At 62.8% G+C, this 56,196-nt stretch carries 55 protein-coding genes and 1 pseudogene (2 of these 56 cut by a window edge); 20 read left to right on the top strand and 36 right to left on the bottom strand.

All coding sequences use genetic code 11. The features are described from left to right. From N5A92_RS01370 to N5A92_RS01390, 5 genes are all read left to right on the top strand, one after another. Positions 1-688, top strand: partial view of an AraC family transcriptional regulator gene (locus tag N5A92_RS01370; RefSeq protein WP_260900025.1) — the 3' portion only. It extends 320 nt beyond the left edge of the window; only the last 688 of its 1,008 coding nucleotides appear in the window; its start codon lies beyond the left edge, outside the window; the stop codon is at positions 686-688. 80 nt (positions 689-768) lie between these two features. Then, positions 769-1,689, top strand: coding sequence for an NADP-dependent oxidoreductase (locus N5A92_RS01375; protein WP_260900026.1), 921 nt, complete (start codon positions 769-771; stop codon positions 1,687-1,689). Positions 1,690-1,805: 116 nt separating this feature from the next. Beyond that, complete coding sequence (locus N5A92_RS01380; RefSeq protein ID WP_260900027.1) at positions 1,806-3,224, top strand: NAD-dependent succinate-semialdehyde dehydrogenase; 1,419 nt, start codon at positions 1,806-1,808, stop codon at positions 3,222-3,224. Positions 3,225-3,290: 66 nt separating this feature from the next. Further along, the gene (locus tag N5A92_RS01385) at positions 3,291-3,788 is read left to right on the top strand and encodes a DUF1772 domain-containing protein (RefSeq protein ID WP_260900029.1); all 498 of its coding nucleotides are present in this window, start codon (positions 3,291-3,293) and stop codon (positions 3,786-3,788) included. A 153-nt stretch (positions 3,789-3,941) separates the two neighbouring features. Further along, positions 3,942-4,412, top strand: coding sequence for a hypothetical protein (locus N5A92_RS01390; RefSeq protein ID WP_260900030.1), 471 nt, complete (start codon positions 3,942-3,944; stop codon positions 4,410-4,412). A gap of 17 nt (positions 4,413-4,429) precedes the next feature. On the opposite strand, the gene N5A92_RS01395 is transcribed toward N5A92_RS01390, so the two are convergent. From N5A92_RS01395 to N5A92_RS01420, 6 genes are all read right to left on the bottom strand, one after another. Next, the gene (locus N5A92_RS01395) at positions 4,430-4,951 is read right to left on the bottom strand and encodes a 2'-5' RNA ligase family protein (RefSeq protein WP_260900031.1); all 522 of its coding nucleotides are present in this window, start codon (positions 4,949-4,951) and stop codon (positions 4,430-4,432) included. Positions 4,952-5,182: 231 nt separating this feature from the next. Next, positions 5,183-5,926 (bottom strand): aspartate/glutamate racemase family protein, encoded by a 744-nt coding sequence (locus tag N5A92_RS01400; protein WP_260900032.1) that lies wholly within the window; start codon positions 5,924-5,926, stop codon positions 5,183-5,185. 18 nt (positions 5,927-5,944) lie between these two features. Then, positions 5,945-6,763: an ABC transporter permease gene (locus N5A92_RS01405; RefSeq protein WP_260900033.1), complete on the bottom strand. Its 819-nt coding sequence runs from the start codon at positions 6,761-6,763 to the stop codon at positions 5,945-5,947. 3 nt (positions 6,764-6,766) lie between these two features. Continuing rightward, positions 6,767-7,630, bottom strand: a complete 864-nt coding sequence (locus tag N5A92_RS01410; protein WP_260900966.1) for an ABC transporter permease — start codon at positions 7,628-7,630, stop codon at positions 6,767-6,769. 200 nt (positions 7,631-7,830) lie between these two features. Continuing rightward, positions 7,831-9,120, bottom strand: coding sequence for an ABC transporter substrate-binding protein (locus tag N5A92_RS01415; RefSeq protein WP_260900034.1), 1,290 nt, complete (start codon positions 9,118-9,120; stop codon positions 7,831-7,833). Positions 9,121-9,152: 32 nt separating this feature from the next. Beyond that, complete coding sequence (locus tag N5A92_RS01420) at positions 9,153-10,241, bottom strand: ABC transporter ATP-binding protein (protein ID WP_260900035.1); 1,089 nt, start codon at positions 10,239-10,241, stop codon at positions 9,153-9,155. A 278-nt stretch (positions 10,242-10,519) separates the two neighbouring features. Here N5A92_RS01420 and N5A92_RS01425 point away from each other — a divergent pair, with 278 nt between their 5' ends. Further along, on the top strand, positions 10,520-11,236 hold the full coding sequence (locus N5A92_RS01425) for a GntR family transcriptional regulator (RefSeq protein WP_260900036.1): 717 nt from the start codon (positions 10,520-10,522) through the stop codon (positions 11,234-11,236). Between the two features lie 24 nt (positions 11,237-11,260). Here the strand turns inward: N5A92_RS01425 and N5A92_RS01430 are convergent, their stop codons facing one another. The 4 genes from N5A92_RS01430 to N5A92_RS01445 form a co-directional block, all read right to left on the bottom strand. Continuing rightward, positions 11,261-11,872: an SCO family protein gene (locus N5A92_RS01430; RefSeq protein ID WP_260900037.1), complete on the bottom strand. Its 612-nt coding sequence runs from the start codon at positions 11,870-11,872 to the stop codon at positions 11,261-11,263. Next, positions 11,872-12,360, bottom strand: coding sequence for a copper chaperone PCu(A)C (locus N5A92_RS01435; protein WP_260900038.1), 489 nt, complete (start codon positions 12,358-12,360; stop codon positions 11,872-11,874). Before N5A92_RS01435 ends, N5A92_RS01430 begins: the two co-directional genes overlap by 1 nt. Positions 12,361-12,433: 73 nt before the next feature. Continuing rightward, on the bottom strand, positions 12,434-12,844 hold the full coding sequence (locus N5A92_RS01440; RefSeq protein WP_260900039.1) for a hypothetical protein: 411 nt from the start codon (positions 12,842-12,844) through the stop codon (positions 12,434-12,436). 138 nt (positions 12,845-12,982) lie between these two features. Beyond that, complete coding sequence (locus N5A92_RS01445; protein WP_260900040.1) at positions 12,983-14,002, bottom strand: sensor histidine kinase; 1,020 nt, start codon at positions 14,000-14,002, stop codon at positions 12,983-12,985. A 292-nt stretch (positions 14,003-14,294) separates the two neighbouring features. Here N5A92_RS01445 and N5A92_RS01450 point away from each other — a divergent pair, with 292 nt between their 5' ends. From N5A92_RS01450 to N5A92_RS01465, 4 genes are read left to right on the top strand one after another with little or no spacing between them, the layout of a single operon-like run. After that, positions 14,295-15,218: a lysylphosphatidylglycerol synthase transmembrane domain-containing protein gene (locus N5A92_RS01450; protein WP_260900041.1), complete on the top strand. Its 924-nt coding sequence runs from the start codon at positions 14,295-14,297 to the stop codon at positions 15,216-15,218. 30 nt (positions 15,219-15,248) lie between these two features. Beyond that, positions 15,249-16,724, top strand: a complete 1,476-nt coding sequence (locus N5A92_RS01455) for a UbiA family prenyltransferase (protein ID WP_260900042.1) — start codon at positions 15,249-15,251, stop codon at positions 16,722-16,724. Next, positions 16,721-18,034: an FAD-binding oxidoreductase gene (locus N5A92_RS01460; RefSeq protein WP_260900043.1), complete on the top strand. Its 1,314-nt coding sequence runs from the start codon at positions 16,721-16,723 to the stop codon at positions 18,032-18,034. The genes N5A92_RS01455 and N5A92_RS01460 overlap by 4 nt, the downstream gene beginning before the upstream one ends. A gap of 4 nt (positions 18,035-18,038) precedes the next feature. Continuing rightward, a complete protein-coding gene (locus N5A92_RS01465) occupies positions 18,039-18,776 on the top strand; it encodes an SDR family oxidoreductase (RefSeq protein WP_260900044.1) in 738 nt (245 codons plus the stop codon). 21 nt (positions 18,777-18,797) lie between these two features. Here N5A92_RS01465 and N5A92_RS01470 read toward each other — a convergent pair whose 3' ends face one another. From N5A92_RS01470 to N5A92_RS01485, 4 genes are all read right to left on the bottom strand, one after another. Beyond that, on the bottom strand, positions 18,798-21,302 hold the full coding sequence (locus tag N5A92_RS01470; RefSeq protein WP_260900045.1) for an arylsulfotransferase family protein: 2,505 nt from the start codon (positions 21,300-21,302) through the stop codon (positions 18,798-18,800). A gap of 479 nt (positions 21,303-21,781) precedes the next feature. Continuing rightward, on the bottom strand, positions 21,782-22,951 hold the full coding sequence (locus N5A92_RS01475) for a DUF4185 domain-containing protein (protein WP_260900046.1): 1,170 nt from the start codon (positions 22,949-22,951) through the stop codon (positions 21,782-21,784). Between the two features lie 833 nt (positions 22,952-23,784). Next, positions 23,785-25,293, bottom strand: coding sequence for a DUF2723 domain-containing protein (locus N5A92_RS01480; protein WP_260900047.1), 1,509 nt, complete (start codon positions 25,291-25,293; stop codon positions 23,785-23,787). A gap of 158 nt (positions 25,294-25,451) precedes the next feature. Continuing rightward, positions 25,452-27,302 (bottom strand): AsmA family protein, encoded by a 1,851-nt coding sequence (locus N5A92_RS01485; RefSeq protein WP_260900048.1) that lies wholly within the window; start codon positions 27,300-27,302, stop codon positions 25,452-25,454. A gap of 314 nt (positions 27,303-27,616) precedes the next feature. Between N5A92_RS01485 and N5A92_RS01490 the strand changes: the two genes are divergently transcribed. Beyond that, positions 27,617-28,867 carry a S41 family peptidase gene (locus N5A92_RS01490; protein ID WP_260900049.1) on the top strand — a complete coding sequence of 417 codons (1,251 nt, stop codon included), beginning with the start codon at positions 27,617-27,619 and terminating at the stop codon, positions 28,865-28,867. A 59-nt stretch (positions 28,868-28,926) separates the two neighbouring features. On the opposite strand, the gene N5A92_RS01495 is transcribed toward N5A92_RS01490, so the two are convergent. The 6 genes from N5A92_RS01495 to N5A92_RS01520 form a co-directional block, all read right to left on the bottom strand. After that, the gene (locus N5A92_RS01495; protein WP_260900050.1) at positions 28,927-29,730 is read right to left on the bottom strand and encodes an alpha/beta hydrolase; all 804 of its coding nucleotides are present in this window, start codon (positions 29,728-29,730) and stop codon (positions 28,927-28,929) included. A gap of 87 nt (positions 29,731-29,817) precedes the next feature. Then, positions 29,818-30,177, bottom strand: coding sequence for a nitrile hydratase accessory protein (locus tag N5A92_RS01500; protein WP_260900051.1), 360 nt, complete (start codon positions 30,175-30,177; stop codon positions 29,818-29,820). Beyond that, on the bottom strand, positions 30,164-30,823 hold the full coding sequence (gene nthB, locus N5A92_RS01505; protein ID WP_260900052.1) for a nitrile hydratase subunit beta: 660 nt from the start codon (positions 30,821-30,823) through the stop codon (positions 30,164-30,166). The genes N5A92_RS01500 and nthB overlap by 14 nt, the downstream gene beginning before the upstream one ends. Continuing rightward, positions 30,820-31,431, bottom strand: coding sequence for a nitrile hydratase subunit alpha (gene nthA, locus N5A92_RS01510; protein ID WP_260900967.1), 612 nt, complete (start codon positions 31,429-31,431; stop codon positions 30,820-30,822). Before nthA ends, nthB begins: the two co-directional genes overlap by 4 nt. Before the next feature lie 248 nt (positions 31,432-31,679). Beyond that, positions 31,680-32,387 carry a DUF899 domain-containing protein gene (locus N5A92_RS01515; RefSeq protein ID WP_260900053.1) on the bottom strand — a complete coding sequence of 236 codons (708 nt, stop codon included), beginning with the start codon at positions 32,385-32,387 and terminating at the stop codon, positions 31,680-31,682. Positions 32,388-32,484: 97 nt separating this feature from the next. Then, positions 32,485-32,931 (bottom strand): SRPBCC family protein, encoded by a 447-nt coding sequence (locus N5A92_RS01520; protein ID WP_260900054.1) that lies wholly within the window; start codon positions 32,929-32,931, stop codon positions 32,485-32,487. Between the two features lie 109 nt (positions 32,932-33,040). On the opposite strand from N5A92_RS01520, the pseudogene N5A92_RS01525 reads away from it, so the two are divergent. The 6 genes and pseudogenes from N5A92_RS01525 to N5A92_RS01550 form a co-directional block, all read left to right on the top strand. Then, positions 33,041-34,258, top strand: a pseudogene (locus tag N5A92_RS01525) (helix-turn-helix domain-containing protein); the annotation flags it as partial. A gap of 923 nt (positions 34,259-35,181) precedes the next feature. Then, on the top strand, positions 35,182-36,306 hold the full coding sequence (locus tag N5A92_RS01530) for an extracellular solute-binding protein (protein WP_260900055.1): 1,125 nt from the start codon (positions 35,182-35,184) through the stop codon (positions 36,304-36,306). A 60-nt stretch (positions 36,307-36,366) separates the two neighbouring features. Next, on the top strand, positions 36,367-37,434 hold the full coding sequence (locus N5A92_RS01535) for an ABC transporter ATP-binding protein (protein WP_260900056.1): 1,068 nt from the start codon (positions 36,367-36,369) through the stop codon (positions 37,432-37,434). After that, the gene (locus N5A92_RS01540; RefSeq protein ID WP_260900057.1) at positions 37,427-38,308 is read left to right on the top strand and encodes an ABC transporter permease; all 882 of its coding nucleotides are present in this window, start codon (positions 37,427-37,429) and stop codon (positions 38,306-38,308) included. Before N5A92_RS01535 ends, N5A92_RS01540 begins: the two co-directional genes overlap by 8 nt. After that, entirely contained in the window at positions 38,305-39,129 is an 825-nt protein-coding gene (locus tag N5A92_RS01545; RefSeq protein WP_260900058.1) for an ABC transporter permease, read from the top strand. Before N5A92_RS01540 ends, N5A92_RS01545 begins: the two co-directional genes overlap by 4 nt. 247 nt (positions 39,130-39,376) lie before the next feature. Beyond that, positions 39,377-40,654 carry an MFS transporter gene (locus N5A92_RS01550; RefSeq protein ID WP_260900059.1) on the top strand — a complete coding sequence of 426 codons (1,278 nt, stop codon included), beginning with the start codon at positions 39,377-39,379 and terminating at the stop codon, positions 40,652-40,654. A gap of 151 nt (positions 40,655-40,805) precedes the next feature. Here the strand turns inward: N5A92_RS01550 and N5A92_RS01555 are convergent, their stop codons facing one another. The 9 genes from N5A92_RS01555 to N5A92_RS01595 form a co-directional block, all read right to left on the bottom strand. Further along, entirely contained in the window at positions 40,806-41,789 is a 984-nt protein-coding gene (locus N5A92_RS01555) for a threonine ammonia-lyase (RefSeq protein WP_425248534.1), read from the bottom strand. A gap of 142 nt (positions 41,790-41,931) precedes the next feature. Further along, complete coding sequence (locus N5A92_RS01560; RefSeq protein WP_260900061.1) at positions 41,932-42,684, bottom strand: tellurite resistance TerB family protein; 753 nt, start codon at positions 42,682-42,684, stop codon at positions 41,932-41,934. 210 nt (positions 42,685-42,894) lie between these two features. Further along, entirely contained in the window at positions 42,895-44,145 is a 1,251-nt protein-coding gene (locus N5A92_RS01565) for a methyltransferase domain-containing protein (RefSeq protein WP_260900062.1), read from the bottom strand. Between the two features lie 57 nt (positions 44,146-44,202). Next, positions 44,203-44,436 carry an anti-sigma factor family protein gene (locus N5A92_RS01570; RefSeq protein WP_260900063.1) on the bottom strand — a complete coding sequence of 78 codons (234 nt, stop codon included), beginning with the start codon at positions 44,434-44,436 and terminating at the stop codon, positions 44,203-44,205. Next, positions 44,433-45,038: a sigma-70 family RNA polymerase sigma factor gene (locus tag N5A92_RS01575; protein WP_260900064.1), complete on the bottom strand. Its 606-nt coding sequence runs from the start codon at positions 45,036-45,038 to the stop codon at positions 44,433-44,435. The genes N5A92_RS01570 and N5A92_RS01575 overlap by 4 nt, the downstream gene beginning before the upstream one ends. A gap of 333 nt (positions 45,039-45,371) precedes the next feature. Beyond that, complete coding sequence (locus tag N5A92_RS01580) at positions 45,372-46,241, bottom strand: class I SAM-dependent methyltransferase (protein ID WP_260900065.1); 870 nt, start codon at positions 46,239-46,241, stop codon at positions 45,372-45,374. Between the two features lie 87 nt (positions 46,242-46,328). Further along, positions 46,329-46,697, bottom strand: a complete 369-nt coding sequence (locus tag N5A92_RS01585) for a DsrE family protein (protein ID WP_260900066.1) — start codon at positions 46,695-46,697, stop codon at positions 46,329-46,331. A 49-nt stretch (positions 46,698-46,746) separates the two neighbouring features. Further along, positions 46,747-47,055, bottom strand: coding sequence for an NIPSNAP family protein (locus tag N5A92_RS01590; protein WP_260900067.1), 309 nt, complete (start codon positions 47,053-47,055; stop codon positions 46,747-46,749). A gap of 128 nt (positions 47,056-47,183) precedes the next feature. After that, on the bottom strand, positions 47,184-47,597 hold the full coding sequence (locus N5A92_RS01595) for a cupin domain-containing protein (protein WP_260900068.1): 414 nt from the start codon (positions 47,595-47,597) through the stop codon (positions 47,184-47,186). 279 nt (positions 47,598-47,876) lie between these two features. Between N5A92_RS01595 and N5A92_RS01600 the strand changes: the two genes are divergently transcribed. Together N5A92_RS01600 and N5A92_RS01605 are read left to right on the top strand one after the other, a co-directional pair. Further along, positions 47,877-48,812, top strand: coding sequence for an AraC family transcriptional regulator (locus N5A92_RS01600; RefSeq protein WP_260900069.1), 936 nt, complete (start codon positions 47,877-47,879; stop codon positions 48,810-48,812). Between the two features lie 451 nt (positions 48,813-49,263). Continuing rightward, the gene (locus tag N5A92_RS01605; RefSeq protein WP_260900070.1) at positions 49,264-50,217 is read left to right on the top strand and encodes a CAP domain-containing protein; all 954 of its coding nucleotides are present in this window, start codon (positions 49,264-49,266) and stop codon (positions 50,215-50,217) included. A gap of 320 nt (positions 50,218-50,537) precedes the next feature. On the opposite strand, the gene N5A92_RS01610 is transcribed toward N5A92_RS01605, so the two are convergent. From N5A92_RS01610 to N5A92_RS01635, 6 genes are all read right to left on the bottom strand, one after another. Next, complete coding sequence (locus N5A92_RS01610) at positions 50,538-50,993, bottom strand: DUF1801 domain-containing protein (RefSeq protein ID WP_260900071.1); 456 nt, start codon at positions 50,991-50,993, stop codon at positions 50,538-50,540. A 73-nt stretch (positions 50,994-51,066) separates the two neighbouring features. After that, the gene (locus N5A92_RS01615; RefSeq protein ID WP_260900072.1) at positions 51,067-51,564 is read right to left on the bottom strand and encodes a DUF1801 domain-containing protein; all 498 of its coding nucleotides are present in this window, start codon (positions 51,562-51,564) and stop codon (positions 51,067-51,069) included. Further along, positions 51,561-51,785, bottom strand: coding sequence for a hypothetical protein (locus N5A92_RS01620; RefSeq protein WP_260900073.1), 225 nt, complete (start codon positions 51,783-51,785; stop codon positions 51,561-51,563). Before N5A92_RS01620 ends, N5A92_RS01615 begins: the two co-directional genes overlap by 4 nt. A gap of 88 nt (positions 51,786-51,873) precedes the next feature. After that, positions 51,874-52,209, bottom strand: a complete 336-nt coding sequence (locus N5A92_RS01625; protein ID WP_260900074.1) for a VOC family protein — start codon at positions 52,207-52,209, stop codon at positions 51,874-51,876. Between the two features lie 72 nt (positions 52,210-52,281). Continuing rightward, complete coding sequence (locus N5A92_RS01630) at positions 52,282-52,692, bottom strand: SRPBCC family protein (protein WP_260900075.1); 411 nt, start codon at positions 52,690-52,692, stop codon at positions 52,282-52,284. Beyond that, positions 52,689-53,012, bottom strand: coding sequence for an ArsR/SmtB family transcription factor (locus tag N5A92_RS01635; protein ID WP_260900076.1), 324 nt, complete (start codon positions 53,010-53,012; stop codon positions 52,689-52,691). The genes N5A92_RS01630 and N5A92_RS01635 overlap by 4 nt, the downstream gene beginning before the upstream one ends. A gap of 375 nt (positions 53,013-53,387) precedes the next feature. Between N5A92_RS01635 and N5A92_RS01640 the strand changes: the two genes are divergently transcribed. Then, complete coding sequence (locus tag N5A92_RS01640; protein WP_260900077.1) at positions 53,388-55,280, top strand: ABC transporter ATP-binding protein; 1,893 nt, start codon at positions 53,388-53,390, stop codon at positions 55,278-55,280. 234 nt (positions 55,281-55,514) lie between these two features. On the opposite strand, the gene N5A92_RS01645 is transcribed toward N5A92_RS01640, so the two are convergent. Further along, positions 55,515-56,196, bottom strand: partial view of an NAD(P)/FAD-dependent oxidoreductase gene (locus tag N5A92_RS01645; RefSeq protein WP_260900078.1) — the 3' portion only. Its footprint extends 236 nt past the window's final position; 682 of the gene's 918 nt are visible here — the last part of the coding sequence; its start codon lies beyond the right edge, outside the window — the gene reads right to left on this strand; it ends in the stop codon at positions 55,515-55,517.

Raw genomic sequence — 56,196 nt, forward strand, 5'->3', positions numbered from 1 at the left:
GCTGTGTGCCGACGTCTGCGCCGTGAGCCAAGCTCCGGAGGAGGCGAACCGTACCAGCGAGGTTCTGATCTTCACCGGCCGCATGGAGTTCGAGTTGGACACGCTTCATCCGCTGGTCGGGCTTATGCCGCAAGTCATGTCGGTCGGCGCGCTTCTCGCCAGGCAGCCGGAGATATTGCCTCTATTGGCGGCGATGGAGCGTGAGATGGCAACCGAGCGTGCGGGTTCGGCCGGCATTCTTGCGCGGCTTGCCGATGTCGTCGCGGCGACCATCGTCCGCGGCTGGGTGGAATGCGGCTGCGGCGACGCGACCGGGTGGATCGAGGCATTGCGCGATCCGCGCTTGGGTCGCGTCATTGCCGCCCTGCACCGCGATCCCGGCCGCGCCTGGACGGTGGCCGAGATGGCGGCAGAGATGGGCAGTTCGCGCTCGGTCTTTGCCGAACGCTTCGCAGCCGCCACCGGCACCACGCCGCTGCGCTACGTCGCCGCTTTGCGCATGCGCCTCGCCAGGCAGTGGATCGGGCGTGACCGGATGGCGATCGATACCGTCGCAAGACGCCTTGGCTACGGCTCGCAAGCTGCATTCGCCCGCGCATATAAACGCGTCACCGGCCACCCGCCGGGAAAGGCCCGCACGTCGACACCGCCTACGTCGCAAGAGGCAGCAGCCGCCCCCCTCTTGTAGCTGGCGCCCTCCGACAGATTGGAACGAATTCTGGAAGTGCGGGTTACTCGCCCAGACCCGCAACCAGAGGAATGCCGGCGATGCAGAGCGTTCGCATCCACGCGTTCGGCGGTCCAGAGGTGCTGGTGCTGGACACGCTTCCCGTGCCGAACCCACAGCCGGACGAAATCCTGATCCGCGTCCATGCGGCAGGCATCAATCCGATCGATTACAAGATACGCAACGGCGGCTACTTCCCCGAGGACCGGCTGCCGATCACCCTTGGGCGTGATGTCTCGGGTGTGGTTGAGCGCTGCGGAGACGATGTCGATGCCTTCAAACCCGGCGACGCGGTATATGCCATGCTGGCATATGACCGCGGCGGCTATGCCGAGCTGGTGGCCACAAGGGCGACCGATTGCGCAATCAAGCCGCAGCGTCTCGACCACGCTCACGCCGCCGCCGTCCCGCTCGCCGCGCTGACTGCCTGGCAAGGCATTTTCGACCATGGCGGTCTGCGCGCGGGGCACCGAATCCTGGTGCACGGCGCGACCGGCGGAGTAGGCCACTTCGCGGTTCAGTTCGCCCGGACGCGCGGCGCGACCGTCTTTGCCACGTGTTCCGGCCGCGACGTCGACTTTGCGCGGAGCCTCGGTGCCGAACAGGCAATCGATTATAAGACACAGCGCTTCGAGGACATCGTGCGCGATATAGATGTCGTCTTCGACCTCATCGGAGGCGAGACGCAGGAGCGATCCTGGACTGTCCTCAACGAGGGCGGGCGCATCGTCTCGACCGTTCAGCAACCCTCGAAGGAAAAGGCGGCCGAGCGCAACGCAAGCGGCACGCGCTACATGACGAAGCCGAACGGCGTCCAGCTCGCCGAGATCGCACGGCTGATCGACGACCGCAGCGTCCGCGTGGAAGTCGACAAGGTGTTCCCCCTTCAGGAGGCGGCGAACGCCGAACGCACGCTTGAGCAGGAACATGTGCGCGGCAAGGTGGTTCTGAAGGTCGCCTGAAGCCTTCACTGTCGCTGGAGACGATGATGCGGGCTGAAAAACAAACCGACGAAAAGCCGGCTGCTGTGAACCGCCGCGACACCGACGAGTGAATGACTGCCTGTGAGGCGAAACCGATGACCATCACCTCGATCAATCCCGCGACTGGCGAGAACATCGCCGATTATGAAGAAACCTCGTCCGCCGATGTCCGGGAAGCCGTCGAGCAGGCCCATGAAGCCTCGCAGCGGTGGCGCGGCCGCGACCTCGCCGAACGGGCGGCGTTGATGGGTGCGGCGGCGCGCGTGCTGCGCGATGGCGCACGTGACTACGGGCGGTTGATGGCCGAGGAGATGGGCAAGCCCATCAGCCAGGGCATCGCGGAGGCGGAGAAATGTGCTTCGGGCTGCGACTATTTCGCCGAGAACGCGGCAAACTTCCTTGCGCCGGAGGTCGTTGACATCGGACGCCGAAAGAGCTTCGTCACCTTTCAGCCTCTCGGGGTCATTCTGGCAGTCATGCCTTGGAACTTCCCCTTCTGGCAAGTCTTCCGCTTCGCCGCGCCGGCCCTGATGGCAGGAAACGCCGCCGTGTTGAAGCATTCCTCGAACGTGCCGGCCTGCGCACTGGCGGCCGAGGAGGTCTTCCTCAAGGCTGGTTTCCCCGAAAATCTCTTCCGCACGCTCCTGATAGGCTCCGGCACCGTCGAGTCCGTCATCGAGCATCCGCTCGTTCGCGCCGTCACGCTTACCGGCAGCGGCCCGGCCGGCCGCGCGGTGGCACGCAAGGCCGGCGAAATGCTGAAAAAGACGGTCCTCGAGCTTGGCGGCAGCGACGCCTATCTCGTCCTCGACGATGCGGATGTTTCCTTTGCCGCCAAAACAAGCGCGCAGGGCCGCCTCATCAATTCCGGCCAGAGCTGCATCGCCGCCAAGCGCTTCATCGTCCTTGAAAGCGTGCGTTCCAGTTTCGAGGAAGCCTTCGTCGAGGAAATGCGGGCGGCGAAGATGGGCGATCCCTTGTCAGAGGATACCGCGGTCGGGCCGCTCGCCCGCCACGACCTGCGCGACGCCCTGCACCGCCAGGTCGAGACAAGCATCGCCAAGGGAGCGCGCAGCCTTCTGGGCGGCAAGATCCCGGATGGGCCGGGAGCCTATTATCCGCCCACGGTCCTGACGGACGTGAAACCCGGCATGCCGGCGTACCATGAGGAGATGTTCGGGCCGGTGGCCGCCGTTATTCCGGTTGCCGACGAGGCGGAGGCGGTCGAGGTGGCGAACGGTTCTCCATTCGGCCTGGGCGGCGGGATCTTCACGCGCGACCTCGATCGCGGCGAACGCCTCGCCAGCGCCGACATCGAGGCCGGCTCCGTCTTCGTGAACGCCACCGTGCAATCCCATCCCAAGCTTCCCTTCGGCGGCGTCAAGGAAAGCGGTTACGGCCGGGAGCTTTCGCACTACGGGATCAGAGAATTCGTCAACATCAAGACGATCGTGGTGGCGGATAGCGGCGGCGCACGCGAAGCCTCGCAATCGCCTGGGGTGCGAAGCGAATAACCGCCGGTGCAACGCAAGAAGGGACTGGGTTGGGCCTCCGCTGCAGGAGGTCTCCCAGAGGCTGCCATGTTCGATCTGCTCCAAGTCGTCACAGTCATGATCGTCGCGCTTCCCGCGGCGCTTTCGATCGCACACGCCCTGGAGCTTCCCGGCAAGATGCGGCTCGACGAGGAAACCTACCGCGCGGTGCAGCGGATCTACTATCCCGGTTTCACCATTGGCGGCGCCGCCGAACCATTGAGCGTAATCGCGACCGGCCTCCTGCTGTTCCTGACACCGGCGGGAACGGCGGCCTTCTGGCTCGTGCTCGTCGCCTTTCTCGCGATGCTCGCCACGGGAGCGATCTATTGGCTGGCAGTTCACCCGGTGAACAAGCACTGGATGGAAGGCCAGCCGGTGAGCGCCTCCAGTGCCCGTTTCTTTGGAGCCGGAGCCAAACGCGAAGATCGCGAGCCGGAGTGGACGGAACTGCGCGATCGCTGGGAATACGCACATGTCGCGCGAGCGGTCGTCACCAGCGTCGGCCTGCTGGCGCTGGTGGTCTCGCTCGTCACCCGGCCATAGGCGCTCCCCCGCCCCGGGCGGACAACCCGATCCGGCGCTCGATGTGCAGCCGCAGCGGCGGTATTGTTCACACCAGGAGGAACAACGTCAGCGCGTCGAGCCGATCCTCAGCAAGTACAATCCTGCGCGGCCGACCATATATGGATGTGTGATATGGACATGAGAAAGCTCTACGAAAATGCGGCGTTCGCCTACTTCCTGGTGTCCACGGTCACCTTGCTGATTTCAGCCTTCCTTTTGGTGAGCTTTGCTGTGTGGGAGGTGGCGAGCGGCATCTTTTCCACCGAAGTCGCATCGGCCGACCGCGTCCGACGGGCACTGGACGGCGTAGGATTGATGATCATCGGTTTTGCCGTCGTTGAGGCGGGGACGTTCATCGCCGAGGAGGAGCTTTTTCGCAAAAGGGAGCTGCGCTCGACGCGAGAGTCGCGGCGCTCGATCACCAAATTCATCACCATCATCGTCATCGCGGCCAGCCTGGAGGCGCTGGTGATGGTCTTCAAGACCAGCCGCGAGAACATCCCCGCCGTCATCTACCCCGCCGCCCTGTTCGCCTCGGCCATGATGGCGCTCGTCGCGCTGGGCATCTATCAGTGGCTGTCCAGCCGCGTCGAGAACGACTAGCCGAGCGTCACGGGCGCTCAACCTTGCAACGGCCAGCAATCGACCACGTTGTATCGCGTGAGACCCCGTTCGCTGTGGATGAGCGCGAATTTCCTCGCCATGAAGCGGATCGGTTCGATCGCCTGCATGGGCACCAGCTTCGGCCCGTAGAGCAACGTCATATGCGGCGTGAAAAGCCGTGCGGCCCTCAAGCCGGTTTTCTCCATGGCGGTGCCAAGGGACTTGTGAAGCTCCGACAGAGCATCTCCCTCGCCGAGCAGAACCAGCGGCCGTCTGCGCGGCCTACCGCTGCTCGAAGGAGCGCCCTCGAAACTTTTGATGAAGTGAAATGCCACCTCGAACGGATGTACCGAAACGGCTTTCCCGGCCTGCCTCGCCGCATAAACGAATTTGGTCCGCAGATACCCGTAATCCCCGACATGCTGCAGCGAGACGTGGAAACGCGGCGGCTGAAGCAGCCTCCCCTCCAGATGATGTTCGCGAACGAAGCGCTCTGCGAACCGTCGCGCGCAGACGGCTGTATCGGTATCCGGAAACAAGCAGAAGAAGAGCCGCTCCGGCAGCACGGGCCGCCTGGGCCCACGAGGCAAGCAAAACTCGAATACGCCTTGCATATGCGTACGCCACAACCAGACACACCCACGCCCGCTTTCACAAGAGGTGATTAGAACATACCATGAACAAACTTGCAAGACCTAACGGAAAGACCGCAGATTCCACCGGCTACAGCGCCAGCACAGGCCATAGACTGGCCGGCTGGCCGCCTCCCATCAGGCGACCGCCTTTGACGGTGCAAACCCGGCGAGTGCGCCCGTATATGCTTTGCGTGCGGGAAAGGCGTAGGCGCCCCTCTTGCCGGTCGTAAGCCCGAGCGTGACGAGCGCCTCGGCCTGCTTGACGGCCGCACCGACCCCGTCAACCACCGGCACGCCGAACTCGCCCTGAAGCTCGGCGGCAAGGTCGGCCATGCCGGCGCAGCCCAGCACGATCGCCTCCGCCCGGTCGTCCTCGAGCGCGCGAACGATCTCGGCGCGCAGCTTGGCGGCGGCGTTCGAAGCCGGGTCCTCCAGGGAAAGCACGGGAATGTCGGCGGCCCTGACGCGGGCGCGCAGTCCCATCCCATAGCGCGCCACCAGCCCCTCCACCGGCACGCGCGAGCGCTCCGTGGTGGTGACCACCGTGAAGCGCTGGGCGATGAAAGCAGCGAGGCTGAGCGCAGCCTCGCAGATGCCGATGACCGGAATGCCCGCCATGGCGCGCGCTGCGTCGAGGCCCGTGTCGTCGAAGCAGGCGATGATAGCCGCATCGGCGTCCGCCTCTTCGCCGCGCGCGATCTCCTCGAGCAGCCCCGGCACGGCCAGCGCCTCGTCGTAGTAGCCCTCTATCGAGGCCGGGCCCATGCTGGACGTGACCGCTTCGATCACAGTCGTGCCGGCTGCCGCCCGGCGCGCGGCGGCCTCGATGGTGGCCGTCATGCTGGCGGTCGTGTTCGGGTTGACAACGAGGATGCGCATTGCGTGGATGAAACTCCCTTAGCCGCGCGCGCGGCGGCGGCCGAGATAGACGATGCCACCGAGGGTGGCCAGGATGACGAGGAGGGAGAAAACCGTGGTGACCGTGCCAAGTGCGTAGAGCACGGGCGTCGTCACATTGGTTGTCATGCCGTAGATCTCCAGCGGCAGCGTGTTGTAGGTGCCGGCCGTCATGAGGCTGCGAGCGAACTCGTCGTAGGACAGCGTGAAGCCGAAAAGGCCGACGCCGATCAGGCTCGGTGCGATCATCGGCAGGACAACATGGCGGAAGGTCTGCCACGGCGCGGCGCCCAGGTCGCGCGCGGCCTCCTCATAGGCGGGCGAGAAGCGGTTGAAGACGGCAAACATGATCAGCACGCCAAAGGGCAGCGTCCAGGTCAGATGCGCGCCGAACGCAGAGGTGTACCAGGAGGGGCGGAAGCCGATCTGCTGGAACATGACGCCGATGCCGAGCGAGATGATAATGGAAGGCACGACAAGGCTGGCGACAGCCACATAGAACAGCGCCGTGGAGCCAAAGAACCGGCGCCGGAAGGCAAGGCCGGCAAGCAGTGAGACGAACACCGTCACGCTCATCACCATCAGGCCGAGGATGAAGGAGCGCCGGAAACTGCCTCCGAAATCGCCGACCGCCTGCTGCTCGAAGAGATTGGCGAACCAGTGCAGCGACATGCCGTTGAGCGGAAAGGTCAGCCCGCCGCTTGGCCCCTGGAAGGACAGGATCAGGACCGCCGAAAGAGGCCCGTAGAGGAACAGCACGAAGAGAATGAAGAAGGCTGCGAGGAGGTAGAACCCGCCGGTGCGTTTCTCGTGGTCCATCGTTCAGAGCTCCTTGCGGATGTCGACAACCCGCAGGATGCCGGCGACGAGAAGGAGGACGAGAACGAGCAGCACCACCGCATTGGCGGCGGCAGCCGGATACTGCAGCAGCGACATCTGGTTCTTCATGATGAGCGCGACGGATGCACTCTGGCCGCCGGACATCACCTGCACCGTGATAAAATCTGCCATCACCAACGTGACAACGAAGATGGTGCCAATGGCCATGCCCGGCTTGGCCAGCGGGATAATGACATTCCACAGGATCTGCCAGCCATTGGCGCCAGCATCGCGCGCCGCCTCGATCAGCGAGCGGTCGATGCGCATCAGCGTATTGAAGATCGGTACCACCATGAACAGTGTGTAGAGATGGACCATGGCGAGAACCACCGCGAACTCGGAGTAGAGCAGCCATTCGAGCGGCGCCGGCACAAGGCCGCTCTCCACCAGCGCCGCATTGATCAACCCGTTGCGACCGAGCACCGGGATCCACGAGATCATGCGGATGATGTTGGAGGTGAGGAAGGGCACGGTGCAGACCAGGAACAGCACGATCTGCATCGCCGTCGTGCGGATGTGGAATGCCAGGAAATAGGCCACCCAGAAGCCGATGCAGAGCGTCAGCGCCCAGACGATGGCCGAGAATTTGAGCGTGTTGAGATAGGTCTTCCATGTGACCCAGGAGCCGAGTGTCTCGGTATAGTTGTAGGTCACGAAATCGGGATAGAGCCGGGCAAAGTCATAGTCCCAGAAGCTCACCACGACGATCATGAGAATGGGCGCCACGAGGAACGCACCCAGGATCAGCGTCAGCGGCGCGGCCTGGAGATAGGGCGCGAGGCGGGCGAGGCTGACGCGGCGCTTCATCCCAGGGGTGGGTTCCGCAATCGAGTGCTCAGCGGTGGCGGACATGGCTGCTATCCCGGACGGCAATGCGCAGAGATTCCCCTCCCCCTTGTGGGGAGGGGGTGGGGGTTGCCCGAAGGGCAAAGGGAAAGATATTCGTTCATAGCGCGTTGCGCCGACCCCCTCCCCCCAAGGGGAGGGGAGATTGGAAACACCGCGCCTTACGAAGCAATGAACTCGTTCCAGCGCCGCACCATGTAGCGGTCCTCGTCCATCACCGAGTTCCAGCAGGCGACCTTGCCCATGCGCTCCTCGAACGAGCCGCCGTCGCGCACCGCACCCGCCTTCTCCATCACCTTTCCATCGGGCGCGAGAATGTCGCCCTCTGCCGGCTTGCCCTCGACCCAGTAGCCCCACTCGTCCTCCGACATGTACTCCTTGGCCGTTTCCATGGCGGCGGAGTAATAACCTTGGCGATTGAGATAGGCGCCGACCCAGCCCGAGAGGTACCAGTCGATATATTCGTAGGCCGCGTCGAGCCTGGCGCCCTTCAGATGTGCGGCAAGGCCAAGGCCGCCGCCCCAGGCGCGGTAGCCTTCCTTGAGCGGCTGGTAGACACAGGGGATGCCCTTGGCGCGGACGGCGGCGACGGCCGGCGACCACATGGACTGGATCACCACCTCGCCCGAGGACATGAGATTGACGCTCTCGTCGAAGGACTTCCAGAAAGCGCGGAACTGGCCGTCGGCCTTGGCCTTGATGAGGAACTCGATGGTCTTGTCGATCTCCTCGGTCGTCATGTTGCCCTTGTCGGCATAGGTGATCTCGCCCATCGCCTCCATGATCATGGCGGCATCCATGATGCCGATGGAGGGGATGTTGAGGATCGAGGTCTTGCCCTTGAAGGCGGGGTCCATGATGTCGGCCCAGGTGGTGATCTCGCGGCCGACGAGGTCCGGGCGGATGCCCAGCGTGTCGGCGTTGTAGATGGTGGGCACCATGGTCAGCCAGTCGGTCGGCTCAGTGGCGAACGTCGCGGACCCCTGCGCCTCCACGAAGCCGACCGTGTGTGGCGCCGTGCCCTGCGCGATCTCGCTGTCCGGCGTCAGCTTCCCATCGATGAAGAGCGGGACGATCTTGTCGTAATATTTGAGGCGGTACACCTCCATCGGCTGCATGACACCGGCCGGGAACACCTTCTTGGCAATCCAGTATTCGATGTCGGCGATGTCGTAGCTGTCGGGCTGGGTGACGGCGCGCTGCGCGGCGGCGTCGGAATCCGTCGCCGTCATCTCAAGCGTGATGCCGAGGTCTTCCTTGCACTTCTCGGCGATCGCATTGAGGTTCGAGACGCCGGTGCCGAACTGGCGCAGCGTGATCGGATTCTGCGCCCAGATGGTCGGGAAGCCGGTGATGGCGCCCGAGCCGGCGGCAAGGCCGGCAGCGGCCGCGCCGGTTTTCAGCAGTGAGCGGCGTGAGATTCCTTTTTGTCCGGTTGTCGTCCTGGTCATAGCTGTTCCCCTTTTTTCGGATGGTTGTTTCTTCAGGCGTCGAGGCGGCCGAGGACGATGGCGTCTTCGGCGGACCATGCCAGCGGCACGGTGTCGCCGACCCTGATGGGCCGGGCGAAGAACGCCGTGTCGCCGACGATCGCGGTGAAATCGTCGATGCCCGGACCGGCGAACGACAGTTTCACGGAAGAACCGCGATATTCGATGTTGGAAACCGTACCGGTGAAACCGAGCGCGGGATCGTCCGCCTCGCCGATCCTTACCCGGTCGGTGCGGATGGCGATGTCGGCGGCTTCTCCGGCCGCGCGCCCACCGCCGCTCGCCACGAAGGCGCCGCCGCCTTCCATGCCGATGGTCGCGGATTTTTCAGTGGCCTCGGTCACCGTGCCGCTGAGCACGTTATGATCGCCCATGAAACGCGCCACGAAGGCGGTCGCGGGGCGTTCGAACACAGTACGAGGCACCGCCGCCTGCTCGATGCGCCCGTCATTCATCACAACAACCATATCGGCCAGCGCCATGGCCTCCTCCTGGCTGTGGGTGACGTGAACGAAGGTGATACCGAGCTCGGATTGCAGCTTCTTGAGCTCGGCGCGCATCCTGATCTTCAGGAACGGGTCGAGCGCCGAAAGCGGCTCGTCGAGAAGCAGCGCCTCGGGATCGGTGATGAGCGCGCGGGCGAGCGCCACCCGCTGCTGCTGGCCGCCCGACAGTTGCGCCGGCCGGCGCGCGGCATACTCTTCCATATGCGTCAGCCGCAGCATCTCCAGCGCCCTTTTATGACGCTCCGCCTTGGGCACGCCCTTCATCTTGAGGCTGAAGGCGACGTTCTCCGCCACGTCGAGATGGGGAAAGAGCGCATAAGACTGGAACATCATCGCCGTGCCGCGGCGCGCCGGCGGCAGGTCGGTCACCACCGTGTTGCCGAGCCTGATGTCACCCGACGTGATGCTCTCGTGGCCGGCGATCATGCGCAGCGTGGAAGACTTGCCGCAGCCTGACGGGCCGAGCAGGCAGCAATAGCTGCCGGCCGGAATCTTGAGGCTGACCGCGCGAACCGCCGTCGTCGCACCATAGGTCTTGGTCACGGAGACGATGTCGATCGCTGCGGCCTTGCTCATACGCTTTCCCTTTGCCCGGGCCCTTTGCTCGGGAAAGGCAATGCATTATGTGTGCCAGTTGGGTGGAATACGGCTAAGCCCTTGCTCTATCGCCTGTTTTCATGAACATCGTAGTAGGGAAAAAACTTGGCGCACAAAACAGCAATGCCCAAAATATGAGCACATTGTCTTCTATTTTGGCAGGGATTGTATCCAATCTTGGGTGTTATCGCATTCAAATTGCCCCTTCCATCCGCGGCAATTCAGGCTAGAACAGGATGACTTGAGCTCCGGGGGCCATGACCATCACCGACCATAAGCCTGCTCACAATGACCGTGCCCCCGAGGATCGCGCACAGATCATCCGCGAGCATTTCCGCAACGCCATCATCGAGCGGCGGCTGGCGCCGGGCACGAAATTGTCGGAGAGCGAGGTCGGCGGCCTTTTCGACGTCAGCCGCACGGTGGTGCGCTCCGCCCTGCAGATGCTGGCCCTCGAAGGGCTGGTGCGCAGCGAGCGCAACCGGGGCGCCTTCGTTGCCACCCCCTCGCCCGACGAGGCCCGGCAGATCTTCTCCGCCCGCAGGCTGGTCGAGCCCGGCATGGCGGCCGCGGCTTGCGACCGCGTCGCGCCGGCGGACATCGCCGCCTTCCGGACGCATCTACGCGGCGAGGCCGGCCTCATGGCGGAGCGTGGGCCGAGCGCCCGGCGCGCGGAGATCAGGGCCTCGGGCGAGTTCCACCTCTTGCTGGCGTCGGTTGCGGGAAACGACATCCTCTACCGCTTCCTGGAAGAACTGACCGCCCGCTCCTCACTGGTGATCGCTCTTTACGGCCGCTCGGGCGCATCGAGCTGCGGCCATGACGAGCACCAAGGCATCGTCGAGGCTCTGGAAGCCGGCGATGCGCAACGCGCAAGCGCGCTCATGCTGCAGCACATCGACCACATCGAGGCCGATCTGGACTTGCGGCTTACGGAAGGCCTCCCCCTGAGCGAGGCGCTGCACCTGCCGTAGCGGGTGCGGCGCCCCCAGGGGGCGTCACGTTCCAGCCACCAGACGCTTCAGCTTGTCGTGCATCACCTCCGGATCCTCGCCATAGCCGAGCGTGCCGAAGAAGCGTCCCTCCTCGTCCATCAGGAGCACCGAAGCGGTGTGGTTGATCGTGTAGTCGTCGCCGTCCTCGGTCGGGACCCGCTCGTAGAAGACCTTATAAGCCTTGGTGACCGTTTCGATCTGCTCCTCGGTTCCGGAGAAGCCGCGGATCCTCTCGTCGAAAGCATTGAGATACTCCCTCAGTTCCTCCGGGCCATCCCGCTGCCAGTCGACGGAGACGAACACCCAGTTCACCCTGTCGGCGTCCTGGCCGAGCTTGTCGATCAGGCCCGACATCTCGTAGAGTGTCGTCGGGCAGACGTCGGGGCAGAAGGTGAAGCCGAAGAAGATTGCGCTTGGCTTGCCGAGGAGATCGGCTTCCGTAACGGTCTTTCCCGTCTCGTCAGTCAGGGTGAAGGGGCCGCCGACATCGGCGACCCCCGAGACCTGCTGGACGCCGGTGGTCGTCCTCTTCCCCACCAGAAGCGTGAACGCGGTGAGGGTAGCGGCGGTAACGAAGACGGCCACCGCCGCAAGCACAACGACACGCGCGCGCATCAATGCCCTCCCCCGTGATCATGGCTGTCCTCTGACGCCGGAGCGCCGGCCGGGGCGACGGCCATTTCCACCTCGATCGACCCGGCCTTCTCGAAGGTCAGGGTAAGCGGCACCCGCTCGCCCTCCTCAATCGGGCCGATAAGATCGCGGAACATGATGTGGAAGGCGCCGGGCTTCAGCTCCACGGTCTCGCCCGCGGGGATTGCGATGCCGTCGGGCATCGGTCGCATTTTCATGATGCTGTCGGTCACCTCCATTTTATGGAGTTCGGCCCGCCCGGCCACGGGTGAGGCCGCGCCAACCAGCCGGTCGGCCTCCTCCCCGTTATTGGTCAGCGTGACGAAGCCACCGCCGGAAGGAGCCGAAGGCGGCGTTGCTCGGGCCCAGGGGTGGATGATGTCGATGGTGCCGAGCTTATACTCATGAGCGAAGGCGGCGGTGCCGGCGAGGGTCAACGCGGCGGCCAGAAAGATTGGAAGGGTTCGCATGTTCATTTCTCCATAAGCGCAAAGACATGAGGCCGGGCGCATCATTCCGCGCAGCGGCCTCAGGGATCAGGCGTCAGACGGAGAGGAGCGGCGGTGCGCGGGCTTCGGACGACAGGCCCAGCGCATCTGGCCGGGGCGGAATCTCCGGTGCCGTAAAATGCAGCGGCGTCGGCCCTTCCGGTGCGAAGGCAGGACCGAGATCAGCGGTAGGAAGCGCGGGGCTATGAGACGCGGCGGCATGGCACAGTGCCGCGCAGCAATGGTGGGCCGCCCGCTCTAGCGGGTCACCCCCGACAGTGCCCTCAGTGCCTGGAGCCGCGCCGGTCAGAGAGCAGATGATGAAGGTCGATCCAGGCTGCGGCGCCGCCAAGGCGCCTTGCGCGAACGCGGAGACAAGCCCCTGCAGCAACATCACATAGGCGACCAGGGCAGCCAGAATGCCTCCCCTCAGCCGATCGCCCAGCATGCCGCGCATAGTCCTCATACTCCCCCATCGCACAGTTGCGCCATGGAGTCACTGCGGCGAAACGGGCCAGCGGGAAGAGATCGCCGAGATGAAGGTGCTTGTTGACGATTTGAAAGACACGCCCTTACAGGAGGTCGAGCGCGTAGGACCGAATGCTCATGTTGGCCCGGTTTCCACGGGGAAGCGCACAATGGCCGTTGTGCCGGAACCATCCTGGCGTGGGCCAAACTCGAAAGAGCCACCATACTGGGCCGCCAACGACCGGACCAGTCGTTGGCCCAAGCCCTTTGACTTCAGTTGCGTACCCTCGGCGAAACCAACTCCGTTGTCGGTGACCGTCAGCCGAAAATCGTCGCCTTCCCTGGCGAATACCACGCTGATTTCTCCGGCTTGATCCTGCGGGAAGGCATATTTCAGTGTGTTTGTCAGAAGCTCGTTAACGCACAGTCCTATCGAGACTGCGGTTGATTGGGGGACGTGATGCCTCTCCACCTCGACAGTCAGACTAATCGGCCTCAGGCCCATCAAGGAGGCTCTCAGATCATCACACAAATCCGTAACAAACGTGTAGGTGTCGATGACCGCCTCCCCGCTCGCCTGCATCAGCCGATCATGCACCTTCACCATCACCTGTACGCGCTCTCCAATGGAAGTCAGGGCGGATCGCGCGGCCGGTTCCTCTACTCCATGTTCCTGAAGCCGGATCATGGAAGCGAGCATGGCGAGATGATTACGGGTTCTGTGGTTGCAGTCCCGCAGGAGGATATCTTTCTCGCGTTCCGAAATCGTCAGCCTTTGATTTCCGAGGTAAAGCCTATGAACTGCAACGTGCATCATCTCAATGCTTGAGGCGATCAGGAGGCCCACGGCCGAGAACAGGATAAGCACGAAAAAGTCCCGTTCTTCTGCAATCGTCAGTTCTTGGTAGGGCGCGAGAAACAGGTAAGCCAGGGCGGCAATGCTCAACACGAGTGCAAAGAATCCGCTCCCACGATCGAACAGCAGAGCCGTTACTACGACGGCGAGTATAAAGATAAGAAACGGATAGCCGTTCAGCCGGGGCCAAAGCCATAAATCCAAAGCCGTGGCCGCCGCAACAATAAGGAACGTTGTGACGTAACGAGCCCACACCGGCCAGGTTCGGGTGGGGAGAGGTTCATTTAACAGCCAGTTCATGAAATCTTCAACGCACTCATCCCGCCAACGTTCATCTAAAATTTGTTTGAGTTGGTCTTCGTGAACATCTGACAGCCATATCGCTGCACCCTAGCGCGCTGAAACCGAGATACCGGCTTTCGCCAACGGCTCGACAAACAGGCGACAGTGCGTCTGTCTTCGGCGGTCAGATTTTTTGCCAATAAAAACCATAGCAATACCACATTTCAATGAAATGAATACCAATATGTCCGAGTATCACGGAATTAATACCAACGTATACAAAAATTTATACTACAAGGCTGGACGCATATTGCTTCCAGCCATGATCGTCGGTGCTGTCTTGGGCACCTTGCTTCTGGCTCCTTTGGACATCAGCGAGACCATACGCGCTGTCGCGGCTGTTGATCTTTGGACGCTGTTCCTTGTGCTTGTCTTGTCGCTCGTGAATTATGCCTTCCGCTTCTGGCGTTGGACCATGTTTTTGGGTGGGCGCAACGCCCCGGTCTCCGTCGGTCGGCACCTTGCCATCTATGTTGCTGGCTTCGCGCTTACGGCCACACCCGGTAAAGCCGGCGAGACCATGCGCAGCCTTTACCTCCGCCCGTTCGGCATCCCGCCGAGCAAAAGCCTTGCCGCCTTCTATGCAGAACGCCTGCTCGACCTGATCGTCATCAGCGCGCTGGCGATGCTCCTCATCACGCATTCGGACCCGGTCGTGCGGGCACTCGGGCTCACCGGCGCGGTAATCGCCATGGGCCTCCTCGCCATGCAGTATCCAAGGGTCACGGCGCTGGTCGAAGGCGCCGCGACCGCATGGCCGGCACGCGGAGCAAGGTTCGCCTCCGCCGCGGCCGGTTTCCTGCGCGATGTCCGCGCGATGATGACGCCACGCATCGCTCTTTGCGGAACGCTCCTAGGCCTTGCTGCCTGGGCGGGCGAGGGCCTGGGAACGTATCTCGTGGTTCGCTCCATGGGGTTCGATATCGACCTGTCGCTGGCAGTCGGAATCTACGCCACGGCGATGATCGCCGGCGTGCTGTCTTTTTTGCCGGGCGGTCTGGGCGGGACCGAAGTGGTGATGACGTCGCTGTTGATCTACGCCGGCGCCTCCGCGCCGGTCGCAGTCGCCGCCACCATCGTCGTTCGCCTTGCAACGCTCTGGTTCGCCGTGGTGCTCGGATTGGGTGCGTGGCTGGGCCTCGAGGCCGCCCGCGGCCTCAAACCGCGCGAATAGAAACGTCTTCAGCGAAGGGATGCAGTCGTCATGACCGATCTCGACATACTCCCGAGTGCCGGACCGATCGAGCCGCCGCCACCAAAGGCGCCGCCGGTTCCGCTGGTTGTGGATCTCGATGGAACGCTGGTCCGCACAAATCTGTTGCTGGAGTCCGTCATCGCGTTGGTGAAACAGTCGCTGCTGACGGTTTTCCTGCTGCCCCTTTGGCTGATGCGCGGCAAGGCCGTCCTGAAGGAAGAGGTCACCAGGCGCGTCAAGCTCGACCTGTCGGTGCTGCCGCTCAACGTGCAACTCCTCGATCATCTGAGACGGAAAAAGGCGCACGGCCACCGGCTGATTCTGGCGACAGGCACTCATGAAACGCTGGCGCGGCGAATTGCCGACCAGCTCGGTCTCTTCGATGACGTGCTTGCCACGAACGGCCGCCACAACCTTACGGGTTCGAACAAGCTCACGGTCTTGCGCCACCGGTTCGGGGCGAGTGGCTTCGACTACGCCGGAAACGCTATGGACGACCGTCCGATCTGGTGCGCGGCCCGCCAGGCAACCGTCGTCGACGCCCCCTCCCGCCTTGTCGGCTGGGCGAAGCGAAATGCCAATGTCACTCATGTTTTTCCGCGCCAAAAGCCGCCGCTCTGGCTTTATGTGCGCGCCCTTCGCCTCCACCAATGGCTCAAGAACATTCTCCTGTTTGCGCCGTTGGTCGCCGCGCTGCGGTTCACCGATGTCGGTGCGCTGACAGACCTGATGATCGGCTTCTTCGCCTTCGGCCTCTGCGCTTCCAGCGTCTATCTCGTCAACGATATAATCGACCTGGAGGACGACCGCCTCCATCCCAACAAGCGGAACCGCCCCTTTGCCTCGGGCGCGCTGCCGGTTTCCCACGGACTGATATTGGTCCCGCTTCTCTTGGCCGCCTCGGCGGCCCTGTGCCTCTTCCTGCCCTGGCAGTTCGCCGCGGTCCTTGCCCTCTACTACGCCGCGACGCTCGCATACACCTTCGGCCTCAAGCGTCTGGAGGCCATCGATATCGTAACGCTGGCACTGCTCTACACAACACGCATATTTGCCGGTGCCGCCGCGGCCCAGCTGCCGCTCTCGGTATGGCTCCTCACCTTCTCCATCTTCCTGTTCTTGAGCCTTGCGATCGCAAAGCGGTACGCTGAACTCATGTTGATGCATAAGAACGGCAAGCAGGCGAGCGCGGGACGCGGCTATCGGTTCGCAGACCTGCCGATATTGCGCAGCATGGGCGTGGGATCGGGCTACGTCGCGGCCGTCGTCCTCGCGGTCTACTTGGACACGCCGCAGGTCGCCGCCGCCTACGCCCACCCGCACATCCTGTGGGTCTTCGTGCCCGTCCTCGTTCTGTGGCTGACGCGGGTGTGGATCAAGACCGGCCGCGCCGAGATGCATGACGATCCGCTGGTCTTCGCCGCGCGGGACCGTGTCAGCCTCGCCTTCGCCGTCCTGAGCGGCACCGTCATAGGGCTGGCGCTGTGACGAGCGTCGACGCAGCATACAGCTCCTGGGGGCGGCCACGGGTGGAAGCGGGCAAGCGTGTCGTCCGGCTCTGGTGGCGCGATCAGGGTTTCCCTGCCGACCGCCCTGCCCTGCCCTTCGGCAACGGGCGCAGCTACGGCGACAGTTGTCTTATCCGCGAGGGAGCCATTATAGACCTGCGCGGTCTCGACCGCTTCATCTCGTTCGACAACGACACCGGGCTCCTTCGCTGCGAGGCGGGCGTCCTTCTGTCGGATATCCTCGCCCACTTTGTCCCGAAGGGTTGGTTCCTGCCGGTCACGCCGGGCACGCGGTTCGTCACGCTCGGCGGCGCGATCGCCAATGACGTGCACGGCAAGAACCACCATCGCGCCGGCAGCTTCGGCCATCATGTGCGGCGTCTCGAACTTCTGCGCTCCGACGGCACACGCATCGTCTGCTCTCCCCACGAAAGCGCCGACTGGTTCACCGCCACGATCGGCGGCTGCGGGCTGACCGGCATCATCCTGTGGGCCGAGATCGCCCTGCAACGGGTGCCGGGACCGGCAATGGAGGTCGAAACCCTGCGCTTTTCTGGCGTGGACGAGTTCCTCGAGTTAAGCCGCTCCTCGCACAACTCGCACGAATACACGGTGGCATGGATCGATGCCCTCAACCCCGGAAGCGACGGCGCGCGCGGGCTCTTCTTCCGCAGCAATTTCGCAGCAGACCAGCGCCCCGTCGCAGCCCCCCGGCCAAAGCCGGGATTGCCCTTCACTCCACCCGTCTCGCTGCTGCCGAAGGCGGCGGTCCGGCTCTTCAACGCGGCCCACCACCACTGGCCGCGCCGGTCCAGGCAATATGTCCACTACGAGCGGAGCTTCTATCCGCTCGACGCCGTGCCGAACTGGAACCGCCTGTTCGGCCGCAGGGGTTTTTTTCAGTATCAGTGTGTCGTTCCCTACAGCGCCGCCGAGGCAATCGGCGCGCTGATCGCGCGCGTCGCGCGTGCCGGCGAGGGATCGTTCCTTTCGGTGCTGAAGGTCTTCGGCGATCACAAACCGGCCGGCTGGCTGTCCTTCCCCCGACCCGGCCTGACGCTCGCACTCGATTTTCCCGATCGCGGCGAGCAGACGCTGAAGCTGCTCGACACGCTGGACGAGATCACCGTGGAAGCCGGCGGCGCGGTCTATCCCGCTAAGGATGCACGGATGAATGCGCAAACCTTCCGCCGCGGCTTTCCATCCTGGCAGCGACTCGAAGACTACCGCGATCCGGCCATCTGCTCGGATTTCTGGCGCCGCGTCGCCGTTCCGCAACCCGGTGAATGACGCGATGCGCAAGGTCCTGATCATCGGTGCCACTTCAGCGATCGCTGCGGCCATCGCCCGCCTCTTCGCAAAGGACGGCGACCGCGTGTTCCTCATCGCCCGCAACGAGGAGCACCTGAAGGCCACCGCCGACGACATCGCCGTGCGGGGCGCCAGCGTTGCGGGTTATCGGAGCCTCGACGTCAACGCGCTCGACGAGCACAGGGCCGTTCTCGAGGAGGCGGAGGGGGCGCTGGGCGGCATCGATCTCGCGCTCATCGCCCACGGCACCCTGCCGGTCCAGATCGACTGCGAGCGCTCGCCGGGCCTGACTGCCCAGGAATTGCAGACGAACGCGGTAAGCACCATCGCCCTCCTTACCCGCCTCGCCGAGCGGATGGAAGAGAGGCGCAGCGGCAGGATCGCCGTCATCACGTCCGTTGCGGGCGACCGCGGCCGGCAGAGCAACTATGTCTACGGTGCGGCAAAGGCCGCCGTCGATACCTTCCTCGAAGGCCTGCGCCAGCGGCTCCACAAATCCGGCGTCGGCGTGACCACCGTCAGACCGGGTTTTATCGACACTCCGATGACCGCCGGGTTCCGGAAGGGATTGCTGTGGGCCAAGCCCGAAACGGCCGCGAAACGCATTCATGCGGCGATCGGCAAGGGCACCGACGTCGTCTACGTGCCGTGGTTCTGGGGGTGGATCATGCTGGTGATACGCTTCCTGCCGCGCAGCATCTTCAAACGCATCAAGCTTTGAGGACCGGCAGGAAGGCGCAGCTTATCGCCGTCGCGGCGCGGCCGGCTGCGCGAGCTTATGGCGGAATCCCGGCTCGAAATAGTCCACCCCGATCCTTTGGGCACCGTTGATGATGGGGATAAGGTGCTGCCGGTCCCCGCGTCGGATCGGATTGACATAGCTCCACACCACGTCCCCTTCCCGCGTCACCTCCAGGAGCCGCCCGCCGTCGGATTCGGTGATCAGCGTGTTTCCATTCGGCAGCCGCTCCGCGTTCGAGCGCAAGAAACTATAGAGGGGATGGTCGGACGTGCCGCCGAAGCTCCATTCGATGTTGGAGGTGCGCGGATCGATCTCGATGACCCGCGAACTGTTGCCGCCATCCAGGCCGCCCAGATTGTCGAACATCAGTATGTTGCCGTTCGGCAGTATGCTCGGGTCGTGCTGCCGCAGCCATGCTCCTGTCATCGCCCACTTTATCTCGCCGGTCTCCATGGAAACGACGGCGAGCAGCGACTGCTCCCTGATTGAGACAAGAAGGTCGCCTTCTTCACCGAACGGGAAATTCCGCGCCGCCTCCGCGTCGATATACTTGACATTGTTCGGATGCAGCGGATCGCCGAGGGTGGAATAGGGCAGGAATCGGAGGAGCCCGCCGTATCGCGAATTCACCAGCGCTTCCGTCAGCGATATCCTCCTCAGCTCCTCTCCCTCCGGCGAGAGTTCGACAAGGAAATCCTCCAGGTAGGGACGATCGAACTGCCTCGCCCCGCGCTGCGGTTCCTGGTTGAACTGATGGACGAGCGTGTAGATGCGGCCGTCCGGCGCAATCGACATCTCGTGATGCACATGATCGAGATAACTCCAGATAACGCGGGAATTGCGGTCCATCTTGACCATCCCGTAGCCCCACGGCGTATCGGCGGACGAAATGTAGATCGCCAGCAGATCCCCGTTCGGGAAGACCTTGGCGCGATCCATGTAGATGACGGAGCCGGGCTGCGGCTCGGCGACCGCCGCCCCCACTTCCCACACCCTCTCATATGGCAGCCGCCACTCGTGCACGACCCGCCCATCCATGGCGACCAGGCGGGCAACCTGATCGTCGCCCGACGTGAACAGCGTGTAACCGGGAAAAGCGCGGGCGGGATTGTGGATGGTGACGCCGCGCTCGTCCGTGCGGGCACGCTCATAGAGGTTGGTCAGGATGGGATTGCTGAGGATCCGTTGCTGGAGCCGTAACGCGTCCCAGGCCCGGTAGGCATCGCTGAAGAACTGGTGCGGAAAGACCCGCGCCTGCATCACCATCGCGCCTCCCACGAAGGCAAGAAACATCAGCATGAGCACGAAAGCCGTCGTGCCGGCTCTTTCCGCAACGCCTTGCGCCTCCCCTCTGGGAGCGCTGGTGGCGACCGCCCGTGGTCCGGAAAGCTGACTAACGGCGGAACCGCGATGGCTGGCATTCCAGGCGGTAATCGCCTGCACCGCCGCCAGCCAAATGATTGGCATGATCTCGACAACCACGCGCTGCTCGGGCAAGCGGCCGAAATATACGGCCAAAGCCAAAAACGGCAGACCGAACCAGATCAACGTCCGCCCCAGAACGGGAGACAGGTAGCGGCGCAACAGCAGCACCGGCAGATAGAGGCCGGCACCGAATCGCGCGAAATAGGTCACCAGGTAGAGTGGGCTGGCAAACAGCGCGAGATTGTGCACGAGGTGGTTTTCGTATTCCGATCCCGCAACATTGGCGTGAGGGTTTTCAATGTTCGGGATGAGCCATACCGCCGAACCGTAGACAGCGGCAAAGACGAGAACTTGAGCCGCCAGCGTCTTCAAGAGCAGCTCACGGCTGATACGGTCGTAGCAGACGGCAAGGAACGCCGGGATCATGCATACCGTCGTCTCGCGGTTCAGCGTGGCGACGGCGAACAGCCCGAGATAGGCGGCGAAACGGTGCATATCGGGGCGCCGCTCGAAGCGTGCGAGCAGAATCACCAGCGCGAGCGTGAAGACGGCGGCGGGCAGGTCGTACACATAGCGGAAGAGCCTGACTGTTCTCCACTCGCCCAGTTCCAGAAGCCCGCCTTCCTGCTGAAACGTTGACGAGAACCTCAGGTCCGGCACGATCAGATGCATCGCAACTGGAATGACGACGGTTATCGCCAGGAGCCGGCGCACCGGTGGCGAGACATCTGGACAGAAAAAGTCCAAACCGCGCAGCGCGACGACGATCAGCAGCATCCACACGCCGACCTCGATGGCGGCAAAGACGAGATCGGCATCGAGCCATGGAACGCCCTGACTGATCCCCGCCACGAGGATGGGCAACAGCGTCCGATACTGAAACGGCGCCGCGGCGTTGAAATCGGCCATGCGCCACGGGCTGGCGAGCCACCAGGGCAACGTCGCGACGTAGTGAAATGCCGTCAAGAGAACGGCGATCCACAAGAGCGCAAGGATCCAAAGCGTGCGCGAGGCGTACCCGCGATCAATGCCCGGCACAGTCCCCCGCACCCCTCCCGCCGATGATGGGACAGCTTCCACGAGCGCCTCCGCAACCGTCTTGCCTCGCCCCCCCGATCACCTTGGCCGGCGCCGGGCGCTACAATTGACTATGGTTCAGTGGCCGGCCGCTCGAACGAGCGGCCAGCGGAACAACAACGGCAGGTGGTGGAGAGGGTTCCATCATATGGAATTAACGGGTGCAACATGAGCGTATACGCCAGGCACGTGCGATTTCAATGCGTTAGCATACAGTCGCGGGAAATGTCTTTGCCTCTTCGCGCCCCCTCTGGCCTGCCGACCATCTCCCCACGAGGGGGGATCGGCCGACACGGGCCGCTTTCGCCAAACCGCCGACGTTCTAGAACGGCGAGGCATAAGCGAAGGCTGGTCTACCCCCCTTTGGGGGAGATGGCCGGCAGGCCAGAGGGAGGCGCGAAGGGGCGCAAAATCCGCAACTGTAGCGTTAGCTGAAAGCCAGGTGTTTGAAATCGGCAGCGAGGGGTATAACAGAAGCGCTGCTACCCGTCTTCGGACGGTGCCTCGGGAACGGCCGCGATTGCCGGTGCCGGCCACTCCAGCGTCGTGCGCATAAGGAAGACGTTGTACGGCGTCCACTGCGACATCGTGTAGTAGAGTTCGGTGTCGATGTCGCTGCCAGGGACGATGTAGGGCGCATAGAGACCCGGATAATCCTGCGCACCGACAACGACCTGCGCCTCGCCCCAGGGGCCGGTCATGTCGCGCGCAAGCCGCAGGACGATGGCTTTGCGCTCCGGGTCGAAATACATCATGACCCAGCTTTGATGCGCCTTGCTCCAGGCGACGGATAGTTCGCCGACCGGCGCCGGCACGATCAGGCTGGCGGCGGCGGGATCGGCGACCCACTCGGTGCCGGTCCAGTATTCGTAAGCGTCCCGCGCCAGTATCTGCTCGGCCGCGACACGGCGCAGCCTGACGCCGCCGAACCGCCCCTCCGGAATCCCGAACGTGTAAAGCGTGTCCTCGTCACGGACGAAGGCGACCTGCTCAAACCCGATCGCCTGGTTCTGGACGGCCTCAGGCGGGACCTCCCAGGTGTGCCCGTCGTCGTCGGAAAAGGCTATACCGGAATGGCGGACGTCCCACCGCCCCGGCTCACCCCACCGCTTGACCGACATGTAGTGAAGATACATGCGGCTGCCGATGGAAATGCCATTGGTCGGGATCACGGTCTTCTCGATGCCGCCGATCTTGCGCGAATGGAGCAGTTCCTTCGCGGCGCCGTTCGCGCCGGTGATCATGGTCTCTATCGGCAGGCCGTTGCGCGGATCGGGGTCGGCGATGCGGGCAATCGTGTTGCTGCGCCAATTCTTCAGGCCGAATACGCTCCTCTGGCCGAACGTATCGCCAAAGACCATGTAAAGCGCGTCGTTGTGCAGGAACATATGCCCAAGGTCGGTGCCATGGACGTCCCACCGGCGCGCGGTATCGTTCACTGCGTCGCGGCCGGTCACCTGGCTTACGACCTCGCTTCCGGCAATATGCACCATAAGCGGCGATACGGCAGCTTGATCACCCGTCTTCACGTCCGGCTGCAATGAAGCATCCTGCATTTCCATGACGGGTATTTCGGTCGGGGGACCGGCAGAGGCAACGGAGGAAAGTGCAAAAAACGCACTGCAAAGAAGGATCGCTGACCGATTGCGCATCCGTGACTCCCGACGTGAGCCGAGAGCCCCGCCGGCTGCGGACGCAAGTCCGCCGCGCAACCACGAATCGGAGGCCCCCCGCCCGGTTAAGTTGATCAGCGTCCATATAGTGGATTTTCACCTCACATACAATTAATTTCCGTAATAAATTTATCGTTATAAAAATTTTTCTCTTTTTTCTTAATGACTTATGACAACGTCTTCTCACGAGGTTCGGCAGATCCTTGGAGCTCGTACGGGGTCAACAGAGGGTAGATTCATCCAGACAACCTTCGCTAACTCTTTGAATCGGCGAAACATTCAAACTTTTCTCGCGGGAAAATTCGCCCCCCTGCCCAAGCCGCTCCTATCATAGCCCCATCGCTCTCGCGGGAACCGGATGCGCACCGGGTGTTCGGGAGAGCGGCGGCAGCCTCCCCCTTCAGGAACGGTACCTGGAGGCATGTGAGGGCCCGCGAACAGGCCGGAGTCCGGCAGGCCCATCGCAGATGGGCGATACCGGATGCGGAAAAGCCGCGGGGTTCGGCAAAGGCGCTTCACTGCGTGTGTCCGTCCGGAGCCAGAAAGAGCCCTTAGACCGGTCGAATGTCGGGACAGCGGCCGGCGGGGCGCGTTGCCCGCGCCTTAAAATGAATAGAGTGGCACGGACAACGCGCCCCGCTTCCCAACCAATCAAAGGCCAGACGGTGCAGCCGGGCGTGGCAGCGATGGCGTACGTCCGTCTCACTCTGAGCTTGTCGATGGGCGGGCTTGTCGAAGGGGCGAAGGCAAAATCGCTGGCGAACAGGCAAAGCCAGCCGCCCATAGCCCTCCGCAGCGGAGGGAGAACTACGCTATTGCCCCACAGTCGGCGCCGACACCTTGAACGTTGCACCTCCCGGCGGCGGAGCCGAGCCGCTATGGCAAACGAAGGCGTAGGCCGGCCATCGCCTTTCCTGCAGGGGCACCTCGCGGGTCGTGCACCGCAGTTCGGGTCTTTCGTGCTCGATCCACTGCACGAATTGGAAGCCGTCGGTCGGCACGACGACCCCGCCGACCTCGGCCCGGTGTTTGATTTCCGGCACTGCGCGCCACCACACCCGATAGGCGGGAGATCGTGGGAGCTCGCCCGACAGCTCGTAATAGAGCGCCGCCATGCGCAGCCCGTAGGGCATGACGAACAAGGGATGTTCGACTGGCGCATCGGCGACCATCTGCCTGATCGACGGCTTCAGACCGTCGAAAAGGGGTTCGCGATCCTGAAGCAGGTTGGCGACGTGCTCCCCCCTGACGATCCCGATGACCAACAGCAACGTAGCCACCGCGTCGCGAAAAATGGGACGGCGCGCAAGCCACCATGCCGACGTCGCCACGACCGCGACCAGAAGCGGCCCCAGAACCGGGAGATGGAAGGCCCGGATGTCATAGGCGCCGTACCACAGCATGAAAGGCGTGAAGCAAAGCGCCGCTCCGTAAACGAGCGCCAGGCCCCGCCAGCCCGCATCGCGACGCTTGTAGCCGACGACGAAAAGGGCGATGCCGATGACGATAAGCGGCGCCGAGACCCACGGATGGGCGGAGCGGAGCGTGTCGACCAGGACTTCCAGCGTCCGCGTCGAATCCAGCCCGGACCCGTAGAGATCTGCGAAATAGGTCCCGCGGATATACTCGACCAGCTCCATGGGCGGCGGCGGCAGCGGCATATATTCCGAATAGGCCGTGTGCGGACTGTAGGCGGTGTAGGCGAGATAGAGGTACTGGCTGGCCCCGAGCAGGATGAAGAACGCAACCGCGGCTATCGTCCGGGGACGCATGATCAGGCGGAAATGCAGGGCCGTCACCCCAATGAAGAGTGGCAACAACATGATCATCATCAGATGGTTGCCGAAAGAGGCCGCGTAGACGGCGCATGCGGCGATGAAGAAGCCCACCCTCCGGCTTTCCACGAAAAGAAGGAGCAGAAAAACAGTCGTCAGGATGAAGGCGAGCGCGAGCGGGTAGACTTCCGCTTCCGTCGCCTGGATGGCCATCAGGCTGGATGTGCCGAGCAGGAGCGCGGCGGCGATGGCGGTGCGGATATGACGCGTCAAACGATAGACGATCAGGACGGCGACGGCATTGGCAAATGCTGCCGGGACGACGGCAAGCGCGAATGTCATCGTCCACCACGGCGGCAGCGGCAGCCCGAGCGCGCGTACCCCTGCCCCAAGCAGCAGCACGGACGGATATCCCGGCCCGTGCAGCATGATCGGCGTGTGGCCGAGGATCTGGATTTTCGTCGAATCGCCGGCGTTCAACTCCCCGCCCAAGCCGGGAAACATGCACAGGCCGTAATAGACGAGCGACGCCAGGAAAATGGCCACCGCGGCCGCCGATGCGCTCCGCCAGCCATCCCGGTCCGCGGATTGCTGACCACCTGTCAAGAGCCGGTGAAGCAGCCCTGGCGCAGCTTGAGGCAAATCCGCGGTTGCCGTACCCCCCTGTCGATCCATTACGTTACCGGTTTCCTTCGCCAGCCGCATCAATTGGCACCTGCATTTTCCGTCGGAATGATATCGTCCGCCGAGATCGATGCGGAACGGGCGCCGATGCGCGGGATACCTGGAGCGATCATCGGCTCGCGCATCGTGCCGCCCACACCGAAGGGAAGTTCGACAAGCGGTATTTGCAGAGGCTCCGGCGCATCGGCGGCATGGAGGGCGGCGACCCCCTTTGCCTCAACCTCGCCGTCGACCAGCTTTCCGCGGCCCGACAGGCTGATCTCGAAACGATCGCCCTCGAAGCGGACCCGCGGCACATGGACGACGCCGTCCCGCACGTCGGCCGAGGCAATGAGGGTCGAAAACGATGTCCGTCCGGCAGCGGGTATGAAGGGCTTGCCGGTGCCAAGGTTCACTGTGCCGGAGGCCAGCCGCTGCAGCGTCGAGACGATGTCGGCACCATCGAGGCTACCGTCGCGGACGACGGCGACGCCCCAGCCGTCAAGCGAGGCGATAACGGCGCCGAGCGTCTTCCCCCGACCGGTAAGCTCGGTCGCCGCCGTGACGATGCCATCGGGCGGATCGTCCTGGCCGATGGGCAGGCTGATGGTTTCCGGCCAAAGCGCCCGACCGATATCGCTCACCGATATGCTATCGACACGGCTTGCCAGACGTACGGATGCCCCCCCTTCCACCGGTGTGATAAGCAGTGTGCCCTGCACCAGTCCGCCAGCCAGTTCCGTCTCCTCCAACGTCACGCTCATCCGCCCAGCGCGGTTGCGAAATTTTACGGTAGGATACGAGACGCTGAACCGTCCGAAGTTGCTCGCCGGAGCCCCGGCGGTAAGGTCGATGTCGATGCTGCGCAGTTGGTGGGGCACGGCGGGGAGCCTCAGCAATTGCGCCAGTTTCTCCGGAAGGAGTGCGTTCAGGTAGGAGCCGAAATCCAGTTCCTCGAATTCGAGCGATCCGGCGAGCCGCGGTCGCTCGCCTCCCCATCCGAAGACGAGACTGCCAGATGCCGACGTTCCGGGCAGCTCGAAAGTCGCATCCTCGAGCGCCACCGTATCGCCTTCGGCCGCCTTGAACATGCCGGTCATTTCGAGCGGACCGAAAGCCTGGTCCGGCTCAAGCAGCGAGATCGCTCGCGTCTGCCTGCGCGGGCCCGGCCAAATATCCACGAAATCAAGCGCGCCCGCCGACAGTGTCGCCGGCCTTGCGGCGATCGTCAGATAGCCTTGGCTTCCCGTCGTGAGGATGCTTTGCGGATCATCGAGCCCCGCATTGACGTCTACCCGTCGATGGCGCCACTCCAACGAGCCGGCAAGCCTGACGAGCGGCTCGGCGGCTCCCCGCGTAAACTTCATGTTGACGCCGGTGATCTCCTCTGCTCGCCCGGTAGCCTCATCTTCCAACCGGACGACACCGTTCTGCAGGATGACTTCGCCAATGCCATTATCCCCGGCATTGGCGAACAAGGGATGCCGCGCATAGCCTGCCAATCTGGACAACAGCTTTCGCGGCCCTTCGCTGCTCGCGTTCCAGTTCACGCGGATCCGCGCGTTACCCAATGTCAGGCTGCGAGGCTCGATCCGCCCGCTGAGCAGCGGGAGAACCCGAAGCGATGCGCTAAGAGATGTGATCCTGAAGCGCGGCGGCTCGTCAGGGCGACTGTTTCCCCTTACCTCCACGTCCTCCATGGTGACGGTGGGAAAAGGCAGAACAGCGACCGTCGTGTTGCCGCGAATATGGACCTTTTCACCGGTCGAGGCTTGGATAAAGCTGGCAATCCGCTCTTCGGCAAAACGTGCCGAAGCATGCGGAAGTATGGCTACGAGTGCTGCCGCTGTGAAAGCGGCTATTGCCAGCACTATGAAGATCGACGTTCTCATGGCAGCAATTCTGTTGCCCCGCCACATGACAATCTAACGCGACGAAGAAAGCAAAAATAGGGTCGGCCGGCATGATGTTGAAAAACCTAGCCAATGCGGCGAGAGGACAGAACAGCCGATGCCGCGAGAAGCCGGCCTCCCGTAGCCTCTCGGACGGCCCGTCATGGCCATATGGCGCCGCAGCGAGGACACGGTGGAAGTGGCCGCGTGTGCCGCACAGCGGCTGCATCGGGAATTTTCTGACAACGCGATCGATCGTCTCGCTCAGGCCGCAGTTCGGCAGATAATGACGGCAAGGAAAACGGATACAATCCATGAAAGCGAAGACGCTCGGCCTCTTTACAGCGCTCCTGCTTCTTCTCACGCCGGTGGCGGCGCTCGCCGACGACCCGCCCCAGTCTGGGCAGCCGGTGTTCGACCGTATCGTCGAGCTTGTTATGGAGCGCTTCTACGACGCGACGGCACTCGACCGCTTCGCCGCGGCGGTACGAGACGAGATAGAGGACCATGAAGCACCGCTGAGGGCCGGCAGTTCCGAGGCGCGGGTCGACGCAGCGATCGATGCCGTGCTTGCCAGCCTCAACGTATCGCACACGGGGCGCTACAAGCCGGATGGGATCGATTATTTCGAGCTCATCGACATCTTTCGCTTCGCGGTTCGGGACCACATGAGGCGGTTGTTCCCGCCCGAAGGCGAGGCGAGCTATCACGGCATAGGCATGGTTGCGCAGGAGCTCGACGGGACGCTTTTCGTCAGCGACGTCTATGACGGTTCGCCGGCGGATCGCGCCGGAATACTGGCCGGCGACGAGATCGTCTCGGTAGACGGTGCGCCCTACCAGGAGATCGAGTCTTTTCGGGACAAGGCCGGCGAAACCGTCGAAGTGCGCTTGCGCCGGAATGAAAGCGCAGAGCCGTTCACAGTCGAAGTCACGGTGGAGCGGCTGCGGCCGCTGCGGAGCTTTTCGGAGGCAATCGAGGAGAGCGCGACCGTCACTGAGCATGACGGCCAGCGGATCGGCTATGTCCGGCTATGGACGCTCGCCAGCCGCGATGCAATGGACATCGTCGCCCGGGAGCTTGCGGCCGGCCGGCTCGAGGATGCGGATGGGGTGATTGTCGACCTGCGCGGCCGCTGGGGCGGCGGCCGTTCCGATGCAGCTGAGCTTTTTGTCGGCGGCACGGCACCGTTCCGGCTTATCCCGCGTAGCGGCGAGGAAATTCTCGCCAATGTGCGCTGGAACCGGCCAGTCGTCGCCATCATCGACGAGGGATCGAGAAGCGGCCTCGAAGTCTTCGCGTATTCACTAAAGACGAACGGCATACCGCTCGTGGGAGCGCGGACGGCGGGTGCATTGCTGGCCGGCCGCGGCTATCTCCTGCCCGACGATAGCCTGCTTGTTCTAGCGGTCTCCGATGCTGTGATCGGCGAGGACACGCGCCTCGAAGGGCGCGGCATAGGACCGGATGTCCCGGTGTCGTTCAGCCTGCCATATTCAGCGGGCCGCGACCCTCAACGCGACGCTGCCATCGTGGAGATGCGGCGGATCCTTGCTGAGGATTGAGAGCATGAAGGTGAAGCCGCCGACCGGCACACCTGGCTGAGGCCGCTGGATCCTATAGATCACCTTGTCAGAGACCTGACGGAAGCGCGCATTGCATCGGCAAACTCGGGATGGCCATAGATGTCGTTGTGGCCGGCGCCCTGGATGGCTATGTCGCTGCGCAGATCGCGGGCTGCCTCGCGCAAGGGCGCCACACGCGCGGCGGGAACGATGATATCGTCATCGGCCGTGATGATCGCGACGGGCACATCCAAGCCACGCAGGGTGTCGGCCGCATCCATTCGGTGGCGCAACAAAAGGCGCACCGGCAGCCAGGGATAATGGGAGGCAGCCAGTTCCACCAGCGAGTCGAAGGGCGTCACCATAACGATGCCCTGCAGGCGGCGCGTTGCCGCAAGGTCGACGGCAACCGAGGCGCCAAGGCTGAGGCCAATCGCAACGATGCCATCTTGGGCCTCATCGGCAAGGCGATCGAAGGCGCGCCGGGCATCGTCGAACAGGGCGGCTGCCGATGGGCGGCCGCTGCTCGGCCCATAACCGCGGTAGTGCAGCGCGGCGACCTCATGTTCGGGGAATATCTGATATAGCATGCGGGCGAGCGCGTTGGCGTTCCACGCATTGCCGCCGAAGCCGAGCAGGAGCGGACGTGGCTCGCCTATCGTCTGCGTTGCCGGCAGGCGCACCAGAACGATGCGCTCGCCGTCCTCCGTCGCCAGCTCGACATGGCGCGCGTCGGCAGGCAGTTCGGGTCCAAACGCCGCCAGGCCGGTGGGGAAAATCAGCCACGTCTGAAGCATATACGCGGCCGCGATGATCGCCGCGTACAGCCCGGCAAGCGCCAGCGCCAGTTTCAGAAACCACATTGGCGGAATGTCGACCGAAATCGGCGACTTGACAACAGCACAATGGCAGAATGCGCCTCGCGGCAGTTGCCTCGTTCTCGAAATTCCTCAGAAAGTATTATGCCGGTCGACGTGCTGGGGATCGTTCTCGAGCAAGATCGGCGTGCCATGCGGCGTCGCGTGGGCCGCGCGCTGCCAGGCCGCGGCCAAGGCATCGACATCGCTTAGCGCAGTGATACTTTTGGCCGCGAGGAGTTTTTCGAGGGCGGCGAGCCAGCAGGTGTAGTAATCGCTGCCGTCTTCAGCTCCGCTATTCTCCAATTCCTTTGACAGGCTTTCAGCCCACTCGCTCCAGGAAAACACACCTTTCTGGTGGAGTGCGAGCGTCATCGCAAAAGCTTGTGCCTGCCATGGTTCGGAGAATACGCGATCGTCGTCGGCCTGTGGAAGCAGATCACGCGGGTTCAAGATAGCTCTCCCACGCGTCGACAGAGACGGTCAGTGCCGGATCACCCGTCTCACCCCATATCTCACGCCCGTCGAAGACCACGGTGTAGACCCATTGCGGGTTTTCCCCTTTCCCGTGGGCGTTTGTATCCGGGAAGACGAACCCACCCCGTACAGCTTCGATAATGCCGAGCTTGCCGCGCGCGTAGCGCGGCAGCCGCGTATGGTCCTGGGTGTGGAAATTCCTCGTTCGCACACGATCACCGGCCTTGAAGCGCGCCGGGGCCGGAACAGGCCTGTCGCACGGCCCGCCTTTCGCCAGAGCCGCTGCAACGTCAGCTGCTTTCAGCGTCCGTTTTGGCCTGGTGCCTTCGACCTGTGCCCGCCCCTCTGCCAACTCATCCGCGGTGACGAAGCCGTGGCGCTGAAGCAGGACCTCCAGCGCCTTGATCCAGATCTCGTAGTAGCTGGAGGCGTAATAGTCCGCCGGGTGCAGGCATTCCCGCGCATGGCGGCTTTCATCGATGGTCCAGGCGCCCATTGCACCGGCGGCAAGTGTCACGCCGAGCGCCCGCTTCTCCCACTCGGCGTGGAAAACGGGTTCGTCCTTTTCGGGCGCGACCGCTCCGAAGCCCATCTGTCCGCCGAGATCCTGGGGCCCGTTCATGGCTGGTGTGACTCCAGCGCCAAGCCGGTGCCAATCATGGAATCGCGCGTGACCAGTGCCGCCAACTCCTCCTCGCTCAGGCCTTCCGTGCCTTTCGGCCGCAGCGGCACGACGAGATAGCGCAGTTCCGCGGTCGAATCCCAGACCCGGATATTCGTCTCAGCCGGCAAATGCACGCCGAGTTCCTCAAGCACGCCGCGCGGATCCATGACGGCTCGGCTGCGATAGGCCGGCGCCTTGTACCAGACTGGCGGTAGGCCCAATACCGACCAGGGATAGCAGGAGCAGAGCGTGCAGACGACGAGATTGTGCGTATCCGGGGTATTGAAAACGGCCTGCATGTGCTCGCCCTGCCGGCCGGCAAAACCCAGCGAGGCGATCGCCGCGGTGGCGTCTTGCTTCAACCAGTCGGAATACTCCGGATCGCACCATGCCCTTGCAACGACCTTCGCGCCGTTCCGCGGGCCGACCTTGGTTTCGTATGTGTCGACTATGGCGTCGATCGCAGCGGGTTCGACCAGCCCCTTCTGGGTCAGGATCGTCTCCAGGGCGCGCACTCGCGCGGCCATGGGGTCGAGGTCGTTGTCATGGTCATGGGCATGAGACATGGACGAAAGGATATGCGTCGAATCCGAGAAGGACAAGGCCAGCAACGCGATGGTGTGACGCGACAGTGGGTGACGATGACGCTCGACAAATTCCGGAAGCGGGGCCTTATCTCGGTCAGCCACCAGCGGATCGTCATAGAGCAATACGACATGCTGCACGGACTGACGGAGGGTGTCCGGGATGGGGCCCCTTGCCACCGTGAAACGCCTCTATCACGGCTCCGCCGACACCTGCCGCCCGTCCCCGTTCATTGCTTGTCGTACTGGTCGTGCCGGCGTAGCCACTCCATGGAGAATTTGAAGCCGTCCTCGTCGCGGCCTTTGGGCACGAGATCGAGGAACTGGTAGGCGCCGTTGACCATATCGACGCCGCGCTCATAGGTGGAATAGGTGTGGAAGACCTCGCCCCTCTCGTTCTGGCAGAAAACGCTGATCCCCGGCCATTCCGACCCGTCAATCGGGCGGATGTCGTAGTTGTAGCACGCTTTGCCCTCGGCAATCTCCTCGGGCGTATGCGACACCTGATAGTCGAAATTGAAATCGCTCCCGTGAGACGACACCCACGGGAAGCTCCAGCCCATGCGCCTCTTGTAGGCGTTGATCTTCTCCAGCGGTGCGCGGGAGACAGCTGAGAATGTCACGTCACGGTGGTGGAGGTGGACTGGAATGCCATCGAAGTTGTCGGCCCAGAAAGAGCACGACTTGCAACCCTCTTCCCAATCGGGGGCGAACATGAAGTGATAGACGATCAGCTGGGAGCGCCCGTCGAAGAGATCGGCGAGCGAAAGCGCACCATTCGGCCCCTCGAACTGGTATGGCTTTCCCACGCGCTCCCAGGGCATCGCCATTCGGCGGCGCGTCAGCGCATCACGCTGGCGCGTAAACTCCTTCTCGGCAGCAAGCAGTTCAAGGCGCGCCTTCAACCATTCCTCGTGCGAAACGACTTGATTCCGCATAACCAGTCTCCTGTTCATCAAGCTCTTGTTGCGTGCGATATCGACTCCGGTCGAGCAGTCGGGGTCAGCCGGTTGACCGACCCGCGACCCCTCGGCGTTATTTCCAGTTGTCGATCAAGACGTCGTTTGGATGGGGGGCACCTTTGCCGGTTTCGATGAGCGACTTCAGGCTCATCAGAAACACCCCCCACTTGGTGCTGCAATGATGCATGAACTCCACCGGCTCCTTCCAGCCTTGGTGCTTGAAGAGAACGATGGTGAAGTCGCCTTCCTGCTTGAGTTCGAAACTTATCCTGGTGCCGATCCATTCTTCTGGCCCGTCGATAACCTGCCATAGCACCCACTTGGTGGGATCAAGCTCAAGGACCTGCATGTCGAAACCGCCGTTGGGGCCAAAACGGAACTGGAGTACTCCATCGGCTTTGGTTTCCCCTTGCGTTTCCTCCGTCCACCATTTGGAAAGACCTTCAATTGTGGTCAACGCCTTATAGGTGTCATTCGGGGACGGCGATTTGATTCCGACTCTGTGCAAGATATCCGGCATCTGCGATTCTCCTTTTGGTTTGGATTCTCAAGTCCGCTTGGTGGCGGTCGTGAGCTAGGTTAGGACCGGTGCAGCGAACGGTGGGAGTGACAAGTGTGGCGGGATTCCAATGGACTCGCTGATCACGGCCGCGGCACATGCGCTCGCGGCAGGTGATCCGCTCGGCGCACTGAACCGGGTGGCCCTGCGCGAGGATGCGCCGGCGCTTGCGCTTCGCGGCATTGCGATGGCGCAACTCGGCGATCTCGATCGCGCGAAGGCTCTCCTGCGGCGTGCTGCACGCGCCTTCGGCCCGAAGGAGATGGTGGCTCGCGCGCGGTGTGTCGTTGCCGAAGCCGAGATCGCACTCGTCTCGCGCGACCTCGCCTGGCCTCAAAAGGCGCTTGAGCGTGCGGGGGCGGCGCTCGAAGCGTATGGTGACCGGGTAAATGGGGCCTATGCCCGTTATCTCGAAGTCCGACGGCTGCTTCTGATCGGGCGCTTGGATGAGGCCGAGCACGCCCTCGCCGCGCTCGATCCCGCGCCTTTGCCACCCGCATCGCAGGCCGGCTACGAACTGGTCGTTGCCGGTATTGCGATGCGGCGCCTCCGGACAAAGACGGCGCGCGCAGCACTCGCCCGGGCGGAGCGCGCTGCGCAGGGGGCAGGTATCCCGGCACTGACGGCGGAGGTCGAAAGCGCTTCGTTGGTGCTCAACACGCCCGCGGCGCGCTTGATCGTGCGTGGCGAGGAACGTCCCCTCCTGCTCGACGAGGTCGAAGCGCTTGTGGCGTCGGGGGCGCTTGTCGTGGATGCGTGCCGCAATGTCGTGCGGGACGGGAGGCTGGTGGTCTCACTCGCGACACGCCCTGTCCTGTTCGCCCTTGCGCGCGCACTGGGCGAAGCGTGGCCCGGAGATGTGTCGAGGAGCACGCTCCTCGCACGCGCCTTCCGGGCGAAACACGCAGATGAATCGCATCGCGCGCGGCTGCGGGTCGAAATCGGGCGGCTGCGCGTAGAGCTTGGGACGCTGGCAGACGTGAGCGCGACCAGCCAAGGATTTACGCTGGCGCCGCGCCACGCACGCGAGGTCGTTGTGCTGGCACCGCCCGTCGACGAGGAGCATGCGGCAATACTTGCCCTGCTTGCCGATGGCGAGTCGTGGTCGAGTTCGGCCCTGGCGCTCGCGCTTGGTGCCAGCCAGCGCACCGTGCAGCGGGCACTCGAACAGCTTTCGGCGGCAGGCAAGGTGCAGTCGTACGGCCGCGGGCGCGCGCGTCGCTGGATGAACCCGCCCGTACCGGGATTCCCGACAACTTTGTTACTCCCCGCTCCACTGCCAAACGGCGAGGATGGAAGCATGATGCGATCAGCGGCCGAAATCGTTTGCGAATATGGACCTTTTCCGGGTGTCGAGAGCGTGCACGGCGTCACTTTCGACGGCCGGTACCTCTGGTTCGCGTCCGGAGACCGGCTGAACGCCCTCGATCCGGCGAGTGGGAAGACGGTGCGCTCAATCCATGTTGCCGCGCATGCGGGAACAGCCTTTGACGGCCGGCACCTGTTTCAGATCGCCGAGGAACGCATACAGAAGATCGACCCGAAGACCGGCCAGGTACTCGCCACCATCCCGGCGCCCGGCGGCGGCGGTGACTCGGGGCTCGCGTGGGCCGAAGGGGCGCTCTGGGTGGGGCAGTATCAGGATCGGAAGATCCATCAAATCGACCCCCAAACAGGAACGCTTCTTCGCACCATCGAGTGCAATCGCTTCGTCACCGGCGTCACCTGGCTCGACAACGAGCTCTGGCATGGCACCTGGGAGGCTGGCGAGAGCGACCTGAGGCGAATCGATCCTCGAACGGGAGAGGTCCTGGAGAGGCTCGAAATGCCGCCGGGAGTTGGCGTATCGGGGCTCGAGTCCGATGGCAGCGATCAGTTCTTCTGCGGTGGCGGAAATAGTGGGACAGTGAGAACCCTCCGCCGGCCCAGGCGAGGCTCCGCTGCCGGCAGCGCCTCCACGAGCAAATAGTCGAAGCGGGGCGTCTGTCTACCTGACTCGCCCATGTGAGTAGCAAGAGGGCCCACCGACCCGTTTGCCTTTTCACGCACATGGCTTGCCTCCCGATATCTCCTTCCTGTTCCCGACCATCGTGCGGGGCCGCAATCCACTGATCCAGCGTCCGTATTTTCGTTGCCGGACCTTCATCTACATGTAACATGTCGGACTTAACCGCTGCCTGCACAACCGCAGCGGCAACAGGGAGAACGACAATGACACTGGTGAAACGGCGTGCATTCATCAAGGGAGCGGCTTCCGTGGCGGGGCTTTCGCTGGCCGCGCCCTTTATTTCGCGTACATATGCGCAAGGCTCGTCGGGAACGGTCAATATCTTCGCCTGGGCGGGATATTTGAATGACGAGATGCTCGCTGCATTCGAAAACGCCACCGGCATCAAGGCCAATTTCACCCCCTATGGCACCAATGATGAGCTTCTGAATCAGCTTCGCGCGAACAACGGCGCCGGCTTCGACATCATCTGGCCGACCGTCGATCGCGTGCCGAACTATGTCGAGTTCGGGCTCGTGCAGCCCATCGATGAATCGAAGGTCGACATCGAAAAGTGCCTGCCGAGCGCCTGGAACAATTCGGCCAACCTCGGCGCGGTCATCGACGGCAAGCGCTATCAGGTGCCGACCGACTGGGGCACGGAAGCACTGACCTTCGACAAGGAGCAAGCGCCGCTCGAATATGGTACGGCCTCCTACGGCGACATCTGGAAGCCGGAGATGGAGGGCAAGGCAACCGTGCGCGGCCATTCCGGCCTCGTCGGCCTCGGGCTTTGGCTCCAAGGCGAGGGCAAGCTGCCTCTGCCGATGATCGACGCGTTCGAGTCCGAGGAGAACATGACGCAGGTCTACGACGTCATCCTCGAGGAAGCGATCGCGCGAAAGGCCAATATCGTCCAGTTCTGGAACAACGAGAACGAGGCGCAGGGCGCCTTCCGCGTGAATGGCTGTGCCATCGGCCAGACCTGGGATTCGACCGCCGCCGCCCTTGCCAAGGAAGGCCTGCCTATCGGCTTCATTGCGCCCAAGGAGGGTGCGCTGGCCTGGATGGAGGGTGTGGCGATCCCCTCTGGCGCCGAAAACATCGATCAGGCCTATGCCTTCATCAACTGGTTTCTGACGCCGGAAGCCGGTGCCATGTACACCAATGCCACCTCGATCAACTCCACCGCGGTGGGTGCAGAAGAGTTCATCTCCGACGAGGCAAAGGCATTCTTCGCCGCCGCCTATCCGGGCGATGCGCTGGAGAAGCTGTGGTGGTGGCCGATCCAGGAGAGCTGGTTCGTCGCCAAGCGTAACGAGTATCAGGACCGCTTCCTCTCAGCCTGACGCTATCCGGGGCGGGCAAATCCCCTTTGCCCGCCCCTTCTCACAATTCATCGGGCAACAATGTCGCATTCGGTAGAGCTGCAAAACGTTGGCATGGCCTTCGGCCAGACCCGCGCCGTCACGGACGTCTCCTTCACCGTGGAAGGCGGCGAGTTTTTCTCCATTCTCGGGCCGTCGGGATGCGGCAAGACGACGATCCTGCGCATCGTCGCGGGCTTTCTCGATCCGACCGAGGGCAAGGTGCTGATCGGCGGGCGCGATATGAAGGGGCTTGGTCCCGATCGGCGCCCCACGGCCATGATCTTCCAGTCGCTCGCCCTCTTCCCGCTCATGCCCGTGTGGGAAAACATCGCCTTCGGCTTGGAGGCGCGCAGAGTGGCGAAGGCGGAGCGACGCAAGAAGGCTGGCGAACTCCTCAAGCTCGTGGCGCTAGAAGGCCTTGGCGACCGCATGCCCGGCGAGCTTTCCGGCGGCCAACGCCAGCGCGTTGCGATTGCCCGCGCACTCGCGGTCGAGCCGCAGGTTCTGCTGCTCGATGAGCCGCTCTCCGCGCTCGATTTGAAGCTGCGCCAGCACATGCGGGCGGAATTGCGCTCGCTTCAGAAGCGCACGGGCGTCACCTTCATCTACATCACGCACGATCAGTCGGAGGCGCTCGCCATGTCCGATCGCGTCGCGGTGATGAGCGATGGCGTGCTGCAGCAGGTGGGTGCGCCGCGCGAACTTTACGACAATCCCGCCACACCCTTCGTGGCTCGTTTTGTCGGCGAAACCAACGCGATCGCCGGCAAGGTTACGGCAATTGAGAATGGCCTTGCCACTGTGGAGAGCGCCTTTGGGCCGCTTAGCGGCCGCGTCGGCGACGGCCTGTCCGCGGGATCGGCGGCCAAGCTCTATGTCCGTCCGGAGGCGCTGCAGCATAAGACGCAAGGCGAGAACCGGCTGACGGCCACCATCGAACGCATCGATTTCGAGGGAGCCTTCGCTCTCGCTCACGGCCGGCTTGAGGATGGCAGTCTGCTCATCGCCTCCATTCCCAGCACGGAGCTCGGCAAGGCCCCGGAGATCGGCACGCGTGCTCCCTTCGCCTTCCAAAATGCCAACGCAGTGGTGCTGCCCGATGGCTGAGCTTTACAGGCGTTTCGGGGGCGGGCTCGGCACCATCTTTCTCGCGCTGGTCGCCGCGTGGCTCGCCGGCATGGTGCTTGCGCCCAACGTGATGATGATCGATTACTCGCTGAGACCCAATCTGCCGCCGGCGGAGATTGGCGGCTCGCGCGATGTCTATTCGCTGCAGAACATCCTCTATCTCGCCAACGAAGGCGTGCACCGCGCCATCTTCTTCAAGACCGTTTGGGCGAGCGCACTTGTGGCTTTCGTCACGCTCGTGGTCTGCTATCCACTTGCCTATTGGCTCGCGCAGAACGCCACGCCCAACCAGACAGCCATCGCCATCCTCGCGCTCACCATCCCGTTCTGGGTGAACGAGGTGCTGCGCACGCTCGCGTGGTACATCCTGCTCGCCTTCCGCGGGCCGCTCAACGCGCTGCTGCTGGCGCTCGGCATCATCGACGAGCCCGTGCGGTGGTACGGCAATACCGGTGTGCTCGCCGGCATGACCTACGCTTACATCCTCTTCATGCTCTTCCCGATATACAATTCCATCGAATCGCTCGAGAAATCGCAGATCGAGGCGGCGCGGGACCTTGGCGCCTCCGTCTGGCGCACCCATTGGCGGGTGGTCATCCCGCATGCAAAGGCGGGCATCGCCACCGGCTGCGTCTTCACCTTCATGCTGGCCGCCGGCAGCTTTGTCGTGCCCGCGCTTCTCGGTGCGCCGGGCAGCCGCTGGTTCACCGAGATCATCTATAACTGGTTCTTCGAGGGCGGCGACTGGAACCGCGGCGCAGCCTATGCCCTGGTGCTCTTGGTGCTCTGCCTCACGGTCGTGCTCGTCACGCTCAAGATCGCCCGCGTGAACCTGACGGACGTGGCCAAATGAGCGCCGCCGACCGCATCATGAAGGGGCTCTTCGGCATCTATTTCGCCGCCTTCTTCATCTATCTCTTCGCACCGCTTGCCATCATGGCGGCGGCGACCTTCAATGCGAGCCGCTTCCCCACCGTCACGCCGTGGCAGGGCACGACGCTCGAGTGGTTCGATGCGCTGGCCGCCGACCGCGGCATGTGGGACTCGCTGTGGACTTCCATCGTGGTCGCCTTCTTCGTCGTGCTTGTGGTGCTGCCCGTCGGCACGGCGGCTGCCCTAGTTCTCACCAGCCTGCATGCGCGGGCCCGCAGCTTGCTCTACGCCGTCATGGTCTCGCCGCTTCTCACCCCCGGCGTCGTGATCGGCATTTCGACCCTGGTGCTGTGGCGCCAGCTCGGTGTGGGCGGCGGCGTGTTCCTGATCGTCATTGCCCAGTCGAGCTTCATCATCTGCTATGTGATGCTGATGGTGGCCGCTCGTCTGATGCGCTTCGACCGCACGCAGGAGGAGGCGGCGCTCGGCCTCGGCGCCTCGAAATTCATGGTCTTCCGCCGAGTTATCCTGCCTTTCCTGAAGCCCGCGCTCTTCGCCGCCGGCTTCCTCGCCGTTCTGCAGTCGATCGAGAACTACAACACCACGCTATTCGTGCGCGGCTTCGACACACCCTTGACTGTCTATATCGCCACCAAAGTCCGTACCGGCCTCACCCCCGCCGTCAACGCACTGGCGCTGATCATGATCGCGGTGACGATCGTGGGGGCTGTCGTCTACGAGGTGGTGAGGCGGCGCTCGCGCACGGCGTCGCAAGCTAGTAAGGAAGAACAGCCGGCCTAGCTGCATTTGGCAGTTTCACGGTCGTTCCATTGCAGCATAAGCGAGGGCGCAGCTGTAAAGCGAGAAGGCGCGTTGGCTGCAGCCGGAGAACGCTGAATCGATCGGAACCGCTTGCGTTTCCCGGATGGAACGATTGGAATGACGACGGCTCGCGCTTCACGACCACCGTCGTTCTGAGACGCTGGTGGCCGCGAAGTATCCGATCACGGTTGTAACGTGCCCTGACCTCCGCAAGGATGTTGATCTAATGTTGGACAGCACCACGGCCTCGAAGGGAACCGGCATCGGCAGGCCCGGCGTGCATATCGCTCCCGTGGCAACGCTGCTGGCGAGCGTCGGTTTGCTCGTCCTCGGCAACGGACTGCAGGGCACGCTCCTGGTGGTACGCGCAGGGCAGGAGGGTTTTCGCAGCGAAACCATCGGCCTGATGATGTCGGCCTACTTCGCCGGCTATGCCCTTGGTTCGGTGGTATTGCCGCGCGTCGTCTCCTCGGCGGGCCATATCCGGGCCTTCGCCGGCTTTGCCTCTATTGCGTCTGCGACAGCGCTTCTACACCTGCTTCTTCTCGACGCCTGGGCCTGGTCGGTTCTGCGCGCGGTCACGGGCTTCGCCTATGCCGGTATGATCCTGGTAACGGAAAGCTGGCTTAATGCCCACGCAGTGACATCTACGCGCGGCCGCCTCCTCTCTATCTACGGCATGATCACCATGGGCATCTGGGCGCTCGGCCAGGGGCTCCTCAACGTGGCGCCGCCGGAGGGGGTTGTGCTGTTCCTCATTGTTTCGATCCTGATCTCGTTGGCGCTCGTTCCGATCACCCTCTTGCCTAGTCGACCGCCGACCGTGCCGCACCAAGTGGGGTTTGATCTCAGCCGGCTCTTCGCCATGTCGCCGCTCGGCACGCTGGGCGCCTTTCTCTCCGGCCTGGCGCTCAGTGCGTTCTGGGGCATGGGGCCGAACTTCGCCCAGGAAGTAGGCCTCGATACCGCCGGAATCTCCGCTTTCATGGCCGCAGTCCTTTTCGGCGCGCTGTTCCTGCAATGGCCATTGGGATGGCTTTCGGACCGCTATCCGCGCCGGCTGGTAATTGCCTTCTCTGCGCTCGCGGCGGCACTCGCCGGCATCGGCTTCGTGTTTATTGCAGACGCCGGGCTGCCAGCGCTCCTTTCGCTTGGATTCGTGTTCGGCGGCTTCGGCATCCCGCTTTATACGCTCGTGGTGGCGCACGCCAACGACCGGCTGAAAGCCGACGAGATGCTGGCGGCGGCACGCGGCTTACTGCTGCTTAATGGGCTTGGTGCCGCCTTCGGCCCCTTCGTTGCCGGTCTCAGCATGCGGCTCCTCGGGCCGACGGGGCTCTTCGTGTACGCCGCCATTCTGCTGACCATACTCGCGCTGGCGGCATTTCTGCGGCGCCTACATGGTCCGGAGGAGGAGGCCGTCTCCTCGCCCCTGCCATGCACGCCGCAGATTGCCATGACGCTGGATACACGCGGGCATGAACCACGTGCCGAACGGGCGTGACGCGGGAATGACTGGGGCCGGCTGAGTCTCCTGATGGGAGGAGGATGCATGAACGTGCGCCGGCCTGGTCGGCGTCGCTCGTCGGCAACTGCGCAACTCCCGATCCCGCTGTTGCTGTTTTTCGATCCCTTAAGCGTACAAGCTCAGCACTTCAGGATATGAGGTTGGCAAAGAGGGTTGGGTCGACATTCCCACCAGTTAGAACGGCGACAACCGTTTGGCCCCTCACGTCGATGCGCTTGCCCAGCAAAGCTGCAAGTGCAGCCGTTCCGGATGGTTCCACCACCAGCTTCAGTTCACGGAAGGCGAAAGCGACGGCCCGTCTAACCTCGTCGTCAGAAACAACCAATCCCCCCGCGACGTGCCGCTTATTGATCGAAAACGTGAGTTCGCCCGGCGTCGAGACCAGTAGTCCATCGCAAAGTGAGCCGGAGGCCTTGTGGTTGGCAAGCCGTTCGCCCGCAATAAACGATCGCGCATGATCGTCAAATTCTTCCGGCTCCACCGAGTAGAGATCTGTCGATGGTGCTTGTTCGTGGATGGCCAATGCAGATCCCGCGAGCAGCCCGCCACCTCCACAGGGGAAGAAGACCGCGTCGGGCGTGAGGTTCAACTTGCCCAGGTCTTCCACTATCTCGCGGCCGACCGTGCCCTGCCCGGCCATGATGAAGAAGTCGTCGTATGGTGGGACGACCACAGCGCCACGTTCCTTGGCGATAGCGTGGGCCATGGCGACACGGTCATCTTTTTCGCGATCGAACAGCACGACCTCCGCACCGGCGGCGGCCGTACGCTCTCGTTTCGTCGCAGGGCTGTCTATCGGCATCAGGTTGGTGGCCCTGATGCCAAGCAGCTTGGCAGCCGTTGCGACGCCAAGCGCATGATTTCCAGAGGACATTGCCACGACACCCGCCGATTTGTGGTCGTCGGGAATGCGCGAAAGGCGGTTGTAAGCCCCACGAAACTTGAAGGAGCCGGTTCTCTGCAATGTCTCAGGCTTCAGAAAAACCCTAGCCCCTGTGATCGCATCGAGTTCGGGTGAGGTTATAAGTGGCGTGCGAAGCGCCACGCCGGAGATCGCACGGGCTGCATCGGCGACATCGGCCGCAGTGGGCAATTCAAGCACTGAGGGAATCCTGTTCCAGGTACGAACTTCGCCGACAATAAGGGCCTGTGTTCTGATCGCAAGCCAGTTTAAGCCCTTCTGGTAGCGAAGTGCTCAAACGGCGGTATACGCTGCAGCCTGCACCGCGTAGTGGCTATCGCAATCTCAATGGTCAACCTAACCCTGTCTCGCTCCTACGCTCAGCGTCGCCGAGTTGCCGCCGCGCAGCAGCTGCCTCGAGATCGAGATGATCGCGCAGGCCGTCCGGCATTCCCATTTGACGCGCCAGCTCGTTTAGATAGCGCCGCTCCTCGGCGGTGTCCGGATCGACGGCCAGTGCGGAGGCGAGATAGAGTTCGGCGCGCTGGGCGTCGGTTCGGGCAAGCCGCGCCACTCCGGCGGGATCGGAGGGGGCCGAGAAATAGTCGAATAAGGCCGCCTTCTCCTCTACGCCGAATCCCATTTCATTGATCTGGTTGCGAATGTGGCCGTGTTCCGTTTGGTCGATATGGTCGTCGGATTTTGCCGCCGAGATCATCGCGCGCATCAGCGCGAGCCGAAAATCCTGTCCCTCATGATCCCTGTCATGATCAACGTCAAAGCCGCTGTCGGCGGGCGGTTTGGGCAAATTAAGCGGCTCGGCTTCGTTGCCCGACGGCTTGTTCTGCTTCCAGTCCTGATAGGCCTTGTAGGCGAGCCCGGCAACGACGGCCATACCACCGTATTTCAGCGCTTTTCCGCCAAGCTTGCGTCCCGACTTCGTGCCAAGCAAGAGCGCCAGCAATCCACCCGCCGCTGCCCCGCCGGCGAGCCCTCCAGGAAAGCCCGATCGGTTCTGGTCAACCGGCGAGCGCCCCGGATGATTGGCGTGACGCGCACTCCCTTGAGAACCGAGAAAGCCTTCGAGAAGCTTGTTGATGTCCATGGAGAAGAGCCCTTTGCTGATACCGTGATCGCCCAATGACCTGCATTAGCTAAGGACGTCGAGCCGAGATTTCCAGAATCGTTCGCAGTCTCTAACCCGACCTGAGTGAGGGTGCACGAGGCGCCCCAGGTTGGAAAGCGCCAGGAAGCGTATCAACTTCGCCTCAGCTTTTCGGTCGCCGTGCTCGGCCTACCTTCGGGATTGAAGTGCTCATCGTTCCAGCGTCGGCCTTGCGGCGGATGTTTCGACGCGAGCCGGCGTGCATTGGGATAAGTAGAGCCGGTGAAGATCGAACACGACACCGCCGATCAGGATTGTAAAACCCAGCGCCTCGACCAGTGGATTGTAGTTCCAGAACATTGCGTAGCCGATGAGGGTGGCACCGACTGCCGTCACAAGTAGAGGCCAGGGGTGCCCATGGCGCGGCAGGTTGAAGGCGGTGGCGATGACCGCAAGGGCCGCGGCGGCAAAAATGGCCGTCGCCCATGCGCCCTCCGGAAACGCGAAGGCGACACCGATCAGCGATAGGAGGCCTATCGAGGCCATTACGCCGTAGCACACGACAATGGCCGTGATTGCCGCCACAGCACCCCACAATCCACGGCCACTAATCGCCTTTAGGCGTCGAGGGTGCAGACGCCTGAGAAAGCGGGCGGGGGCCGCTCGCCTTGATGCCTCGGCCGGCCGGCGCATGACGGCTTCCATCGAGCGCGCGCCGAGCCCGGCGGCAATCCGGCGCGTGTCGGCGCTGGGACTTTCGGCGAAATAGTCGAACTCGCCTAGCACCTCCACGTCGGCAAAGCCGGTCTCCCGCAACAGCTCCAGATAGTCCTCGTCGATCGATGCACCGACCACGCATTCCGCCCACAGCTTGGGGTCGCTGCGTCCACCGACGGGCACCGGCTTGGCGATGACGATATCGGAAAGCTGCATGCGTCCTTCCGGCTTGAGGACGCGAAAGATTTCGGCGAACGCCTTGCGCTTGTCCGGCACGAGGTTGAGCACGCCATTCGAGGTGACCACGTCCACGGAATTGTCGGGCAGCGGGATGTTCTCCGCGTCCGCTTCGATCGGTTCGACATTCCTGATACCGGCCTCCTGAAGCGTCGCCTTGAGCCGAGCCAGCATGTCGGGCGTGATGTCGAGCGCCCATACTTTTCCGGCATCGCCGACCAATCGGCTGGCGAGCAGCGTATCGGTCCCCGAGCCGGAGCCGATGTCGAGTACGGTATCTCCACGCTTGATCACGCCGGCGCGGAAGGGATAGCCGACGCCAGCGAAGCGGTCGACAGCGGTCCGCGGTAGACGGTCGAGTTCTTCCGCAGGATAGCCTACGGCAAGAGCCGCCGGGCGGCCCACCGGAAAATGGAACCCCTGGTGCGGATCGTCCGCCACGCTGCCATACATCGCCTTTACCGCTTCAGTGATCTGTTCTTTCGAGTATCCCAGGATGGCAACCATCTTGCCCCTCCGTTCCTTTCCAGCGCCAGTGCATTCGGCGCCATTCTCCTCCTCTGTTCAGTAATGTTCGATGATCGTGCGCACCCGACGGCGCAGCGATTCCGGTGCCTTTGCCTTGCCTGCCTCGCTCACCCGCGCGCGAAGCTTGCGTTCGAATTCCGCCCGCGTGAAGCACGCCCGGCAGGTCTCCATGTGGCGTGCAAGTGCATGCTCGGTCTCGGTGTCGAGCTCCCGGTCGAGATATTCGAGGAGTTTTTCGATCACCTCCTCGCAGCGTAGGTCCTGCGTCATCTGGCATCCCCTTTCGCATTACCGGGCGCAATGCCGGCCTCGCCCGCCTGCCGCCACAGCGCACCTTGCAGGAGGCTGCGACCGCGGCTGAGCCTCGAGCGCACCGTGCCGATGGGGATGTCGAGCGTGTTGGCCGTCTCGGCATAGCTGAGACCCCACAACTCGATCATAACCACGACAAGCCGGAATTCCTCCGGAAGCTCCTCGACGGCGCTTTCGATATCCTCGCGCAGGAGCTTGTCGAGAAGCTCCTGCTCCGGATTTCCCCACCACAGGAGGAAGGGCTGGTGCACCTTCTCGAACAGGGAGAAGGTATCCTCGCCGCATGTCGTCGCCGCCGTAACCTCGCGCGGCCTTGCCTGCCGCTTGCGGCGCTCGCTGATGAAGCCGTTGACGAGGATACGAAAGACCCACTTCTCGAAGGCCTGTCGGTCCCTGAGCTCGGGAAGCTTGACCCAGGCCTTGGCGAGGGTGTCCGCGACCAGATCCTCGGCATCGGCACGGTTGCGCGTCAGCCGAAGGGCAGTACCGTAGAGCCTGTCCAGGAGACGCTCGACCTCCGACTCGAAGAAGGCTCGAAGCGGTGTGCCGATGCTGGTCATATGATGCCTCGCTCCGCTACGAGCGCCTCGCAGATCGTGGCGATCGCATGCCACATTCGTGCTCCGTCCGCGTCACCGTCGAAACTCGCTGCGTCCGCTCTTCGCCGCGCTTGTGAAGGCGCCGCCAGCCCGCTTCGCCGCACCAACTCGCGTGCAGACCGCCAAAGGGCAATATCGACGATCTCCGCTTGACGAGGCCGCCGCTGCCGGTTGGCAGCGGCCGACCGCCGGCCTGCACTTGTTGGCAACTGCCGCATAGCCATCATAACCCAGTTGCGGCTCGCCTTCACGGTCAATCGGGTTGCCCGCGATGACGGCGCTCCCGACTTCCATTCAGCCGGGGTTTCGCGCGCTGATCTTCCAAGAGCTGGATTGCATCATGATTCCCTCCGGCGTCTGATAGCCAGCGAGCTTCTCCCGCAAAGCGTTGACGATCTCGTCATGACGTCGCTCAGCAAGCTCCCCGGCTTCACGATAGACCTCGCCGGCCGGCCCGAGGGCTAGCTGGAAGGAAACCGCGTCGTCGAGCGAGTGTCCGACCATCAACGGCGCATCGATGCGCTCGAAGGAGATGTCTTCATAGCCAGCGATCTCGAGCTGCTTGGTGACCATCGACTGGTCGGCCATCGAGAAAGGGCCAGGGCCGCAGCTGCGTGCGTCTTCGCCGGGCGGAGGCAGAAACTGCATGACGACCTGCTTCGGCAGGCCCAGCCAAGGATTGTCATCGATGGTCCGCCAGACGATCATCGTCATGGTGCCCCCCGGCTTCAGCGCGGCGCGCATGTTTCTAAGGCCCGCTACCGGGTTTTCGAAGAACTGTGTACCGAAGCGGGAGAAGCAGAAGTCGTGGACCGGTTCGAATGGATACGTCTGCACGTCGGCCTCGATAAAGGCGACATTGTCGATGCCGGCGGTTTCCGCATCGCGACGGCCGTAGTCCAGGAAAGCATCGCAGCAATCCACCCCCAGCACCGACCCTGCCGGCCCGACACGCCTGGCCAGATCAATAGCCGTGTCGCCGAAGCCGCAGCCGACATCGACTACCCGGTCTCCTTTGCGCACCTCGAGCGCGGGAAGAACCTTCGCGCTGTGATGGGTCAGCCCGTCGACGAGGATATGTTTGAAGCGAGTGAATTTGGGAACGAGCACCTCGTTCCAGAAGTCCACATATTCGTTGCGTTGCTCGGCCAGCGTCGTGCTCATTATTGTGTCTCCTTTCTCCATGATCTTGCGGTTCACGCCCCGAACATCACCAGGCGCGACGCCTTCATGGTGATGTTCGGGTCGTTCCTAGAAGCTCAGCGTCGCCGCCCCCGCCTTGATGCGCTCGTGCATGGGGCTCGCCCCGGTGACGATGACACCGTCGATCAGGTCCTTCTCCTCGTAGCCGCGTGCCTTCACGCAGGGCGTGCAGGCCCACAGCGTTCCGCCGCGGGTGAGAAAGTCGCGCACAAGGGAGGCGAGCGGCTCCAGAGGTGCGGCGTGGGTCAAGTCGATGCCGCCTTTGCGCACCAGGTCGACCGCCGCGCTGGTCAGGAACACCGACACCTTCAGGCCGGCCGTCATGCCGCCATTGGCGATGGTAAAGGCAACGGATGAGAGTTCGTGGTCGGCACCATGGGTCATCACCACGACAAGTTCTTCGGTTGGTTCGGCCATTTTTCCCTTCCTTGTGATGCTGTATTGCGGGAGCCGCGGTGAGTACTTGTTAGTTCGCTGCCCGCAGGATCTCCCATCGGGTCGAGCCGCTGACGAGAAGCGGCTCGATGTCGCGGCCGAACGCCTTATGGTCCTCGCGGTCGGCCAGCTTGTTCCACTGCTCGTCGAGTTCAGCCAGGCTCGCCACCCGGACGTCGACGGTGACGAGGGATTCCTCGGCGCCGATGCTGCCGGTGTAGACGGCATAGTCGGTTTGGCCGACCTCTTTGCCGATTGTCCCCCACCACTGCTTGATGCGGTCAATCAGCTCCTGCTTCTTGCCGAATCTGGCATTGCAGTACCAACGTGCGATGATCATGGTGATGGCTCCCTTCCTTTGTTGGGGTGTTGCCGCTGTCCGCAGGCGGTTCTCCCGCTGGTTCAAGCTGGTTCAAGCTAGGGATCGGTTCGGGGGCGCACCTCATCTCACCCCCGACCGGGCCGAACTCATTGCGTATGCGGAACCATGATCGGTTCGCCGGTGGGGCCTATCTGGAAAACGATGAACCGGGCCCCTTCATCGGCGGAAGCTGTGCGCGCCACCATCGGCTTGTCCGGTAGCTCGTAGAATGCCTCGCCGGCGGAAACCGTCCGCAGTTCCTCTCCCTCGACATCCACGTCGATGGTGCCCTCCGTCACGTAAACGAAGACATGGCCCGGATGGATATGGCGCTCCGTTTCCCACCCTGCTTCCACGTCGAACAGCACGATGTTGGCTTCAGTCCCTTCGACGCCAACCAACTCCGTGTTGAGAACCGGCGTCGTCTTGGCTTCCTGGGCTGTGGCTCCGGTCATGCCGGCGGCGGCTGCACCCATCGCTAAAGCGGCACATGCCGCGAAGCTTGTAAGTTTCATTGTCATGATCCTTCCTCCTCTTGTCCTTCTGCCAGCATTTGGTTCGTCCGTTCGGCGTCCTCACGCGCCGTCGGCAGGATGGCTGGCCAAACAGCTTCAAGACGTAACCGAGATGGCGGAGCGGGTCTTGGCGTTATGGGAAGTCAGGTTTTGCGATTTGCGCACTGGCGCTGGCTGGCGGAACAACGCGAGGCTCGCCTATTCGGGAACTATTTTGGAAAAGGATGCGTCCTGTGTCCCCAAACAACGAGACCGCATAAACACACGAAACTGAAGGGGAAGCAGATGGCCGAGACGCAAGCGAGCGAGCGCGACGACAAAGGCCGGGTCGATGCCAATCCGGCACTGTGGAACAAAACCATTGAGTTGCTTTGCGACGAGCCGGAGCAGATCAGGATCAAGAGCCAATCCTTCACGGATGCCATATTCGCGGACATTACCGCTCCGCCCGTCAGGGTGACGCAGAATGGTTCGGCCGGGGACAATCCCCATCGCTATCATCTTGTTCTTCTTTTCGAGGGACAGGGTACATACCACTGGGCGGGCGGCACCGGTACGCAGGTACCAGGCGATATCGTGCTCATCGACACCGCGGAGCCATCCCAGGTGGTCTCTCCGATACGTTCCCACCTTGTGAGATGGAGCTTTCCCGAGCGGCTTATCGCGCCCTTCCTGCCGCTGCGCGACAACCGTCCCGTTCTGCACATCGCCGCGCGCGAGGGCCTGATTACGGTGCTGACATGCCACATAAAGCAGCTTGCCAACGAGGTAGACCGGCTGGACCCTGCCGTCCAGCAGGGGCTTCTGGCGCATCTGTGCGGTCTTCTGGGGTTGGCCATCGAAGCGGAGAAAACTCCGCGCGCGGAACGCCGCTGCAACTACCGCACCTTTCAGCGTCAGCGGGTTCTAACCTATCTCGAGACCAATCTGAGCGACTGCCATCTGACGGCGCGGCGCGCGGCAAAGGACCTTGGCATGTCGCCGCGCTGGCTGCATGCACTCTTGGAGGACGTCGGGAGCGGGTTTCCGGATCTCGTCGCTCGCCGCCGCCTGGAAAAGAGCCTAGGGCTCCTCAAGAATCCGGCCTCCGATCATCTATCGATCGCGGAGATCGCCTTCCTTTCTGGATTCAACGACCTATCGACCTTCTATCGACGCTTCGGCGAATACTACAACATGACGCCGGGCGAGACGAGACGAATGCAGCGGCAGGCGGCCTGAGGCAGACTGAGCGGTTTCCGAGCGGGACTGGGAGGAGAATAACCAGAATCGCGCAGTGCTGCTGAGGCTCTCTGCGGGCGAAGGTCGCGTTGTGGCTGACGCCAGTGCGCTGCAGCGCGGTTTCAGCAGAACAATTTGGGCGCACATCAAGTTGTATCTCTGAGACAAAGGAGAAACAGCAGCGGCTCAGGAGTCTATCCCAGCATGTCCGGAGCAGCAGCAACTCGAGCAGGTTTGAGTAGCAACGGAGAAGTGATTCCGGAGAGTGAGCATTCGCGTTCTGAAGAGCGATGGTGACCGGCTCTGTCTGATTAATTTGTCGGGCGGAGGCATCGTCGAACAGCGTTGGTGGATGCGCTGCCAGGATATCGAGGCGGCTGTGCGCTAGACGGGCCTGCGTGCAGTCACCGGCCTATATTCTCCCGTACCGCCATCTACGAAGGAAGGATCGATGTTTCCATTCCGCTTTCCGCTGCCGCTGCTCGTGCTTTTCGTGACCCTGTCTGCTGCGGCAACGATGGCCAGGGCGGCGGAGTTGGAGGAACTTCGCGCCCGTGCCCTCTCGCTCGTCAATCAGGCCCGCGAAGCGCACGGCCTCAATTCGCTCGAAGGGAGCGATCTTCTCGATGAGGTGGCGCAGAACCACGCCGAGGACATGCTCGAACGGGATTATTACGCGCACGTGTCGCCGGAGGGCGAAACCGTGCAGGACCGCTTTCGGGACCAAGGTGGCAGCCGCTGGAAACTGGTGGCCGAGAACATCGCCACCTGTAGCGGCTGTCCGACTCCGGCTTCGCTGGAACGGGTTGAGCAGTTCCAGGAGGGCTGGATGGACAGCCCCGAGCACCGCAAGAACATCCTGGCGGAGGGGTTGGAGAGCTTCGGCTTCGGAATAGCCGGGAGCAACGGCACAATCTACGCCGTGCAGACCTTTGCCGGCCCCGGCGAGCCGCCAGGCCTGGCGCCTGATGAGGAGCCGGTCGCTTTGAGTCCGGGCGAGCAGACGCAGGAGGCCGCGCAGGCCGTCAATAGGCTTCGGGAACGCGAGGGTTTAAATCCTGTCGAGCCAAGCAAGGCCCTGAGTGAGGTTGCCAGGCAATTGCTGCCGGAAGACGGGACGGCCGACAGCCTGATCGATCGGCCAGACAGCCTGTTCGACCTCCTGCCGGAGGATCAGGCGGCAAACTGGAGCAGTCTTGACGTCCTCGCCGCCGCCTGCGGTGGTTGTGGAACGCAACCTACCGCCGCCGATATCCGCAGCTTTATCGAGCAGTGGAGCAGTAATCCGCAAAATGATCAGGCCGTGCTCCAACAGGATTTGACCGATATGGGCTTCGCTATGCTCGCAAACGGTGAAGGCCGGAAAGTCGCCGTATCGCTTTTGGGCCAGCGCCGGCCGCGCTGAACTGGCAGGAAGGTGGAGCTCATTGCAAGAGCCACTTTCGCCCGGCCGGTTTGAGCGTTTCGTGGGAAAGCGGTTGGAGCTATCCTCCGGCTCGAACCGTTGGAGCAACCGTCCATGAAACGAAGAGGGATACGGCCGACCTCTACGCAACCTCGTTCCGAGTAGTCGGGTCGAGCTACCTCCGAGGTACGGTGGGATAGCGCGGTGAGCATCAGGAGAAAGCTTCCCGCACGATGCTGGTCGTGCGAGGACAGATTGACCCGATCTGCCATGAGGACTGGCCTCCTCAGAGCGCAGGTTATTGATCCGGTTCACGCTCCTCAAGCGCTCTTTGGTCTCTTCCTAGAGCGGGCGGGGCGAGCGGTAGCCTGAGCCGAGATGTTCAATGCCACGGCGGCACGAATGAGTGCCTTCAACGCCTCTTCGTCGATCTCGTCGCCCTCATGGAAATCAATGGCACGCCTCACATTGCCTTCGAGGCTGGAGTTGAAGAGGCCCGAAGGATCCTCCAACGAGGCGCCCTTGGCGAAGGTCAGCTTCACTTTGTCCTTGTACGTTTCCCCGGTGCAGATGATGCCGGCGTGCTCCCACACCGGAACCCCCAGCATGTTCGACGGTTTTCGCCATTTCACCTCTTCAACCACTTCGGGGTCTGCCTCGTTGATAAGGTCTCGGACCCGGGCGAGTGTCTCACCGCGCCAGTTGCTGAGTTCCCTGATCTTCTCGTCAATCAGCTGAGAGGGAGACTTTTCTTCCAGCGCGCCGCTCTTTTCCATGGTTCCTCGCTTTCGGTTTCTTTTGTTTCCAAGCAGGGCGAACAGGGGCCTGCTAGCGAGGTCCTTGCCCGCGCTACGGAACCCAGCCGGGCAACTCCGATGCCTGCCTGATCCAGCTTGCCACCAACTCCTCGTCGATCTGGTCGCCCTCGTGGATGTGGAAGTAGCGCGCGTTCTTGTCCTTGGACTCGACGGGCGGAGGAGGACTGAGCGACGCGCCGCGGAAGAAGGCCACTTTGATGTACTTCGTGAAGCAATGATAGCTGAGGAACCAGCCTTGGCCCTCGATGCCATAAAACGGCGAGTTCCATTTGACCGCCTTACGCACGTCGGGGACCGTCCGCTCGATGAGCGCGTCGAGGCGACGACCGGCGTCGCTTTTCCAGCCCGGCATGGCCGCGATGTAGGCCTGCACGGGGGCATTGCCGTCACCCTTCGCGATCTGGGGATTGCCGCCTGAAAGGAGGGCAACCTCGCCGGGCTGGGAACTCTGCTCCGCCCTGCGCGGCTCGGTCGGTTTGCCGGCAGCCATCTTGGCGGCCTTCGCCGACTTGTTAGTCTTCCTGGTCATTGCGTTCGCTCCTGTCCGCCGCTCCATTTGGTGACATATGGCAGCACGAACATGTACAGGCCGGTGAGCAAGAGCAAGGCGAGCGGGAGCAACGGCAGGAGATACACCCATTCTGCAGGCTCTTCCCCCAGTCCCAAGGCGCCGAAGATGCCGACGACCAACACCGTGAAGGCGATGGCCAACCACCGGTGGGTTTGCCGTATCCACGTGTTCCAATTCAAAGGGATCTCCTATTCCGATGAGCCGAGAGGGATCGGGTTGCGCAGACGGCGGCGGCCTTCTTTCAGGCGGCCGCACTTGTACCGGTGATCAGGGATCTTGAAGAAGCCCGATGACGTTGTCGTCAGCGTCTTTGACGGTTGCGATCAATCTTCCGCCACCGACATTCTTGGCCTCCTGCTGTATCTGCCCGCCAGCGGCTACCAAAGATTTCAGGCTCTGCTCAATGTCGTCAACGTGATGGTAGGCCGTCATCCCGGTCTCATGACCACTGGGTGCTAACCCGATTTCCTGGTCTCCGACCCGAAACCCGACGTAGTACGCCTGATCCGTATGCGGATTGACGCCCAACAGCTCGCGATAGAGCGTCTTGGCTTGCGCTATGTCCCTGACTGGATAGACGACAGTTTTGATGCCATGACTCATGAAGACCATCTCCTGGTGATTGGCTGTTGTTGACGGCGCATACCGTCCAACTTTGAAATGCGCGGGCAGACTTCAGTCCATGCGCTCCAGGACCTGCTCCAGCGCGGCAAAGAACCGCGGCCATCCGGCTGTGGCGCCCCGGTAGTAGGGCTGCTGGTCCGGCCGGAAGCCCTCCTGCTCCATGCGCAGAATGGTGCCTGAGCTCGTAGGCGTGAGCGTCCAGGTGATGACGCTTCTGAGATCCTTGGTATCCCACGAGTACGACAGCGTCCTGTGCGGCTCGGCCGTCTGGACTTGACCTTCGACAACGCCCCAGTCCGCGCTGAGACTGAAACTGTGCTCCACGACGGGCTTGAAGTCGTTCTTCATGAGCCACTCCTCGATCAGGTGCGGTTGCGTGAGGGCACGCCAGATTTTTTCCGGCGGATGGTGGATCTCCCGTTCGACAACGATGGAGAGAGTTTCGCTCGCAGTATTGGTCATTGGTCCATCCTGTTGAGCAGGTCTTCGAGGTCGTCGAACCGGCCCTCCCAGAACCCGGTCATTTCATTCGTCCAGTCGACCAGCGGCGAAAGCGCGCCGACCTCAGCGCTGTAATGCGTCTGGCGACCTTCGTGGCGGTGGCGCACAAGCCCCGCCCGTTTCAGAACCCCGAGATGCTTTGAGACGGCAGGTTGCGAGACACCGGCCTGAGCCGTCAGCGCCCCGACAGTCTGGTCTCCGTCGCGGCACAGCCGCTCGAAGATGGCTCGTCGCGTCGGATCGGCAAGCGTTCTGAAAAGGACGTCGTGGGGCTGCGGCATCACAATCTATAACTCATTGGCTATGGGTTAAACCCATAACCGCCAAGATATAGGTGAGTCAAGCGGGGACGTGGAGCGGCATAGGAGGTGGAGCTTTGCTCCTAGCGTCTACTACCGGATCGACCTAGTCGCGCTGCGGTTGCCGCAAATGTCATCCGGTGTCGTTCCGCCGAGACGGGTCAACCGTCATCGCACTTCGCGAGGCCAAAAGATTTGGCTCGAGTGATCGGTCTCACCCACCCGTAGAACAGGTTGTATTTTGCGAGACGGCGAGGCATAGTCCACGCTGCATAAGCTTCCGAAATGGGGAGAGTACGATGAAAGCCTTCATGTCCAAGAAGAAAGCCATTCATCCTCAACAGGACATGAAGCGTTATGCATTCACGACTCCGGAAAGTGGCGTCGCAAGGAGACGCGCCCCGTAGCCTACTGAAGAACCGGCTGTCACAGGCAGCCACCCACAACCTGTCGGCTGCAACTCAGCCAGCCCACAGTCCGTCAGCCGCACCAAAGCCTGAAGGTCACGCAGCCCATTCGCGTGCCCGAAAGTTCCTGTCCTACTACAGGCCGCATCTGCCGCTGTTAGCGGCTGATCTTGCGTGCGCGTTTCTGGTTTCAGCAACGGCGCTCTTCCTGCCTCTGTGCGCCAACTACATTACCAAGCGTCTGGTGCAGCTTCCCGACGTGCCGGAGGCGCTTGGTCAGATCTATCTGATGGGCGCAGCCATGCTTGCCCTACTGGCGCTGGAGGTGCTGGGGACCCTCTTTGTCGATTATCAGGGCCATGTCATGGGTGCGAAGATCGAACGCACCCTGCGCAGGGAACTGTTCGAACACTGCCAGAAGCTCGCCTTCAGCTTCTACGATCGCCAGCGCGTCGGGCAGTTGATGAGCCGCATCACCAACGATTCGTTCTGGCTGGGCGAGCTCTTCCATCATGGACCGGAGGATATGGCGATCGCCCTCCTCAAATTTGTGGGCGCGATCCTCATCCTCGCCTATATCGACCTGCCGCTCACGCTGCTTATCCTCGCCTTCACGCCCTTTGCCGTGCTCTTCGCGCTGCACTTCAACCGGCGGATGAACCAGGCGCTCCAGCGCAGCAAGGAGCGGATCGCGGCGGTGAACGAGCGCGTCGAGGATTCGCTCGCTGGCATACGAGTGGTTCAGTCCTTCGCCAATGAGCAGCTCGAAATACGCCGCTTTGAGGAGGAGAATGCTCGCTTCTTCCAAAGCCGCAGGGACGGCTATCGGAGTGAAGCCTTTTTCTCGGTCGGGAACACGACGTCCGCTCAGCTCATCACGATCGCGGTGATCGTCATCGGTGCCATCCGCGTCGTGAAGGCCGAGCTCAGTGTTGCCGACATGCTGACCTTCCTTTTGTGCGTGGCGGTGCTGGTCGATCCCGTCAAGCGCCTGGCAAATTTCGTGCGGCTCTGGCAGGAGGGCTATACGGGCTTCGTGCGGGCTATGGAGATCCTGGAAGTGGAGCCTGAGATCGAAGACCGGCCGAACGCGGTCGATCTTGCCCGCTCCCGTGGCGCGGTTGCATTTCGCGACGTCGGCTTCCGCTATCAGGATGACGGGCCGCATGTCTTCAAAAACCTGACCTTCGACATCGCGCCGGGTGAGTTCGTTGCTCTCGTCGGGGCGTCCGGAGCCGGCAAGAGCACCTTGTGCGCGCTGATCCCCCGCTTCTACGAAGTGCAGGAAGGCGCAATTCTGATCGACGGGATGGATATCCGCGATCTGACGCTCAAATCGCTGCGACAAAACATCGGCGTCGTGCAGCAGGATGTCTATCTGTTTGCTGGCACGGTGGCCGAAAACCTGCGCTATGGCCGGCCCGATGCCACCGATGGAGAGATCGTCGAGGCCGCAAAAGCCGCCAACGCCGACGATTTCATCATGGCGCTGCCCAATGGCTACGACACGGATATCGGGCAGCGCGGCGTAAAACTCTCTGGCGGCCAAAGGCAGCGCCTTACCATTGCACGGGCGTTCCTCAAGGACCCGTCTGTCCTGATCTTCGACGAAGCCACGAGCGCACTCGACAATGAAAGCGAGCGGGCAGTCCAGGCCGCGTTGCTTGATCTCACCGAAGGGCGGACGACCATTGTCATCGCGCACAGGCTCTCCACCGTCCGCAAGGCTGACCGGATCCTGGTCCTGACAGAAGAGGGCATTGCCGAGCAAGGTACCCACGACACTCTCATCTCCGCCGACGGCGCTTATGCGAACCTCTACAAGGCGCAAGCCAGTATCTGACGTGCATGGAAGACATCCGGTTGCGTCTGCGGAACGCGACCGGATGCGCCGCGGTCGAACGCCACGTCTCCGGCCCTAGGCCGGTTATGTTGGTTCGGGGTCAAAGTCATTTCAGAAAGATCACGTTGTCGCAGACGATAGCCGTCTGTCCGTCCGGACCGGAGGCGTGAAGTTTGATGGCGTCGACGTAATAACCGGCCAATCCCGGTCCCTCGGAGCGGGGATATTCCCTGCTCATTTTTGTGCATGCGCCTCATCGCCATAGATCAGCGAGTGATGAGCGCCACCGGCCGCCATGACGCCCGCAGCGGCTGCCAACGTTGCATTCGCCATGGGGCTTGCCGCATCTCCTGCCGCGAAAATCCCGGGCACGGAGGTCTGCTGCCGCCCGTCCACGGCGATGAACGGTCCCGTTGGACCGTTCTTGAAAGCGCAGCCGAGCCGCTCGGCAAGATCGCCGGCAGGTGCTGTCTGAGGTGCCAGGAACAGCCCGGAAAGTTCGACCCTTCTGCCATCGGCAAGGCGGACGGCCTCAAGCGCAGGGCTTGCGCCAAGAAGGTCGGTGACCGGTGCCTGCTCGACCGTGACGCCGCGGGTCGCTAGCGTCGCCTGTTGGTCTGGCGTGGGCGCGAAAGCACCCTGGGTGAACAGCGTTGTCGGTCCCCAGTCCGGTACCAGCATGGCCTGATGGAAGGCCATGTCGCTGCTGGCCAGAACGCCAATGGGACGCTGATCCAGTTCGTAGCCATGGCAATAAGGGCAATGCAGAACGCTGATTCCCCAGCGTTCTTCCAGTCCGGGCAGCGCAGGCAGGGCGTCCCGTACCCCCGTCGCAAGGATGAGGCGCTTGGCCCTCTCCTCCCGGCCATCCGCCAGCGACACGCGGAACCCTTGCTCGATTGCAGCTGCATCCACC

Source organism: Chelativorans salis (assembly GCF_025336525.1).
GTDB lineage: Bacteria > Pseudomonadota > Alphaproteobacteria > Rhizobiales > Rhizobiaceae > Chelativorans > Chelativorans salis.

Bases quoted from the DNA above. Each gene is read 5' to 3' on its own strand.
- N5A92_RS01375 (WP_260900026.1), top strand. From the start codon at position 769: ATGCAGAGCGTTCGCATCCACGCGTTCGGCGGTCCAGAGGTGCTGGTG.
- N5A92_RS01380 (WP_260900027.1), top strand. From the start codon at position 1,806: ATGACCATCACCTCGATCAATCCCGCGACTGGCGAGAACATCGCCGAT.
- N5A92_RS01385 (WP_260900029.1), top strand. From the start codon at position 3,291: ATGTTCGATCTGCTCCAAGTCGTCACAGTCATGATCGTCGCGCTTCCC.
- N5A92_RS01390 (WP_260900030.1), top strand. From the start codon at position 3,942: ATGGACATGAGAAAGCTCTACGAAAATGCGGCGTTCGCCTACTTCCTG.
- N5A92_RS01400 (WP_260900032.1), bottom strand. From the start codon at position 5,926: ATGCGCATCCTCGTTGTCAACCCGAACACGACCGCCAGCATGACGGCC.
- N5A92_RS01405 (WP_260900033.1), bottom strand. From the start codon at position 6,763: ATGGACCACGAGAAACGCACCGGCGGGTTCTACCTCCTCGCAGCCTTC.
- N5A92_RS01410 (WP_260900966.1), bottom strand. From the start codon at position 7,630: ATGAAGCGCCGCGTCAGCCTCGCCCGCCTCGCGCCCTATCTCCAGGCC.
- N5A92_RS01415 (WP_260900034.1), bottom strand. From the start codon at position 9,120: ATGACCAGGACGACAACCGGACAAAAAGGAATCTCACGCCGCTCACTG.
- N5A92_RS01420 (WP_260900035.1), bottom strand. From the start codon at position 10,241: ATGAGCAAGGCCGCAGCGATCGACATCGTCTCCGTGACCAAGACCTAT.
- N5A92_RS01425 (WP_260900036.1), top strand. From the start codon at position 10,520: ATGACCATCACCGACCATAAGCCTGCTCACAATGACCGTGCCCCCGAG.
- N5A92_RS01430 (WP_260900037.1), bottom strand. From the start codon at position 11,872: ATGCGCGCGCGTGTCGTTGTGCTTGCGGCGGTGGCCGTCTTCGTTACC.
- N5A92_RS01435 (WP_260900038.1), bottom strand. From the start codon at position 12,360: ATGCGAACCCTTCCAATCTTTCTGGCCGCCGCGTTGACCCTCGCCGGC.
- N5A92_RS01440 (WP_260900039.1), bottom strand. From the start codon at position 12,844: ATGAGGACTATGCGCGGCATGCTGGGCGATCGGCTGAGGGGAGGCATT.
- N5A92_RS01445 (WP_260900040.1), bottom strand. From the start codon at position 14,002: ATGAACTGGCTGTTAAATGAACCTCTCCCCACCCGAACCTGGCCGGTG.
- N5A92_RS01455 (WP_260900042.1), top strand. From the start codon at position 15,249: ATGACCGATCTCGACATACTCCCGAGTGCCGGACCGATCGAGCCGCCG.
- N5A92_RS01465 (WP_260900044.1), top strand. From the start codon at position 18,039: ATGCGCAAGGTCCTGATCATCGGTGCCACTTCAGCGATCGCTGCGGCC.
- N5A92_RS01475 (WP_260900046.1), bottom strand. From the start codon at position 22,951: ATGCGCAATCGGTCAGCGATCCTTCTTTGCAGTGCGTTTTTTGCACTT.
- N5A92_RS01485 (WP_260900048.1), bottom strand. From the start codon at position 27,302: ATGAGAACGTCGATCTTCATAGTGCTGGCAATAGCCGCTTTCACAGCG.
- N5A92_RS01490 (WP_260900049.1), top strand. From the start codon at position 27,617: ATGAAAGCGAAGACGCTCGGCCTCTTTACAGCGCTCCTGCTTCTTCTC.
- N5A92_RS01495 (WP_260900050.1), bottom strand. From the start codon at position 29,730: ATGTGGTTTCTGAAACTGGCGCTGGCGCTTGCCGGGCTGTACGCGGCG.
- nthB (WP_260900052.1), bottom strand. From the start codon at position 30,823: ATGAACGGGCCCCAGGATCTCGGCGGACAGATGGGCTTCGGAGCGGTC.
- nthA (WP_260900967.1), bottom strand. From the start codon at position 31,431: ATGTCTCATGCCCATGACCATGACAACGACCTCGACCCCATGGCCGCG.
- N5A92_RS01515 (WP_260900053.1), bottom strand. From the start codon at position 32,387: ATGCGGAATCAAGTCGTTTCGCACGAGGAATGGTTGAAGGCGCGCCTT.
- N5A92_RS01520 (WP_260900054.1), bottom strand. From the start codon at position 32,931: ATGCCGGATATCTTGCACAGAGTCGGAATCAAATCGCCGTCCCCGAAT.
- N5A92_RS01530 (WP_260900055.1), top strand. From the start codon at position 35,182: ATGACACTGGTGAAACGGCGTGCATTCATCAAGGGAGCGGCTTCCGTG.
- N5A92_RS01535 (WP_260900056.1), top strand. From the start codon at position 36,367: ATGTCGCATTCGGTAGAGCTGCAAAACGTTGGCATGGCCTTCGGCCAG.
- N5A92_RS01540 (WP_260900057.1), top strand. From the start codon at position 37,427: ATGGCTGAGCTTTACAGGCGTTTCGGGGGCGGGCTCGGCACCATCTTT.
- N5A92_RS01545 (WP_260900058.1), top strand. From the start codon at position 38,305: ATGAGCGCCGCCGACCGCATCATGAAGGGGCTCTTCGGCATCTATTTC.
- N5A92_RS01550 (WP_260900059.1), top strand. From the start codon at position 39,377: ATGTTGGACAGCACCACGGCCTCGAAGGGAACCGGCATCGGCAGGCCC.
- N5A92_RS01560 (WP_260900061.1), bottom strand. From the start codon at position 42,684: ATGGACATCAACAAGCTTCTCGAAGGCTTTCTCGGTTCTCAAGGGAGT.
- N5A92_RS01565 (WP_260900062.1), bottom strand. From the start codon at position 44,145: ATGGTTGCCATCCTGGGATACTCGAAAGAACAGATCACTGAAGCGGTA.
- N5A92_RS01570 (WP_260900063.1), bottom strand. From the start codon at position 44,436: ATGACGCAGGACCTACGCTGCGAGGAGGTGATCGAAAAACTCCTCGAA.
- N5A92_RS01575 (WP_260900064.1), bottom strand. From the start codon at position 45,038: ATGACCAGCATCGGCACACCGCTTCGAGCCTTCTTCGAGTCGGAGGTC.
- N5A92_RS01580 (WP_260900065.1), bottom strand. From the start codon at position 46,241: ATGAGCACGACGCTGGCCGAGCAACGCAACGAATATGTGGACTTCTGG.
- N5A92_RS01585 (WP_260900066.1), bottom strand. From the start codon at position 46,697: ATGGCCGAACCAACCGAAGAACTTGTCGTGGTGATGACCCATGGTGCC.
- N5A92_RS01590 (WP_260900067.1), bottom strand. From the start codon at position 47,055: ATGATCATCGCACGTTGGTACTGCAATGCCAGATTCGGCAAGAAGCAG.
- N5A92_RS01595 (WP_260900068.1), bottom strand. From the start codon at position 47,597: ATGACAATGAAACTTACAAGCTTCGCGGCATGTGCCGCTTTAGCGATG.
- N5A92_RS01600 (WP_260900069.1), top strand. From the start codon at position 47,877: ATGGCCGAGACGCAAGCGAGCGAGCGCGACGACAAAGGCCGGGTCGAT.
- N5A92_RS01605 (WP_260900070.1), top strand. From the start codon at position 49,264: ATGTTTCCATTCCGCTTTCCGCTGCCGCTGCTCGTGCTTTTCGTGACC.
- N5A92_RS01610 (WP_260900071.1), bottom strand. From the start codon at position 50,993: ATGGAAAAGAGCGGCGCGCTGGAAGAAAAGTCTCCCTCTCAGCTGATT.
- N5A92_RS01615 (WP_260900072.1), bottom strand. From the start codon at position 51,564: ATGACCAGGAAGACTAACAAGTCGGCGAAGGCCGCCAAGATGGCTGCC.
- N5A92_RS01625 (WP_260900074.1), bottom strand. From the start codon at position 52,209: ATGAGTCATGGCATCAAAACTGTCGTCTATCCAGTCAGGGACATAGCG.
- N5A92_RS01630 (WP_260900075.1), bottom strand. From the start codon at position 52,692: ATGACCAATACTGCGAGCGAAACTCTCTCCATCGTTGTCGAACGGGAG.
- N5A92_RS01635 (WP_260900076.1), bottom strand. From the start codon at position 53,012: ATGCCGCAGCCCCACGACGTCCTTTTCAGAACGCTTGCCGATCCGACG.
- N5A92_RS01640 (WP_260900077.1), top strand. From the start codon at position 53,388: ATGCATTCACGACTCCGGAAAGTGGCGTCGCAAGGAGACGCGCCCCGT.